Origin of the sequence: Paraburkholderia solitsugae (assembly GCF_013177695.1) — a bacterium.
In the GTDB taxonomy this organism is placed as follows: domain Bacteria; phylum Pseudomonadota; class Gammaproteobacteria; order Burkholderiales; family Burkholderiaceae; genus Paraburkholderia; species Paraburkholderia solitsugae.
Map to the genome: position 1 here is coordinate 1 of NZ_WOEY01000012.1, position 57,671 is coordinate 57,671.

At 61.0% G+C, this 57,671-nt stretch carries 47 protein-coding genes, 1 tRNA gene and 6 pseudogenes (1 of these 54 running past the window's edge); 23 read left to right on the forward strand and 31 right to left on the reverse strand.

Features of this window, described 5'->3' with window-relative positions; all coding sequences use genetic code 11:
• The 4 genes and pseudogenes from GNZ12_RS43860 to GNZ12_RS02195 form a co-directional block, all read right to left on the reverse strand.
• Nucleotides 1-278: hypothetical protein (locus tag GNZ12_RS43860; protein ID WP_216673073.1), on the reverse strand; the 278-nt coding region annotated here is incomplete at its 3' end.
• A gap of 38 nt (nucleotides 279-316) precedes the next feature.
• A pseudogene (locus GNZ12_RS02185) lies at nucleotides 317-448 on the reverse strand (lipocalin family protein); the annotation flags it as partial.
• Nucleotides 449-490: 42 nt separating this feature from the next.
• A complete protein-coding gene (locus GNZ12_RS02190; RefSeq protein WP_172308788.1) occupies nucleotides 491-955 on the reverse strand; it encodes a hypothetical protein in 465 nt (154 codons plus the stop codon).
• A gap of 276 nt (nucleotides 956-1,231) precedes the next feature.
• Nucleotides 1,232-2,077 carry a FadR/GntR family transcriptional regulator gene (locus GNZ12_RS02195; RefSeq protein WP_172308789.1) on the reverse strand — a complete coding sequence of 282 codons (846 nt, stop codon included), beginning with the start codon at nucleotides 2,075-2,077 and terminating at the stop codon, nucleotides 1,232-1,234.
• Between the two features lie 275 nt (nucleotides 2,078-2,352).
• Here GNZ12_RS02195 and GNZ12_RS02200 point away from each other — a divergent pair, with 275 nt between their 5' ends.
• The 9 genes from GNZ12_RS02200 to dhaL all read left to right on the forward strand — a co-directional run bounded on the left by GNZ12_RS02200 (nucleotide 2,353) and on the right by dhaL (nucleotide 11,942).
• On the forward strand, nucleotides 2,353-3,561 hold the full coding sequence (locus GNZ12_RS02200) for an ABC transporter substrate-binding protein (RefSeq protein ID WP_172308790.1): 1,209 nt from the start codon (nucleotides 2,353-2,355) through the stop codon (nucleotides 3,559-3,561).
• 72 nt (nucleotides 3,562-3,633) lie between these two features.
• Nucleotides 3,634-4,494, forward strand: a complete 861-nt coding sequence (locus tag GNZ12_RS02205) for a branched-chain amino acid ABC transporter permease (protein WP_120306038.1) — start codon at nucleotides 3,634-3,636, stop codon at nucleotides 4,492-4,494.
• The gene (locus GNZ12_RS02210) at nucleotides 4,491-5,561 is read left to right on the forward strand and encodes a branched-chain amino acid ABC transporter permease (RefSeq protein WP_172308791.1); all 1,071 of its coding nucleotides are present in this window, start codon (nucleotides 4,491-4,493) and stop codon (nucleotides 5,559-5,561) included. Before GNZ12_RS02205 ends, GNZ12_RS02210 begins: the two co-directional genes overlap by 4 nt.
• Entirely contained in the window at nucleotides 5,558-6,325 is a 768-nt protein-coding gene (locus GNZ12_RS02215; protein WP_172308792.1) for an ABC transporter ATP-binding protein, read from the forward strand. The genes GNZ12_RS02210 and GNZ12_RS02215 overlap by 4 nt, the downstream gene beginning before the upstream one ends.
• Nucleotides 6,322-7,023: an ABC transporter ATP-binding protein gene (locus GNZ12_RS02220; RefSeq protein WP_172308793.1), complete on the forward strand. Its 702-nt coding sequence runs from the start codon at nucleotides 6,322-6,324 to the stop codon at nucleotides 7,021-7,023. Before GNZ12_RS02215 ends, GNZ12_RS02220 begins: the two co-directional genes overlap by 4 nt.
• Nucleotides 7,024-7,056: 33 nt before the next feature.
• Entirely contained in the window at nucleotides 7,057-8,337 is a 1,281-nt protein-coding gene (locus GNZ12_RS02225) for a Zn-dependent hydrolase (RefSeq protein ID WP_172308794.1), read from the forward strand.
• On the forward strand, nucleotides 8,334-9,824 hold the full coding sequence (locus tag GNZ12_RS02230; RefSeq protein WP_172308795.1) for a M81 family metallopeptidase: 1,491 nt from the start codon (nucleotides 8,334-8,336) through the stop codon (nucleotides 9,822-9,824). Before GNZ12_RS02225 ends, GNZ12_RS02230 begins: the two co-directional genes overlap by 4 nt.
• Before the next feature lie 124 nt (nucleotides 9,825-9,948).
• Nucleotides 9,949-10,025 (forward strand) — tRNA-Val (locus tag GNZ12_RS02235).
• A 210-nt stretch (nucleotides 10,026-10,235) separates the two neighbouring features.
• Nucleotides 10,236-11,942, forward strand: coding sequence for a dihydroxyacetone kinase subunit DhaL (gene dhaL / locus GNZ12_RS02240; RefSeq protein WP_172308796.1), 1,707 nt, complete (start codon nucleotides 10,236-10,238; stop codon nucleotides 11,940-11,942).
• A 148-nt stretch (nucleotides 11,943-12,090) separates the two neighbouring features.
• Here dhaL and GNZ12_RS02245 read toward each other — a convergent pair whose 3' ends face one another.
• From GNZ12_RS02245 to GNZ12_RS02270, 6 genes and pseudogenes are all read right to left on the reverse strand, one after another.
• Complete coding sequence (locus GNZ12_RS02245) at nucleotides 12,091-12,387, reverse strand: YciI family protein (RefSeq protein ID WP_172308797.1); 297 nt, start codon at nucleotides 12,385-12,387, stop codon at nucleotides 12,091-12,093.
• 11 nt (nucleotides 12,388-12,398) lie between these two features.
• Nucleotides 12,399-12,683 carry a muconolactone Delta-isomerase gene (gene catC / locus GNZ12_RS02250; RefSeq protein WP_172308798.1) on the reverse strand — a complete coding sequence of 95 codons (285 nt, stop codon included), beginning with the start codon at nucleotides 12,681-12,683 and terminating at the stop codon, nucleotides 12,399-12,401.
• Between the two features lie 48 nt (nucleotides 12,684-12,731).
• Nucleotides 12,732-13,409, reverse strand: a pseudogene (locus GNZ12_RS02255) (TIGR00366 family protein); the annotation flags it as partial.
• Nucleotides 13,390-15,036 carry a SagB/ThcOx family dehydrogenase gene (locus GNZ12_RS02260; protein WP_172308799.1) on the reverse strand — a complete coding sequence of 549 codons (1,647 nt, stop codon included), beginning with the start codon at nucleotides 15,034-15,036 and terminating at the stop codon, nucleotides 13,390-13,392. The pseudogene GNZ12_RS02255 and the gene GNZ12_RS02260, both read right to left, overlap by 20 nt.
• 201 nt (nucleotides 15,037-15,237) lie before the next feature.
• Nucleotides 15,238-15,492: a DUF2513 domain-containing protein gene (locus GNZ12_RS02265; RefSeq protein ID WP_328805930.1), complete on the reverse strand. Its 255-nt coding sequence runs from the start codon at nucleotides 15,490-15,492 to the stop codon at nucleotides 15,238-15,240.
• Nucleotides 15,493-15,600: 108 nt separating this feature from the next.
• Nucleotides 15,601-15,918, reverse strand: a complete 318-nt coding sequence (locus tag GNZ12_RS02270; RefSeq protein ID WP_172308800.1) for a hypothetical protein — start codon at nucleotides 15,916-15,918, stop codon at nucleotides 15,601-15,603.
• A gap of 609 nt (nucleotides 15,919-16,527) precedes the next feature.
• Here GNZ12_RS02270 and GNZ12_RS02275 point away from each other — a divergent pair.
• Nucleotides 16,528-16,788, forward strand: a complete 261-nt coding sequence (locus tag GNZ12_RS02275) for a transcriptional regulator (RefSeq protein WP_172308801.1) — start codon at nucleotides 16,528-16,530, stop codon at nucleotides 16,786-16,788.
• Between the two features lie 82 nt (nucleotides 16,789-16,870).
• Nucleotides 16,871-17,068, forward strand: coding sequence for a hypothetical protein (locus GNZ12_RS02280; protein ID WP_172308802.1), 198 nt, complete (start codon nucleotides 16,871-16,873; stop codon nucleotides 17,066-17,068).
• 415 nt (nucleotides 17,069-17,483) lie between these two features.
• On the opposite strand, the pseudogene GNZ12_RS02285 reads toward GNZ12_RS02280, so the two are convergent.
• The 3 genes and pseudogenes from GNZ12_RS02285 to GNZ12_RS02290 all read right to left on the reverse strand — a co-directional run.
• Nucleotides 17,484-17,593: pseudogene (locus GNZ12_RS02285) on the reverse strand (carboxylesterase); the annotation flags it as partial.
• A gap of 18 nt (nucleotides 17,594-17,611) precedes the next feature.
• Nucleotides 17,612-17,671, reverse strand: a pseudogene (locus GNZ12_RS45465) (HNH endonuclease); the annotation flags it as partial.
• An 18-nt stretch (nucleotides 17,672-17,689) separates the two neighbouring features.
• Nucleotides 17,690-17,890 (reverse strand): hypothetical protein, encoded by a 201-nt coding sequence (locus GNZ12_RS02290; protein WP_172308803.1) that lies wholly within the window; start codon nucleotides 17,888-17,890, stop codon nucleotides 17,690-17,692.
• 535 nt (nucleotides 17,891-18,425) lie between these two features.
• Here GNZ12_RS02290 and GNZ12_RS02295 point away from each other — a divergent pair.
• Nucleotides 18,426-19,570 (forward strand): annotated as a pseudogene (locus GNZ12_RS02295) (IS3 family transposase); the annotation flags it as partial.
• Between the two features lie 192 nt (nucleotides 19,571-19,762).
• On the opposite strand, the gene GNZ12_RS02300 reads toward GNZ12_RS02295, so the two are convergent.
• On the reverse strand, nucleotides 19,763-20,650 hold the full coding sequence (locus tag GNZ12_RS02300) for an amidohydrolase family protein (protein WP_172308804.1): 888 nt from the start codon (nucleotides 20,648-20,650) through the stop codon (nucleotides 19,763-19,765).
• 2 nt (nucleotides 20,651-20,652) lie between these two features.
• The gene (locus GNZ12_RS02305) at nucleotides 20,653-21,951 is read right to left on the reverse strand and encodes an MFS transporter (RefSeq protein WP_172308805.1); all 1,299 of its coding nucleotides are present in this window, start codon (nucleotides 21,949-21,951) and stop codon (nucleotides 20,653-20,655) included.
• 155 nt (nucleotides 21,952-22,106) lie between these two features.
• On the opposite strand from GNZ12_RS02305, the gene GNZ12_RS02310 reads away from it, so the two are divergent.
• Together GNZ12_RS02310 and GNZ12_RS02315 are read left to right on the forward strand one after the other, a co-directional pair.
• Entirely contained in the window at nucleotides 22,107-22,850 is a 744-nt protein-coding gene (locus tag GNZ12_RS02310) for a GntR family transcriptional regulator (RefSeq protein ID WP_172308843.1), read from the forward strand.
• A gap of 235 nt (nucleotides 22,851-23,085) precedes the next feature.
• Nucleotides 23,086-24,396 carry an MFS transporter gene (locus tag GNZ12_RS02315; protein ID WP_172308806.1) on the forward strand — a complete coding sequence of 437 codons (1,311 nt, stop codon included), beginning with the start codon at nucleotides 23,086-23,088 and terminating at the stop codon, nucleotides 24,394-24,396.
• A 54-nt stretch (nucleotides 24,397-24,450) separates the two neighbouring features.
• On the opposite strand, the gene GNZ12_RS44940 is transcribed toward GNZ12_RS02315, so the two are convergent.
• From GNZ12_RS44940 to selD, 4 genes are all read right to left on the reverse strand, one after another.
• Nucleotides 24,451-24,585, reverse strand: coding sequence for a hypothetical protein (locus GNZ12_RS44940; protein WP_268959002.1), 135 nt, complete (start codon nucleotides 24,583-24,585; stop codon nucleotides 24,451-24,453).
• A gap of 3 nt (nucleotides 24,586-24,588) precedes the next feature.
• On the reverse strand, nucleotides 24,589-25,644 hold the full coding sequence (locus GNZ12_RS02320; protein ID WP_172308807.1) for a permease: 1,056 nt from the start codon (nucleotides 25,642-25,644) through the stop codon (nucleotides 24,589-24,591).
• 26 nt (nucleotides 25,645-25,670) lie between these two features.
• Nucleotides 25,671-26,738, reverse strand: coding sequence for a tRNA 2-selenouridine(34) synthase MnmH (mnmH, locus tag GNZ12_RS02325; RefSeq protein ID WP_172308808.1), 1,068 nt, complete (start codon nucleotides 26,736-26,738; stop codon nucleotides 25,671-25,673).
• Between the two features lie 131 nt (nucleotides 26,739-26,869).
• On the reverse strand, nucleotides 26,870-27,934 hold the full coding sequence (selD, locus tag GNZ12_RS02330) for a selenide, water dikinase SelD (RefSeq protein WP_172308809.1): 1,065 nt from the start codon (nucleotides 27,932-27,934) through the stop codon (nucleotides 26,870-26,872).
• A 247-nt stretch (nucleotides 27,935-28,181) separates the two neighbouring features.
• Between selD and fdnG the strand changes: the two genes are divergently transcribed.
• The 6 genes from fdnG to selB all read left to right on the forward strand — a co-directional run bounded on the left by fdnG (nucleotide 28,182) and on the right by selB (nucleotide 37,320).
• Nucleotides 28,182-31,250 carry a formate dehydrogenase-N subunit alpha gene (gene fdnG / locus GNZ12_RS02335; protein ID WP_172308810.1) on the forward strand — a complete coding sequence of 1,023 codons (3,069 nt, stop codon included), beginning with the start codon at nucleotides 28,182-28,184 and terminating at the stop codon, nucleotides 31,248-31,250.
• 9 nt (nucleotides 31,251-31,259) lie between these two features.
• Nucleotides 31,260-32,192 carry a formate dehydrogenase subunit beta gene (gene fdxH, locus GNZ12_RS02340; RefSeq protein ID WP_172308811.1) on the forward strand — a complete coding sequence of 311 codons (933 nt, stop codon included), beginning with the start codon at nucleotides 31,260-31,262 and terminating at the stop codon, nucleotides 32,190-32,192.
• On the forward strand, nucleotides 32,179-32,844 hold the full coding sequence (locus tag GNZ12_RS02345; protein ID WP_172308812.1) for a formate dehydrogenase subunit gamma: 666 nt from the start codon (nucleotides 32,179-32,181) through the stop codon (nucleotides 32,842-32,844). The genes fdxH and GNZ12_RS02345 overlap by 14 nt, the downstream gene beginning before the upstream one ends.
• Before the next feature lie 100 nt (nucleotides 32,845-32,944).
• Complete coding sequence (gene fdhE, locus GNZ12_RS02350) at nucleotides 32,945-33,940, forward strand: formate dehydrogenase accessory protein FdhE (RefSeq protein ID WP_172308813.1); 996 nt, start codon at nucleotides 32,945-32,947, stop codon at nucleotides 33,938-33,940.
• Between the two features lie 39 nt (nucleotides 33,941-33,979).
• Nucleotides 33,980-35,410 carry an L-seryl-tRNA(Sec) selenium transferase gene (gene selA / locus GNZ12_RS02355; RefSeq protein ID WP_172308814.1) on the forward strand — a complete coding sequence of 477 codons (1,431 nt, stop codon included), beginning with the start codon at nucleotides 33,980-33,982 and terminating at the stop codon, nucleotides 35,408-35,410.
• Nucleotides 35,407-37,320 (forward strand): selenocysteine-specific translation elongation factor, encoded by a 1,914-nt coding sequence (gene selB, locus GNZ12_RS02360; protein ID WP_172308815.1) that lies wholly within the window; start codon nucleotides 35,407-35,409, stop codon nucleotides 37,318-37,320. Before selA ends, selB begins: the two co-directional genes overlap by 4 nt.
• Nucleotides 37,321-37,650: 330 nt before the next feature.
• Here the strand turns inward: selB and GNZ12_RS02365 are convergent, their stop codons facing one another.
• Nucleotides 37,651-38,820 carry an FAD binding domain-containing protein gene (locus tag GNZ12_RS02365; protein ID WP_172308816.1) on the reverse strand — a complete coding sequence of 390 codons (1,170 nt, stop codon included), beginning with the start codon at nucleotides 38,818-38,820 and terminating at the stop codon, nucleotides 37,651-37,653.
• A 128-nt stretch (nucleotides 38,821-38,948) separates the two neighbouring features.
• Nucleotides 38,949-39,167, reverse strand: a complete 219-nt coding sequence (locus tag GNZ12_RS02370) for a hypothetical protein (protein ID WP_216673074.1) — start codon at nucleotides 39,165-39,167, stop codon at nucleotides 38,949-38,951.
• A gap of 1,967 nt (nucleotides 39,168-41,134) precedes the next feature.
• Between GNZ12_RS02370 and GNZ12_RS02375 the strand changes: the two genes are divergently transcribed.
• Nucleotides 41,135-41,956, forward strand: coding sequence for an alpha/beta fold hydrolase (locus tag GNZ12_RS02375; RefSeq protein ID WP_172308817.1), 822 nt, complete (start codon nucleotides 41,135-41,137; stop codon nucleotides 41,954-41,956).
• A 72-nt stretch (nucleotides 41,957-42,028) separates the two neighbouring features.
• On the opposite strand, the gene GNZ12_RS02380 is transcribed toward GNZ12_RS02375, so the two are convergent.
• The 7 genes and pseudogenes from GNZ12_RS02380 to GNZ12_RS02405 all read right to left on the reverse strand — a co-directional run.
• Nucleotides 42,029-43,552: an efflux transporter outer membrane subunit gene (locus GNZ12_RS02380; protein ID WP_172308818.1), complete on the reverse strand. Its 1,524-nt coding sequence runs from the start codon at nucleotides 43,550-43,552 to the stop codon at nucleotides 42,029-42,031.
• Nucleotides 43,531-44,649 carry an HlyD family secretion protein gene (locus GNZ12_RS02385; RefSeq protein ID WP_172308819.1) on the reverse strand — a complete coding sequence of 373 codons (1,119 nt, stop codon included), beginning with the start codon at nucleotides 44,647-44,649 and terminating at the stop codon, nucleotides 43,531-43,533. The genes GNZ12_RS02380 and GNZ12_RS02385 overlap by 22 nt, the downstream gene beginning before the upstream one ends.
• A 64-nt stretch (nucleotides 44,650-44,713) precedes the next feature.
• On the reverse strand, nucleotides 44,714-46,324 hold the full coding sequence (locus GNZ12_RS02390) for an MFS transporter (protein ID WP_235993533.1): 1,611 nt from the start codon (nucleotides 46,322-46,324) through the stop codon (nucleotides 44,714-44,716).
• Between the two features lie 147 nt (nucleotides 46,325-46,471).
• The gene (gene cydB / locus GNZ12_RS02395) at nucleotides 46,472-47,464 is read right to left on the reverse strand and encodes a cytochrome d ubiquinol oxidase subunit II (RefSeq protein WP_172308820.1); all 993 of its coding nucleotides are present in this window, start codon (nucleotides 47,462-47,464) and stop codon (nucleotides 46,472-46,474) included.
• 6 nt (nucleotides 47,465-47,470) lie between these two features.
• Nucleotides 47,471-48,883 carry a cytochrome ubiquinol oxidase subunit I gene (locus GNZ12_RS02400; protein ID WP_328805932.1) on the reverse strand — a complete coding sequence of 471 codons (1,413 nt, stop codon included), beginning with the start codon at nucleotides 48,881-48,883 and terminating at the stop codon, nucleotides 47,471-47,473.
• A complete protein-coding gene (locus tag GNZ12_RS44100) occupies nucleotides 48,880-49,062 on the reverse strand; it encodes a hypothetical protein (RefSeq protein ID WP_235993535.1) in 183 nt (60 codons plus the stop codon). The genes GNZ12_RS02400 and GNZ12_RS44100 overlap by 4 nt, the downstream gene beginning before the upstream one ends.
• 288 nt (nucleotides 49,063-49,350) lie before the next feature.
• A pseudogene (locus tag GNZ12_RS02405) lies at nucleotides 49,351-50,436 on the reverse strand (ISL3 family transposase); the annotation flags it as partial.
• A gap of 480 nt (nucleotides 50,437-50,916) precedes the next feature.
• On the opposite strand from GNZ12_RS02405, the gene GNZ12_RS02410 reads away from it, so the two are divergent.
• Together GNZ12_RS02410 and GNZ12_RS02415 are read left to right on the forward strand one after the other, a co-directional pair.
• Nucleotides 50,917-51,579 (forward strand): HD domain-containing protein, encoded by a 663-nt coding sequence (locus GNZ12_RS02410; RefSeq protein WP_172308822.1) that lies wholly within the window; start codon nucleotides 50,917-50,919, stop codon nucleotides 51,577-51,579.
• Nucleotides 51,580-51,941: 362 nt separating this feature from the next.
• A complete protein-coding gene (locus tag GNZ12_RS02415) occupies nucleotides 51,942-54,845 on the forward strand; it encodes an ATP-binding protein (protein WP_172308823.1) in 2,904 nt (967 codons plus the stop codon).
• Between the two features lie 16 nt (nucleotides 54,846-54,861).
• Here the strand turns inward: GNZ12_RS02415 and GNZ12_RS02420 are convergent, their stop codons facing one another.
• The 3 genes from GNZ12_RS02420 to GNZ12_RS02430 all read right to left on the reverse strand — a co-directional run.
• Entirely contained in the window at nucleotides 54,862-55,776 is a 915-nt protein-coding gene (locus GNZ12_RS02420; RefSeq protein ID WP_172308824.1) for a LysR family transcriptional regulator, read from the reverse strand.
• Between the two features lie 274 nt (nucleotides 55,777-56,050).
• Entirely contained in the window at nucleotides 56,051-56,845 is a 795-nt protein-coding gene (locus GNZ12_RS02425; protein WP_172308825.1) for an SDR family NAD(P)-dependent oxidoreductase, read from the reverse strand.
• A 77-nt stretch (nucleotides 56,846-56,922) separates the two neighbouring features.
• Nucleotides 56,923-57,671: the 3' end of a xanthine dehydrogenase family protein molybdopterin-binding subunit gene (locus GNZ12_RS02430; protein ID WP_172308826.1), read on the reverse strand. Its footprint extends 1,516 nt past the window's final position; 749 of the gene's 2,265 nt are visible here — the last part of the coding sequence; the start codon falls outside the window, past its right edge; the stop codon is at nucleotides 56,923-56,925.

Sequence of the window (57,671 nt, forward strand, 5' to 3'; positions counted from 1 at the left end):
CGAACAGGACCGTGAAACGACTCCACGCCGATGATAGTGCGGATTCCCGTGTGAAAGTAGGTAATCGTCAGGCTCCCCAGCATGTCCAGAAACCCCGCCCCAAAAGGCGGGGTTTCTGCGTTTACGGTGCGGGAAAGCGGGCGCAAAAGACGCCGGCAAAAAGCGGGTGCAAAACGAGGCTTGGCCCCTAGCCGCGCCATCACGACTGCGATGGCATGCTCACGCTGGGACTTCTCGTCCAGATCTTTGTCCGTCGTAACGGCCGGATCTGGAAACATCGCAGAACATTGCCCGATGCGCTCCACTTCTTCCGGCGTTACGCCTTCCCGATCCGGACCGCGTTCGCGTAACCTGTCAGCTCCAGATAAGCCCGTCCGACGTCCGCGCCAACGCGGCTCACGCGCACGGCACCTTCCCAATACACTGCGCCGGTCGATTGGCGGGAATCGCTTGCGAGGTTTCCCCCGCCATCCTATGTCATCCGGTCTGGCTAAGCCTGTTTCCGCGTCGGAGTCTGATACGACATGCCAGCGGTAAAGCGGTCGAGTCGTTCGCTGGCATCGGTGATCGCCCAAAGGGGCGCGCTGTGCAGTTGCCGATCGTAATTCGTTACGATCTCCGCGAAAATCGCGAAGCCGGCACCGTCCAATCTCCACTCGCCAGTCTCACGGCCGATATCGAAAACCGCCGACACCGCGCCCTCCGCCGCACCGAGTTGCTCGCCGGTTACCGAGCCGAAGCCGGACTCAGCCAGAAAACCCGTCAACAGCATGACCTGCGTGAGTGTTTGCGCATCGCTCGTGCTACCGGCGCCTCGGCGCAAGGCGTCGAGCGCCAGATGCACGCGCAGAGCAAGATCGTCGGCGATCTTCCGGGCGATCGGCAACAGCATGGCTTTGTCATGCCGGGCGCGCGCAGCGCCGGTGTTGCGGGAAAACGGAATCGGTTGTGCCATGACGGTCCAGTGTTATGCCTGTGCAGATGCAATAACGGCGCGGGCCGGAAAAGGTTGAGCCCTCATGCGTCTACCGCAACCCAATTGGCCGTCTTGAGCAGTGGGATGGCTGTGTACAAGCCAATCGCCAGTCGCGATCATGACGCGCCCGGGCTTTCATTTAGACCAACCGGATCCTTTCGATTCCCTCGCTCTGTCCGCTTCAAACCCGCGAGCGCTGCGCACCTTCCGCTGCAAGTGCCGCGCCATCCGGCAGCGGCACTTGTCAAATCGACGTCACTCCTGATCCGCGTCATCAACCGGCGCGACACTACGCGCCCTCACGCGTCGGCGAATCTCGGAGTCGAGAATCAGTCGACCCCGCAGCTTGCCCTTCATGCGCTTCACATAGCGTGGCGCTTCAGTCATGTGAACCACCATCAGCTCGCGCACCTTTTCCACGTCACGTTCGCGCGCCGCTTTTGTGATCGCCTTGTGAATCTTCACGTTGGCGAGACCGAAACGTTCGTGTTCGGCCTGTGGCGTATCGTTACGAAACTCGATCAATTGCCGGATCATTTCGTTGATCAGTTCACAACTGAAGCGCAGGAACGGATTCGGATTTGCCGCTGCGAGGATGTCGTGAAAATTGACGTCTTCCTGACGTTGCCGCACGATGTCCTGTCCGCCATGTGACGAAGCTGGCCGATCGCAGCACGCAATGCTGGCTTCGAGTGCCTCGAAATCCTGCTCCGTCAAATGCGGCACCGCACCCGCCGCCAGCTCCGGCTCCAGCAATTTACGCACGGTGTAAATGTCGTCGATCGATACGTCCTTGAAGAACAGGTAGTTCTGCAAGAGCTGTAACGTCCGGTCGAGCGGCACTTCGACCACCATGCCGCCACCGCTTGGGCCCGTGGTCACCTTGATGAGACCCTGCACCTCGAGTGACTTCAGGGCCTCGCGAATCGTACTCTTGCTCACCGAAAAGAGCTGCTGCAGTTCCACCTCGCGCGGCAGGCGGTCACCCGGGTTGAGATCCTTCTCCGTGATGAGCCGCTTGATCTCCTCGGCGACCAGATCGCCGCGTTTTTGCTGCTTGATCTCGATCGCGGCGCCAGTCTTGGCGCGATCCATGGCCATTTTCGATGCTCCCAGTTTTGTCCTGCACGTTCTTCCATCGGCCGGTCAGGCCAGCCACGACACGGAAGGCTGCCTCGCTGCCGCCAGGAATTTTGCCTTATTGACACTCGAATTTATTGTACCTACGATCGAGTCCAACCTATTTATCATGATAAATAGAACAAAATCGGTGTGGTGGAAAACTTCTCGGCGGCCAGCAAGCGTTCGTCGTCGTTCGCGCAGTCTTTCAGTTTCGCAGTCGGTCAGTGCGTGTCTCTTTCTTAAGGAGCGTCATTTTGAATCGCCGAAATATGTTGAAGCTGGCCGCGTTGTCGGCCGTTCCGGGGACGTTGGGCTCGCTGGTCGCGCGTAGCGCGTTCGCGCAGGCCGGGGCCTTGCAATTCGCCTGTCCGGTGCCGATGTCGGGCCCGTTCGCCGCGAACGGCAAGTACGCCGACCTCGGCATGAAGCTCGCCATCGAGCAGTACGGCAAGGTACTCGGCCAACCGCTGGCCTATACCGTGCTCGATACGGAAGGCAAGCCAGCGACGGCAGTGCGCCGCGTGCAGGAAATTGCGCAGCAGAAGAATGCGCGTTTCTTCGCCGGCGGTATTCTGTCCTCCGAAGCTTTGGCGATGGGCAAGGAAGTCCAAAAGGCCGGCGGCGTCTTTATCACCACGGCAGGCGCGGACGAGATCACCGGTAAGGACTGCAATGACTCGACTTTCCGCTGGTCCGTGCCGACCTACGGTGCGATCGAACAGACCGTGCGTCCGTTGATCCAGATGATGCCGAAAGCGAAACGCTGGTACACCATCACGCCGCAATACGTATTCGGCGACGGTTTGCTATCGGCGGCCAAGGCGATTTTCAATGAGAAGGGCCTTGAGCACGTGGGCAATAGCTACCACTCGCTCAACGAGAAGGAATTCAGCGGCTATCTGACCAATGCAGTCGCCGCGAAGCCTGACGTCCTGCTGATCCTCAACTTCGGTTCGCAATCGTCCGATACGTTGCGCCAGGCTGTGAGCTTCGGCATGAAGAACAATTGCACGATTCTGCTCGCCTGGGCTTCCGGCCTGGAGCAGTTCGAATCGCTCGGCGCGGACCTGTGCGAAGGCGTCTATTTCGGCGCACAGTATTGGCACGACATCGACTCGCCACTCAATCGCGATCTCGTCAAGCGCAGCAATGCCGCGTTCAAGGCCAACCCCAATTACAGCCTCGCGGGTTCTTACATCTGTACAAAGATCTTGCTCGACGGCATCGTGAAAGCGGGCACCGTCGATCCGAAGAAGGTGGTCGCGGCGCTCGAGGGCATGAAATATGACGGCCTGACGGGCCCGGAGGAAGTCCGCAAGGGTGACCATCAGGTACTGAAGAACTACTATCTGTTGAAGGGCAAGGCGAAGAACAAGATGAAAAGCGCCGACGACTATGCGGATATCGTGAGTTCCGGCCAGTCGTTCCTGCCTCTGGACAAGACCGGCTGCAAGATGGCCTGATGCATCCGTGCCGCACGCAACGCGGCACGCTCGTTAGCGGCACTTCATCGCTACACCCTTTAGACGGACGCCATGAACGTTTATCTCCTGCAGATCGTCAACGGCATCGGAGTGGGGATGCTGTATTTCCTGCTCGCGGTCGGTTTGTCGATCGTGTTCGGCTTGCTGCGCTTCGTGAATTTCGCGCACGGCGCGTTCTATCTGCTCGGCGCGTATTTCTGCTATCAGGCGATGCAGTGGTCGATGAATTTCTGGACCGCGCTTGTCGTCGTGCCGATTGTCGTCGGCGCGCTTGCGTGGGTCGTCGAGAAGCTGATCTTGCGGCACGTTTACGCGCAACAGCACGAGTTTCATATTCTCGTGACGGTCGGCCTCGCTCTCGTCGTGCAGGAATGCGCGATCCTGATCTGGGGCCCGCTCGGCGACAACGTGCCGGTTCCGGACATGTTGAATGGCGTGGTGATCTGGGGCAGTTTCGTGTATCCGAAGTACCGCCTGTTCGTGATCGGCTTCACAGCAGTGCTGGCTGCGCTGTTGTGGTGGGTGCTGGAAGGCACGCGGCTCGGTAGCGCGGTGCGCGCCGGCAGCGAATCGACGGAGATGGTGTCGCTGCTCGGCATCAATGTGGTGCGCGTTTTCAGCCTGGTGTTCGCGCTGGGCGCCGCCACCGCTGCATTGGCCGGCGTGCTTGCCGCGCCGATTCGTGGCGTCGATCCGTTCATGGGCATCGAGGCGCTCAGCGTCGCGTTCGTCGTGGTGGTGGTCGGCGGGATGGGCAATTTTCTGGGCGCACTGGTCGGCGGACTGCTGGTCGGAATCGTGCAGAGCGTGATGAGTACGTTGTGGCCGGAGGGCGCGCGGCTGATGATCTACGTCGCGATGGCCGCGGTGTTGTTGTTACGGCCGAATGGTTTGCTCGGGAGAGCGGCATGATCAATACCTCGAAGCCTGCTGTGCAAGATGCTTCTTCCCGACCGGCTCAACGCAGCTTGAAGCACGCGTTGCATCGCTATCGCTTTCTGTTGCTGGCGTTGCTGGTCGTGTGCATATTGCCGTTGACGCTGCGTTCTGGATCGTTAGCCACTGAAGTATTGGTGTTCGCTCTTGCCGCACTCGGTTGCAATCTGCTGCTCGGCCACACGGGCTTGCTCTCGTTCGGGCAGGGCATCTTCTTTGGACTCGGCAGCTATTGCGCAGGTCTGGTCCTCACCAAAACGGCGATGCCGATACCTGTGGCGCTGCTCGCCGCGATCGTCATCGGCGCGGCTGCCGCCGCACTGGTTGGCTGGTTCTCGATTCGCCAGCGCGGCACGTACTTCGTCATGTTGACGCTCGCATTCGGGCAACTGTTCTACTTCCTTGCCTACACCACGCCCGATCTGACCGGTGGTGACAACGGTTTGCTCGACATTCCACGCCCGGCGTTGGGGGTGTTCGGCAAAGCACTCGTGCCGTTGACTTCGCCGTGGCAATACTACGGTTTCGTCGCCGTGTTGTTTCTCGTGGTGTTCTGGTTGCTGATGCGTGTCTCGCACTCGGTATTCGGCCGGACGTTGCTGGCGATTCGCGACAACGAGGCGCGCGCGGCCGCAGTCGGCTATGACGTCAAACGCTTCAAGCTCATGGCGTTCGTGATCTCCGGCGCGGTGACGGGCCTTGCTGGCGCGTTGCATGCATTGATGACCGGCATCGCGCCGCTGTCCAACATCGATTACCACACGAGCGAGATGATCCTCGTGATGACGGTGATTGGCGGCACGGGCAATCTGTTCGCGTCGGTGCTGGGCGCGGCGTTCTATGTGCTGTTCGCCGATTGGCTGTCCACGCTATGGCCGCGCTGGCTGTTGCTGCTCGGCATTGTGCTGATCGCCGTTAGCCTGTTCATGCAGCGCGGGCTATGGGGTTTGGGCGAACGAATCTGGCAAGCGCTGCGGCGCAACCCATCCGCCGATGATGCTGACAACGATACCGGCAACCACGCAGCCAGGGAGCGCGTATGAGCGAAGCGATTCTGCAAGCGAGCGGCGTGGTGAAGCGGTATGGCAAATTCACGGCGCTCTCCGACGTCAATCTGCGTGTCATGCCGCTTACCGTGCATTCAGTGATCGGTCCGAATGGCGCGGGCAAGACGACGCTGTTTCACGTGTTGACCGGCACGTTGCCCATCACCGACGGGAAGATCATCTTCGACGGTCATGACGTGACGCATGAACCCGACCATAAACGCGTGCGCCGCGGCGTTGCGCGTTCGTTTCAGGTGACGAGCCTGTTCGCCAATCTGAGCGTGCGCGAAAATCTACGGCTCGCTGCGCAAGGTGTCGACGCGGTGCGTGCGTTGAATGCGTGGACGCCGCCGCATGGTGCACTCACCCACGCGGACGTCGTCGACAGTGTGCTTGACCGCCTCGCGTTGCAGCGCTTTAGCGACGTGCCTGCGGGCGCGCTGTCGCATGGTCAGCAGCGGCGGCTTGAGGTCGGCATGGCGCTCGCCGCGCGGCCCAAGGCGATCTTTCTCGATGAGCCGACTTCCGGCATGGGCATCGACGACCTCGACGACATGAAGCAACTGATTCGCGGCCTGCGCGACGATTACACGGTCGTGCTGATTGAACACAACATGGGCATCGTGATGGATATCTCCGACACGATCACCGTCATGCAACAAGGACGCGTGCTAGTGGAAGGGCGCCCGGACGATATTCGCGGCGACGAGCGTGTACGCAGCGCCTATCTCGGCAACATGATCACCGGAGGCCGTGCATGATTCTCGACGTGCAGCAGATTCACGGCTTCTACGGCAAGAGCCACATCCTGCAAGGGGTGTCTCTACAAATCAACGACGGCGAGACGGTCACGCTATTGGGCCGTAACGGCGCGGGTAAGTCGACCACGCTCAAGGCCATTGCCGGTGTCGTCACGCCACAGCGCGGGTCGGTGGCGTTCAACGGCACTGCAATCAGCGGCATGCCGCCGCACAAGATCGCCTCGCGCGGCGTGTGCTTCGTGCCCGAACATCGCGGGGTCTTTCGTCTGCTGACCGTAGAAGAAAACCTGCGGCTCGGCGCGCGCAAGGATTCGCCGTGGCAACTCGACGACATCTACCGCATTTTCCCGCGCCTGAAAGAGCGGCGTACGAACGGTGGCGCGCAACTCTCCGGCGGCGAACAGCAGATGCTCGCGATCGGCCGCGCGTTGATGAATCATCCGCGGCTGTTGATGCTCGACGAACCGGTTGAAGGTCTCGCGCCGGTGATCGTCGAAGAGATCGTCGCGCAACTCAAGTTGATCCGTGAAGCGGGCGTCGCGATTCTGCTGGTCGAGCAGAACCTGGAAGTCTGCACACAGCTCGCGGATCGCCACTACATCATCGAACAGGGCGTGATTGTCTACGAAGGCGACAACGCTTCGTTCGCCGCCGACGATTCGATCAAGGACCGTTATCTGGGCGTCGGCGTAGTCTGACGCGCACTCCGTCTTCACTACGAGGTAGCATCGATGCAAGTTCATGAATCAACAACCGTCGGAGCGCTCGCTGATCTGCGTGTCGACGGCGCGCGGCTCTGGGACAGTCTCATGCAACTCGCGCAAATCGGCGCGACGGATAAAGGCGGTGTGTGCCGGCTCGCGTTGACCGAACTGGACCGCAAGGCGCGCGACCTCTTTATCGCATGGGCGACGGAGATTGGCTGCAGCGTGCGGGTCGACGCGATCGGCAATATCTTCGCGCGTCGCGCGGGTTTGCGTGACGACCTGCCGCCGGTGATGACGGGCAGCCACATCGATACGCAGCCCACGGGTGGCAAGTTCGACGGCAATTACGGCGTGCTGGCTGGTCTCGAAGTATTGCGCACACTGGCCGATGCCAACGTACGAACGCTCGCGCCGCTGGAAGTCGCGGTATGGACCAATGAAGAGGGCTCGCGGTTTGTACCGGTGATGATGGGCTCAGGCGTGTTCGCTGGGGCTTTCACGTTGGAGCATGCCCTCGAACAACGCGATCGCGACGGTATTTCGGTGCGCGACGCGCTCGCGTCAATCGGTTATGCGGGCGAAAGCGGAAAGCCCCATGCGGTCGGCGCGTATTTTGAAGCGCATATCGAACAAGGGCCCGTGCTGGAGGCGCATGACACAACGATCGGCGTCGTACAGGGTGCGTTAGGCCAGCGCTGGTACGACGTCACAGTGCACGGCATGGAAGCGCACGCGGGTCCCACGCCGATGGAACTGCGCCGCGACGCGTTGCTCGCCGCGGCGGACCTGATTCACGCGGTGAATCGCATTGCGCTCGATCACGCGCCACATGGACGCGGGACGGTCGGCTGGCTCGACGTGCATCCGAACTCACGCAACGTGATTCCTGGCCGCGTCACCCTGACGGTCGATCTGCGCGCGGCCGACGATGCTTCGCTCACAGAGATGGATGCCGCACTACACGCGGCTTGCGCCGTCGCGGGTGAGAAGGCAGGCATCACCGTCGATGTCGAACAGGTGGTGTATTTCCCGCCACAACCGTTCGCGGCGGACCTGGTCGCCGCGGTTCAGCAGGGTGCGGACACGCTCGGCTTTTCGTCGATGGACGTCATCAGCGGCGCCGGTCACGACGCGGTCTATCTCGCGCGCGTGGCGCCGGCGGCCATGATCTTCGTGCCGTGCAAGGACGGCATCAGCCACAACGAAATCGAAGACGCGCGCGCGGATCATCTGGAAGCCGGCTGCAACGTCCTGTTGCAGGCCATGCTGAACGCCGCGCAAACGGCGGGGAGCACTGAAGCATGAAAATCCTGATTGCAAGGATGAACCACGAGACCAACACGTTCTCGCCGGTGGCCACGCCGCTTGCTGCGTTTGGCCGCAACGGCCCGAGCTACGGCGAAGACGCGTTCAACGAAAACAAGGGCATGCAGACGGCCATGGCTGCATTCATCGACGCTGCCGAGCGCGAGCATGCCACGATCGTGACGCCCATTGCCGCATCGGCGAATCCGAGCGGACCGGTCGAAGCTACCGCTTACGACGCGATCTGCGACGCGATCGTCGCGGCCGCAACAGGCTGCGATGCCGTGATGCTCGACCTGCACGGCGCGATGGTCGCCGAGAATTCGAGTGATGGTGAGGGTGATCTGCTCGAACGCGTACGCGCCGCGCTGCCGAATGCGCCGATTGCGGTCGCACTCGATCTGCATGGCAATGTCACGCAGAAGATGATCGACCACGCCGACGTGATCGTCAGCTTCAAAACCTATCCGCACGTCGATATGTACGAGACCGGAGCGCATGCGGCGCGTCTGCTGTTCGATCTTATCCACGGCAAAGCGAAACCGGTGATCGCATGGCGCCAGCCGCCGCTGCTCACGCATACGCTGCGCAGCGCGACGGCCGAAGGCGCAATGAAGCGTGCGGTAGAGGCCGCGCGCGCGGCAGAGGCCGATGGCATGCTCGCGGTGTCGGTGTTGTCCGGCTTCTCGTTAGCCGATATCGAGTCGCCGTGTATCAGCGTCGTAGTGGTGGCGAACGGCGAGCGTGCGCAGGCGGAAGCCGTGGCGGAGCGCATCGCGCGACAGATCTGGAACGAGCGCGAGGATTTCGTTTATCGCAGTGCGCCGCTGGCGGAGTCGGTTGCGCAGGCCGCAGCGCTCGTGCGGGGCGCGGACAAACCGGTGCTGTTGCTCGATCACGGCGACAACTGCATGTCGGGCGGCACGTGCGACACGATGGATCTGCTGGAGGAAGCGCTCAGGCAGAAGCTCGAAGGCGTCGTAAGCGGGCCGCTGTGCGATCCGCAAGCCGTCGCGGCGCTGATGGCGGCGGGCGTCGGCAGCACGGTGACGGTGACGATCGGCAACAAGGTCGCAAGCAGTGCAGTGACCTCGAAGCCGCCGGTTGCCGTGACCGGCGTGGTGCGTGCGCTGACCGATGGCGAGTACGTCATCAGCGGCCCGACCTATACCGGCCAACGTGCGTTCATGGGGCGCGCGGCGGTGCTCGACACCGGCACGGTCAAGCTCGTCATGACCGAACGCACGCACGAACCATGGGACCTCGGCGTGTTCGAGAGCGTCGGCATCGATCCGCGCCGCGCGCGTTTCCTGTTGCTCAAATCACGCATGTATTGCCGCCCGGTCTTTGTGCCTATCGCTGCAGCGCTGGTGGAGTGCGATAGCCGCGGTGTGACGAGTTCGGATTACGAGCTCTTCAGATTCAAGCACGTGAAGCGGCCGGTTTTTCCGCTGGATACGCAGACCGAGTGGGCATCGACGAACTGAAGCAAGTTGAACGACGAACCACGCCACTTACTGCGCGACGAACCAATGAAAACGCGCTAGTGAACCTACTTGCCGTGTAGGGCTTGTGCGACGCGCGCGGAGTCTCTATAATTCGCGCCTCTAAAGGCTCGTAGCTCAGTTGGTTAGAGCACCACCTTGACATGGTGGGGGTCGTTGGTTCGAATCCAATCGAGCCTACCAACGAAAAAGTGACGTAGACGAAAGCGGCTCCGCTTTCGTCTACTGTCATGTTCTCGCATCACCTCGGCGCACGTTGTCTTCGTGCTGCTGTCCTGTCAGTCCCTCCCTTCCGTATTGCCTGTTGTACAGTTGAGCCTCCAGGTTTCGCAACTGCATAAACTGCCGTGAGCTTGCAATACAGGGCCGGCAGCTTAAAAGGAAGCTGACGCAATGAAGAAGCTCATCAACGACGTCTCCGTGGTGGTCCCGGAGATGCTCGCCGGCCTCGCGGCGCTCAATCCCAATCTCTCGCTGTTCCAGGGCAGCACGATCGTCGTGCGCGCCGATGCCGACGCCGTTGCCGCACGCGGAGAAGTCGCGCTGATCTCGGGGGGCGGCTCGGGCCACGAACCGGCTCATGGCGGCTATGTCGGTCACGGCATGCTGAGCGCCGCGGTCGCGGGCGAGGTGTTCACGTCGCCCTCAACGGATGCTGTGCTCGACGCGATCCGCGCCGTAGCCGGCCCTGCGGGCGCCCTGCTGATCGTGAAGAACTACACGGGCGACCGCTTCAACTTCGGCCTCGCTGCCGAGATTGCGCGGGCGGAGGGACTCCCCACGGAAATGGTGATTGTCGCCGACGACGTCGCTCTGGCCGCAAACGGTGACCATGCGGGCCGTCGCGGGCTCGCGGGGACTGTGCTGGTTCACAAGATTGCCGGCGCGGCTGCCGCAGCGGGACGCCCGTTGGCCGAAGTTGCGCAGATTGCACGCGACGTGGCCGCCTCGCTCGGCACGATGGGTGTCGCGCTCACGCCATGCACGGTGCCGGCGGCGGGCAAGGCGGGTTTCGAGTTGGCCGATGGCGAAATCGAATGGGGCCTCGGCATTCACGGCGAACCCGGTGTGGAGCGTGGCGCGATGGAACCGGCCGACGCGATTGTCGAGAGGCTGCTGGCGAAGATCGTCGGCGACTTGTCGTTGCAATCCGGTGCGCGGGTGGCGTTGCTGGTGAACAATCTCGGCGGCACGCCATCGAGTGAATTGAGCATCGTAGCCGGATCCGCGCTTCGTTATCTGGGGGCGCGCGGCATCCATGTGGAGCGTGCGTGGTCCGGCACGTTCCTGAGCGCGCTCGAGATGGCGGGCGTCTCGCTGACACTGTTGCGCGTGGACGATGAGCGGCTCGGCTGGCTCGACGCCGCCGCGCACACCACCGCATGGCCCGCATTGAGCGGTCGCGTCGCGCAGGTTTCCGTGCGGCCCGCGCCCGCCACGCCAGATCGTCCAAACGGCGCGACGCTCGCGCGGGAAGCGACTTTGCGCCACGTGATCGAAGCCGTGTGCGCGTGCCTGCTCGAAGCGGAGCCGATCTTGACCGACATGGATCAACGCGTCGGCGACGGCGACCTCGGCGTCAGCCTGTCGCGCGGGGCGCGCGGCATTCTCCATGAACTCGATACCTATCCTGCGGAAACAGCGCCGGGTGCGGTGTTGCGCAGCCTGTCCGCAACGGTTCGGCGGGTGGTTGGCGGTACCTCGGGCCCGCTGTACGCGGTGATGTTGTTGCGCGCCGCAGTCGCGCTCGAACAATCCGGTGGATCGTCGGCGAGGGCTTGGTCGGCGGCGTTCAGTGAGGGCGTCGCGGGACTGATGGCGTTAGGTGGTGCGCAGCCGGGTGATCGTACGATGGTCGATGCGCTGAAACCTGCTGCCGATGCATTGCAAGTCGCGCTCGCAAAGTCGGAAGGCGAGCTCGACGCGGCATTGAAAGCCGTGGTCGATGCAGCGACTGAAGGCGCGGCGCACACAGCGTCGATGCATCCACGGCGAGGTCGGTCGAGTTATGTCGGCGATCGCGCGCTCGGTCACGCGGACCCTGGTGCACATGCCGTGGCGTTGTGGCTCGCAGCGATTCGCGCGGCGCTGGCTGATTGAGCGGCTAATCCGCGAACGGAGAACCGCCAACCGCCAACCGCCAACCGCCAACCGCCAACCGAGAACCGAGAACCGAGAACCGAGAACCGCAGCGAAGGAATGCAGAAGCCCGTGCGACTGACGGCGGGCTTGGCCTTAGACGCTTTGCTTAAAGACAGCACTCGCCATCAAAATATGCCTTGCGCCAGCGCGTGATCGTCACGCGCTCGAACAAGTCGACCAGAGAAAATGGGTCGGCCGCAATAAACTTTTCGGCTTCCTCGCGCGTTTCCAGATCGACGACATACACACCACCGCCCGCGCCGCTATCGTCTTCGTTCAGCTTTGCGCCGCAGGCGAGGAGCAGCGCCCTGTTCTCTTCCAGAAACGCCAGATGTGTCTCGCGCTCGCGCGTGCGCACGTCGGCGTGGCCGGGCTTGTCGAACGTTTCGATGATATAGGGCATGCGTGTTCCTTTCAGTTCGGCGCGATCGCGGATGGATGCTGCGCGAGCGGCGTGACGTTGACAACCATGTACGGAAACAGCGGCAGCGAACTGAGCAGCGTATGCAGCTCGTCGTTCGATTCGACGTCGAACACGCTGTAATTCGCATACTGACCGGCCACGCGCCACAGATGGCGCCACTTGCCCTCATGTTGCAGCTTCTGCGAGAACGCCTTCTCTTCGGCCTTCAGGCGATCGGTGAGCGCCTTGTCGGCGTCGGCAGGAATCTGAACCTGCATATGAACGAGATACAGCATTCGAACATCTCCCTCGAGTAGGCCGCCCTGCGGCGGCCGGATGTTTGCTCAAGCCCAGGCGAGAATCGCCACCGTGTACACAATACCGATCCAGAACATCATGATGACCGTATAGCCCATGATGTCCTTCAGTTTCAGCTTCGACAGCGCGAGCGCCGGCAGAATCCAGAACGGCTGTACCAGATCGTTCCACGCATTACCGAGCATCACGGCGGTCGCGGTATGTCCCACCGATGCACCGATCGACTTGGCCGCCTCGATCATGAACGGTCCCTGGATCACCCAGTGACCGCCGCCCGACGGTGCGAAGAAGTTGATGAAGAACGAACTGATCAAACCCCAGAACGGCAGCGTAGCAGGCGTCGCAATCTTGACGAAGAAATGCGAGAACGTGTTGACCAGACCCGACGACGCCATGATCGCCATAATGCCTGCATAAAACGGATACTGCAGAATGATGCCGCTGATCGTGCGAATACCTTCGTTCAGCTTCTCGACATAGCGAATCGGCGTGCCAAGCAGAATGATGCCGAGGAACACAATGATGAAGTTGATCAGGTTCAGGTCCATCGAACCGCCGCCGTGGAAGTACAGCACCACGTAGACCACGCCGATTGCGCCGATCAGGTAGCTCAGCAGGCGGCTGTTGTTCAGGCGATTGGCGAGCGTGTTGCTTTCATCGATATCCACTGTTGGCGCCGCGGCTTTAGGTGCGTCGTTCAGCGTCGGGACGCGAGACTCTCGCTTCAGGGCTGAACCTCATACGGTGGACAGGTGGACAGGTGGACAGGCGCTGATCGTCTACCGCACGGCCGACGGTGAAGTGATACAGGCTTTGCCAGGTGTGGTCCTCCACGCCGAGCAGTGCGTGCATTTCATCATCGAAAAAGCAGCCAATCCCTGTCGCGCGCACGCCGGCGGCTTCGGCTTCGAGATAGAGCGCCTGGCCAAGAATGCCGCATTCCCAGAACAGATGGCGATAACGCCATGGCTGCTTCAACGCGATTCCGAATTCCGCGATCATCCCCAGCGCAAAGCAGGAATCGGCGCCGATATCCTGGTGGCAGCAGATCAACTTTGCCGTGGCGCGCAAATCGTAAGGCAGCAGAAGATAGAGCGGCAGATGATCGGGGCCGGTCTTTTGCCACAGCCATTCTGGACGTAGAGACCGCTTGAGATCCGGCAGCGCGCCCGCATTTCTCACGAACATATACAGACCCGGCTCCAGGTCGCCCACGCGGTGTACCATTAGCGCTGCATGCACTGCTGCAGGAGACATCAGCGCATTCCATGGCGGCGTGTCATGACGTGGCAACAGGCACGCCAGCATGCTGAAAAACGCCGCCTTGGCGATGCACGTCGTACCGTCGAAATTCACCGCGCTGCGACGTTGCCGCGCGATCCGGGCAAAGCTGAGATCAAGGGCGGGCGCCGCGGGCGACGGATGCAGATCCAGATCCGTCGAGGTTAGTTCGAGAGTACGGGCCTTATGCGTGGCGCGATGGATCGAATCGATATCCGGCCACTTCACATGTCCCGGACTCAGCTGATTCGCGCGTCCGTGCCACTGTGCGCGATTCAAGGCGATCAGCATGCGCTCAAGATCAGGCCGCAATTCAGGATTGCCGATCCAGAGCAAGGCATCCGGCGCCTCTGCCTCTGCCGTTGCGAAATCTTCTCCGCGATTCAATCCAAGCAGGTTGGCCACTGCGTCGTCCGCAGCCGCCTCCACCAGCCGCGTCTGCCAGCCAAGCGCTGCCGCTGCGTAACTTACCGCGGCGATGACATGGCCGCAATCATGCTGGCAGTAGCGCCAGGCACGCATGCCGTATTTCCACGCCTCGCGCCAGGGGATCGAGCTTATGCCGACCAGGACGCCACTTTGCGGGAACGCCTCGCTCCATCGTTCGTCATCCACTGCAGCGCGACATTCAAGGGAATGGTCCCGGCTCAGGTAATGGTAGACCCCACCGGACAAGCCGGGCAGAGTCGGACACAGAAGATAGCCCTCGGTCGGATGCAGATTTCCGCTCGAAGGGTTGCAGCGCAGTGCCCACCGCTGGGTGCCGTAGGATTTCCACGCCGACAGGCCAAGCGAAAGTTCGAACAGGATTGCCAGACTGGCAAGATCGAATTTTCGCGCGGGCGGCAAAGCGCCGCAGCGCAGTTCGTTGTAGCGTGTAGTCAGGCTATCCGCGGCTAACGGCAGACCAATGCTCGGTGCGCCGTGAAACACCCGGAACGGATCCGGTTGGGTCGCCCAGTCGAGTCTCCCGGGGCCAGGGGCGTAGCCGCTGACGCGATGCTTGCTGCGCTCGTGATATTCAAGCATCGCATGCTTTAACCGGTCCATGTTCCCCTCAGACCAGGAATATCCGCACATGCGGCTGTACAAAACCGGCTGGCTGGACGTTGGGGCTCGGTCGTCATCAAGTCGTGGAATCGAACGCGCTTCGGCAAACTGCTATTGCGTTCGGCGCCTCCTGTGCGATGCCCCCGCAATCGGGTTGTCTTCACGAAAGCCGCGGGATGTTTCCAGCGCTTAGGTCACCCTTCAGGTGTCTTCGAAGGTATTCGGGACCGCCGACTTCAAAAACTCGTGGCCATCCCAAGTTAGCCGCCAGTCGCTACCCATCGAGCGGACGAGATTTGCGTCGGCCAGCAGGTTCAACTGATACCACACACCCCGGTTCGAAACATCGAACGCATCCTTGAGTGCGCTTTCAATGTCAAATTCGCTGAGGTGCGGGGATTTGTTTTCCTCGAGAGTCCTCAATATTGCGAGTGCCAGATTCATATCGCGTTTCACGATCTCCTCCTGTCGCAGATAGGACATACTTCGGGTTCCAAACAGGCTCATCCACGGTCCGAACGCGTAGGGTGAATTTCAACACCAGTCGCGAGCGCTGCCTGGGTTTCAACGCTTCGGTCCCCTCATACCCTCGGTTTCCATCGCAGCATTCCGCTCTTCGCAGGCTTCAATAGGTTCCATGGTCTCGTCGATGGAAGCTGTCGCGCGTTCTGTGGCCGCCTTCGTTTCGTCGACGGTGGAACCGAGTCCTCCGTCGTCGTCGCTCGGGGGCTCCAGCATGTCTCGAAGCATGGCCTCCAACTCCGGCGTGTCCCACGGCGCGCCATGCTGCTCTTTCTTCTTTATGTAGTGCCTGACTTCTGCGTCCTGCTCCGGCGTCAGGGGAAGACCGCGAAATGTGCTTTTGGGGGTAGCGTCGGTCATGGTATTGCTCCGGGATTTATCCCATTTTCAGTGTAGCCCTGTTGTGGCCAACGAGCCTCAACTATCGGTCTGCGCATGGACTGATCCGTCCATTCGCATCGGCTCCTCCAGCGAGCCGACGTTGCTATCGCCACAGATACGAGCCCGGGCGCTTTGCGCAATTGCTGCTGATAGCGGCACCGTGCAAACAATCCCCCGAGCGGGATAACGTCACGCGATGACATGGTTCAGCGCAGGGGCCTTACGCAGAAGGGAGATACCTCGAGCGTGGCTTTGCGTCTTTTTTTTGCGGCACCTGCAGGCGGTTTCGACCGCTCATGGCGATGCGCGCACCGATGCAAATTGCGACGGGTCATGAAGGATGGCAGGAACTATGACAAAACTGTCCGGACAGTTTTCCATCGAGCGCGTGCACAAAAGCTGTACGCTGGTGATTCCCGACTGCGACCGGATCGGACCCAGATGAGCGCATGGCATTCGACTTTCACAACCTCAGCCGCAGCTATGACGCACTCGGGCACTGCGTAACGCTCGGGGATTTTCTGGGGTTATGACAATGTCGTGAAGGGGACCACGAATATCGCTGTCGGACAGACGGGAGGGCGGAAGATGAGACTGATCGAAGCGGATGAACGTCAGGCGTTCCTGGCGACCTTGCAGCGCAAGGGACTGGCAGAAGGTGAATTCGAACTGCTGGAAACGGATACGACTGACCCCAAGGGCGACGAGAACGTCGGCCTGCAGGGATATGTCACCGTAACCAGACTATCAACACACATTGCGAGGGAATACCCCATCGGCTTCGAAACCGGTTGGATGCAGCATTTCAGACAGGATCTCGAAGCTGGCGTCTTCGATAAGCCGGAATGAGATCCCGCTGTTGCGGCGAACTCTCCTCGTCTGTCCGCTTTGCTACCATGAGATTCCGTAGTCAGCCAAATGGAGGCAGCGAATGGCAAATTTGTTCAATCGCGGAGACGCAGCTAGGATCGCAGCGGAATTGATACAAGCGGCGGTGCAGAGCGGATCGATTCGTCTGATGGGGAGTTCGGCGGATGCAGCCGTCGCACAAGCACATGCAATGAATGATGCTAAGTATCTTTCGATACTAATCAATCAGCTAGCCGATGAGCTGACCTATGTGGAGTAGGCATTGAAAAAGCCCCGCGCAATTTCTTGGCGGGGCTTTGGTCGCACTTATTCACAGTGTCAGATTGAGGCGTGTCATATGACGTTGACTTCGGGCCAAAGGCTCCGGCATGCCGCGACGCGGAACCGTCCACTCGTAGGGAAGGTTAGCGGGGCACGTGGTAATCGGTTGGCGATCAGAACCCCTTTCGCAAACGGGCTAAAAATTATTCCCCGCCAAACCATTTGGCCCTTTTGTATTACTTACGCGTCCTGCGAGGAAAGGTAACGTTTTTCCCTTGACGAAAATGGAACATTAAAATGCCATCGCCGATTCCGCGAACATCAATGAGAGGAGTTGCGATGGTTCTATATCACCACGGCGCAGCAATTCAGCCCTGTGTCACGAAGCTGTCGATAAAGCCTCGCGATGGCACAATCAATCGCCTCATGGTCGCGCAAGACGATTCGATACCGGTTCATCAACTTGTCGATTAACGGACTGAAACGACCGGATGTCGTACCACGCGCGCATCACATAGCCATTTCGGGTGGCCTCTAGCGATGTCTTCCTCTTGTGGCACGAATTACACAAAGGTCTGAGGTTCTGCGGACGAAGTGGCAGCCGGTCCGGCTACGGCGGTCATTCCATCGACGGCGGTTCCATCGGTCCAGCAAACAGTGCGCGGTCGAAGAACGAATCGTCCAGTTCCAATATCTCATCGTCGCCCAGAAGGATCACGACTAACTGTCGTGAACCGTTCCCAGGCACGTCTGCGACTTCCGCGATGGTTTGCTTCGGCGTCCGGTCGTCCGTAAATCGCACCCAATAGTAGCCTGGCACTACGGGTCGCGTGTCTCTCCACTCCATAACTTTTACCCCTTAATCTGGCGTAATCGATCGCTACCGCATCGCCAACTTTATCGCCGCGGTCTAGACGGCGGTTGCACCGAAGCATGAGTCTGGACCGCCGAGTCCGGCCGCGCTGCCAGCCCGTACCGACGATCATGCTGCTCATGGGGTTGGGCCAAGCTGAGCGCGAATTTCTATCATAAGCCTCATAGTTATACGTGGACCGGGTAAACGTTCTGGAAGATGGCGCGTTGAGTAAGGAGTTCAACTCAAACGCTGTTCCATGAAATGCGTCATCAGGCTGAGTAAAGCAGAGAGGTACACCTTGCAGAAAATGTCGGTGAACTATCGAGCTCGAGACGCTTGCACGCGCGCGGCAGGACTTCTGTTGCAGGGCAGCGGAATAAGTGCGCCCAAGGTTGCTGATGAACTGAAGAAACCGTCTGCCGTCGCCGATGAGGCGCGGCGGACTTTGAAGTTGACCCGCGAAAACGGACGCCTATCCTTTTGAAGAGGAGGTGCCGAAATGGGCAAGCATCGTACCCCGTACCCGGCGGAATTCCGGGCGCAAATGGTTGAGCTGGTGAAGGCCGGGCGCAGGCCGGAGGAACTGGAAAAGGAGTTCGAGCCGACCGCGCAGACGATCTACAACTGGGTGGCACAGGCTGGTCGCGATGCGGGCGTGCGCCATGACGGGCTGACCACCGCCGAGCGGCAGGAACTCACGAGGCTGCGCCGCGAGAACCGGCAGTTGAAGATGGAGCGTGACATACTCTCTCACGCAGCGGCCTGGTTTGCCCGGGAGACGGGAGCCGTATCGCCGAAGGATACGGATTCATGAGAGCGAACCGGGCCCGCTGGCCCATCGCCACGATGGCGCGGCTGCTCAGGGTCTCCACGAGCGGCTATTACGCGTGGCTGGTACGGGAGCCTTCGGCACACGCATGCGGTGACGCACAGTTGCTCTCGCGCATCCGTACGCTGCATGCAAGCTCACGGGGCACATACGGTGCACCACGTATTCATGTGCAGCTGGCACGCGAAGGCATGCACGTGGGACGCAAGCGGGTGGCGCGCCTGATGCGCATGGCTGGCCTGCGTGGCGCGAGCCGGCGGCGCTGGCCGCACACCACGCGGCAACGCGCAGGGGCACGGCGTGCGCCCGACCTGGTGCGCCGGCACTTCAGCGCCGACGCCCGCGATGTGCTGTGGGTAGCAGACGCCACATACGTGCCGACCGCTGAAGGGTTCCTGTATCTGGCGGTGGTGCTCGATGTATTCAGCCGCCGCGTCGTCGGCTGGGCAATGTCAACCCATCTGTACACCGAACTGATGCTGCGTGCACTGGACATGGCGTTGCTGCAGCGGCGTCCCGAGGGGGTGATCCATCATTCGGACCAGGGCTGTCAATACACGTCCATTGCCTTCGGGAGGCGTTGCCGCGAGGCTGGCGTGCAGCCGTCAATGGGGACGGCCGGCGATGCCTATGACAACGCCATGTGCGAATCATTCTTCGGCACGCTCGAGACGGAGCTGCTGATGCGAGAACACTTCGCGACCCACGAGCAGGCCCGCGCACGCATCTTCTGGTTTCTGGAGGGCTGGTACAACATACGCCGCCTGCATAGCAGTATCGGCTATTGCTCGCCGCTCGAATTCGAAAACCTGCATTCGCAGGATCAAATGTCATCGCCGCGCGGGTTGCCCACCGCCGGGCAGCGCCATGGTCGTGACAGGCGACCCGCCGCCCGGCCGTGGACAACCCGCGACTCAACACTCCCCGGAGGTTCAACATCACACTAAACCCAACTGCAAATCTGTCCGTCGAAGCGGGTCAATCTCACTTTGGTCTGGTCGCTTCGCTCAGGAAGCGCGTTGAAGTATCGTCGTTGTCGACGCGGCGTGGTTCCCGGGCTCCTGTTCGAATCCGTAGAACGACGCAGGGGTTGTGCATAGAATCGCGTCGGTCACCGTTGCGTCCAGGCCGAGTTCCAATAGCGTCGATAACGACTCACCGTAGTTCATCACCTGTTCGTGTTGAGTATGGGGCCAGTCGCTGCCCCACATCAGCCGCTCAGCGACGAAGTGTTCGACAAGCAGGCTCGTCGCCTCACGCACAAAGTCAGAACCGGGAATCGCACATCGATAGGCGCCCGAGACCTTGACCCACACGCGGCCGGTTCTGCCATACCCGAGCAAAGTCCGGAAGCCTGGATCGTGAATTCCTTTCTCCGGGTCGGGGCGTCCAAAATGATCGACGACCACGGGTATTCCAGCTTCCAGCAACCGGTCGAGCATCGGTGCCAGGTCCTGCGCATTCCGATGTAGTTCGACGTGCCAACCCAGTCTCGACAAGCGGTCGAACAATGGCGTCCACGATTTCGTTCCCAGATCCGGCAACGCCTGCCCGATCAGATTGAGCCGTATGCCGGTTACGCCTCGAGCATGCAGCGCGGCCAACTCTTCTTCGGAAACGTCGGGCGTGACCACCGCTACGCCCCTCAAGCGATGCATGTCTCGGGACAGTGCTTGCAACAGGTAGCGATTGTCCGTGCCGAGAAAGCTCGGTTGCACCAGAACCGCGCGCCCGATGTCGTGCGTGTTCAGCAGTTGCAAATAGGTGTCGAGCGCCGCGTCGTAGTCAGGCGTGTAGCGCCGGCTATCCGTGAGCGGCAAGCCTCTCTGGAAAACGTGCGCGTGGGTGTCCACGCGGCAGAGGTGGGACTGAGCGAGCAATGCCGGGGTACTCATGGTCAGCTCCGCGGCTGGTCCAGGGTCAATCGCGCGTGGTCGACGGCATCGGGAGTCGATTCGGATACCACGCTACGCAGACGTTTGCCGCGCGTCTCGGGAAGCAGCAACACAGCGATCATCGCGAGGCCGTAAGCAATGGCCGCGTCGATTCCGATTGCCATACCGAGCGACATCGAATGACTCATGTAGCCGACGAGGACAGGGAAGCCCGCTGAGGTGATACGTCCGAAGTTGTAGCAGAATCCGACGCCGGTGCCGCGCATGTCGGCCGGATACAGTTCGTTGAAAAGCGGGCCGAGGCTCGCTGGGATGCCCGCAGCGAACAAGCCGAGCGGGAAACCCAGCACGAGCATTTGCGTGCTGGTCAGCGGCAGCATCACGTAAGCGAGAACCGTCACGATGCAGCAGAACGCGAAGAGGGCGACATTGCGCCGGCGCCCAATGCGGTCGAGCAGATAGGCGCTGGCCATGCAGCCGCACCAGAAAGCCACGATGACAACCGCCAGATAGCCACCTGTGTTCAGAACCGACAAATGCCGTTCTTTGGCAAGGAAGGTGGGCAACCAGGTCATGATCGCGTAGTACCCGCCGTGAGCGCCGGTGCCCAGCACGGCGCCAATCACGGTGGTCCGCAGCACACGCGGCTGGAAGACCTGGGTTATTTGCCCGAGCACCGAGACCTTGGGTGCCGTGCTTGCCGGTGCGACGCGCGCCGGTTCCTTCAGATTGCGCCGGACGAACAGAACAAGGCCGGCCGGCACGAGGCCGACGGCGAACATCACGCGCCATGCGGTGTCCGACGGTAACCAGGAGAATGCCGCGGCATACACCAGCACGGCCGCGCCCCATCCCACCGCCCAGGCGCTTTGTACGGCGCCCATCGCCTTGCCGCGGTGTTCGGTGCGAATGGTTTCCGCCATCAATACCGCGCCTGCTGCCCACTCGCCGCCGAATCCGAATCCTTGAAGCGCCTTGAGAACCAGGAGTTGCGGGAAGTTTTGCGCGAAGGCGCAGAGAAAGGTGAAGCCGGCAAACCAGAGGATCGTCATTTGCAACGTCCGGACGCGGCCGATGCGGTCCGACAACGCCCCTGCGATCCAGCCGCCGAGTGCCGAAGATATCAACGTCACGCTGCTGATCGCGCCGGCCTGCGTATGGTCGATGCCGTACGCGGCAATGATCGCGGGGATAGCCAGGGTGAACATCTGCACGTCGAGTGCGTCGAGCCCCCAACCCGCAAAGCACCCCCAAAAGGTGTTGCGTTCCAGGGGCGTGCCCTGCTTGTACCACGTGAACATAGCCGTCTCCGTTATGTTTATCATGTAGTCATATATATGACTGTATGAATGGTGATCGCAAAGCCATGAAAAGTCATTGAGTATTAACCCTTGCTCACGTCGCCGTCGCGGGATGTTGTACAGTAGTTACTCCTCTGAACAACTATATGAATACTATGGAAGCGGCCTCTTTCGTGACCAAGCCGGATGATCGGTTGCCCCGTTATCAGCAATTGCGTGACGACCTGGTCAGCCGCATTGCCGCAGGTGAATGGGCGCTGGAGGAAGCCATCGCCACAGAGGCGGAGTTGGGGCAGTTCTATAACGTCTCCACTGGAACGGTTCGTAAGGCGATTGATCTGCTCGTTGCCGACGGCGTGCTCACGCGCAGCCAGGGCAAGGGCACATTCATTCGCCGGCCCCGTTTCGATTCGTCGCTGTTTCGCTTCTTTCGTTTCAAGTCGCGCGACGGCGAACCGGTGCGGCCGACAGCGCGCGTCCTCAAGCGCGAAGTCGTGAAGCCTGGGGACGAAATTCGCTCTACTTTGCGGATGAAAGCCTCTGAGAAAGCAATCCACCTGTCGCGTGTGCGCTTGATCGAAGGCCAAGCGGTTCTGTCTGAAGAAATCTGGTTGCCGCGCGCGCGTTTCGAACCCTTGGCCACGTTGCCGCTCGGCGATTTCGAGGACTTGCTGTATCCGTTGTACGAGCGTCTTTGCCGGCAGATCGTGGCGTCCGCTACGGAAATTCTAAAAGTGGAACAAGCCACGTCTGACGACGCCTCGCTTCTTAATGTAGCGGTCGGCAGCCCTGTCATTCAGGTCCACCGTGTCGCATCAGACTTCGCGGGCACGCCGTTCGAATGGCGCAGCACGCGCGGAGCCGCCACGACGTTCCAGTACCAGGTGGAAATCCGCTGAGTCGGCGACACGCTGGCGCATCTCAACCTTACTCCGCTTTTTGAACACAGCGCCGCCAGGATCGCTGAGGTCGTTCGCGCCTATTCGGGTATCACCCCATGGCGTCCAATGTCAGTTCATATAAACATATATATGACTACATCAATCCGGCCGTTTTCTCGATTTCGCTCGACGTAGCGGCGAACATGCCGCTGGGCGAGTGTCGATGGCGGCCGGCGAGAAAACCGGAGCGGACATGTCTACGCAGGCAGGATTTGAGCAGCAGGTAATGAGAAAGATGGCGTGGCGGCTGATGCCGCTTCTGATTGTCATGTTTCTGATTTCGTTTATCGACCGCCAGAACGTCGGTTTCGCCAAACTGGAGATGGTGCATGCCCTCGGCATGACGGAAGCGTCATACGGGCTGGGGGCCTCACTGTTCTTCATCGGCTATCTCGTCTTCGAGGTGCCCAGCACGCTGGCATTGCATCGTTTCGGCGCGCGGACCTGGCTCGCCCGCATCATGATGACCTGGGGTGTGGTCACGGTGCTGATGGCGTTCGCGCGTTCGCTGCCTGTCTTCTATTCCTTTCGCTTCGCGCTGGGCGTCGCCGAAGCCGGTTTTTATCCCGGCGTCATCTACTACCTCACGCAGTGGTTCCCACAAAGCTATCGCACCAAAGTGCTGGGGTTCTTCACGCTAGGCAGTTCGCTCGCCAACATGCTGGGCTCGCTGGTCGGCGGTCTTCTGCTGACGTTGGGCGGTACGTGGGGCTTTGCGGGTTGGCAGTGGGTGTTTATCGCCACCGGCATTCCCGCCATTCTGATTGCGTTCGTCGCGCTCAAATTTTTGCCGAATTCGGTGCAGGACGCGCCGTTCCTTTCGCAACAGGAGAAGGACGTCGTTGTCGCCGCGCTCAAGCGGGAAGCGTCGGATGATGCCAAGGCGACGCGGCCTTGGGGGGCGTTGCTCGATCCGAAGGTACTCATGTTCGCGCTGACGTACATGCTGATGTCGACGTCGTTGTACGGGGTGACCTACTGGATGCCGACGCTGCTGAAAAGCGATGGCGTGTCGTCGTCGCTGAACGGTGTGTTGAACATGATTCCGTGGGCGCTTGCGACATTGCTTCTGCTGTGGCTGCCCGGCAAGCTCAAGCGTGAGCGCGTCGTGTTGAGGGCGATGAGTGTGGTGGCCGGCATCGGTGTCGTTTGCTTTGCGTCGAGCCTTGTTTTGCCGACCGCGTCGATGCGTTTTGCCGCGCTGTGTCTGGGCGGGGCGTGTATTCCGCTGCTCTATCCGTGTTTCTGGTCGTTGCCCCCGCGGCTCTTCTCCGGTGCAAGAGCCGCGGCGAGCGTGGCGGCGATCAACGCGATCGGCAATCTGGGCGGCTTTGCCGGGCAGAACCTGATGCCTTATGTCGGCAAGGCGGCGCGCAGCCCTGTTGCGCCGATGCTGGTGCCTACGGCGTGCCTGTTCGTGCTGGGAATCGGCACGGCGTTAGCCGCGCTGATCGGCGCGCGTCGCAGAATGACGCCCGAGTCGGCCACGATTCGTCCGACGTAGGTCGCGCCAGCGCGGCGCCGAAGGGTTCATCCGTCCGTGCGGACGGATACCACCTCACGGACGAAACAGATCGAATCCGGCCAGCGCGACAACCCCACTTACCACGATCAGCGCTACCGAATGCTGTCCGAAGTAAAGAAGCGCCGCGGCCGACCAGGTCGTCGCCGTGAATGCTGCAATGCGTTTCATGCTCTAAAACCCCAATGCTATAGCCAGCAATCCGCTGACCACCCCACACACCACTACCGCCAACGCTACCACGGTCAGCACGCGCTTGGGAAACGAACGTCCGAGCATGGCCATCGACGGCACGCTAATGAGCGGCAGCGTCATCAGCAAAGCGCCGGCCGGCCCGGCGGCCATGCCGAAGGAGAGCATGGCCTGAATGATCGGCACTTCGCCCGCGGTCGGAATCACGAACAACGTGCCGGCGATCGCCAAAGCGACGATCCACAGCAGGCTGTTATCGATGCCGGGCCCGATGTGCGGAAACAGCCATGCCCGCGCCGCGCCGAGAATCAGCACGAGCACGATGTATTCAGGAATCAGCCGCAGCGTCATGGTGCCGAGGATTTTCACCCAGCGCGTGAACGCGGTGCCTGGATCGTCGCCGGAGACCAGTTGCGCCATCGCTTCGCGCGACGCTTCGGCTTCTTTCGGCGTGACCATGCGGTTCACCAGATAGCCGAGTCCGAACACCATCACGAGGCCTAGGGCGAGCCGCAAGCCCATCCATTGCCAGCCGAGCACGAAGCCCATGAAAATCAGCGTGGCCGGGTTAAGCGCCGTATTGCCCAGCCAGAACGCGATCGCCGCGCCCGGTGCCGCCTGACGGGCGCGCAAACCGGCCACGACCGGCGCCGCGCAGCACGTGCACATCATGCCCGGCAACGACATCAGACCGCCCTTCACCACGCTGCTGAAGTCGGTCCGGCCGAGCGCGCGCGCGACCCACTGCGGCGGAATCAGCGCCTGCACCGCCGAGCCCAGCAGAAGGCCCAGCACCATCGCCTGCCAGATCGCCTTGCCGTAGGCCAGCGCGTAATCGATGGCGGCCTGCCACGAGGCCGCCGGCGCGCTCGACGACGTACCCATCAGGATCGACTTGCCGATGGAATGCTGGCTCGCGGCGACGAAGGCGCGGTTGTAGTACGGGAACCACTTCACATAGAAGAGGCCGACGACGGCGATCAGCAGAAACACGATCCAGCCAAGGGCGACACGGGGCTGCCGAAGGGTTGATTGCATGGTGAATGGTCTTATTTAGTTTTGAATCAGAGGGTGGCGAGCGCGCTGTTATCGAGTTGAGCGAGGAGTGCTTTTGCCTGCTCAACGACATCGGCGTCGTTGGGCCGAAAATTCATTTGCAGCGCACGCGGCAGTTGGACGAAATGCTGATGGCTGCTGCGCGAATACGCCGGATCATAGTGCCGTTCGATCAGCTCACGGGCGAGTTCGGCGCGGCTATTTTCATCGACGAGGCGTTGCCAGCCCGTGACACGCTCCCGGCTATGCAGACCGATCATCTTCTGCAATTGCCCTTTCAGCGCCTCGGGATCGTCGAACAGATGCGCATAGTCGTGCAGCAGGAACGCCGCGCGGTCTTCGTGGCTCGATAACACTTCGACGCAGGCGCCTTGGTGAAACGTTTCGAGGAGCGCGAGCGGCAGCGAAATCGAACCGATCCGCCGGCTCTCTGCTTCGACGAATACCGGCCGCTTGGGGTCGAACCCGCGCAGGGCGGTCACCAGCAGCGTGTCGAAGCGCTTTTGCGACGGCTGCGCAACGCCCGCCCATGCGCCCAGCAATGAGCCGCGGTGGGCCGCTAGGGCTTCGAGGTCCAGCGTCTGCGCGCCCGCCTGGTTCAGCGCTTCGAGCAGGCGCGTCTTGCCGCTGCCCGTCGGGCCCACCAGCGCGATGTAGTTGAACGTCGTCGGCAACGCGTCGAGGGTGTCCAGCGTCGCGCGCCGGTAGCCTTTATAACCGCCATCCAACTGACGTGCCTGCCAGCCGATCATATTGAAGAGCGTCGTGACCGAACCCGAGCGTTTCCCGCCGCGCCAGCAATAGATCAGTGGCCGCCAGTTGCGCGGCCGATCGGCGAAAGTGGTTTCCAGGTGATGCGCGATGTTGCGCGCAACCAGCGCCGCGCCGATCCGCGTGCCTTCGAACGGCGAGACTTGCTTGTAAGTCGTACCGACCAGCACCCGCTCTTCGTTGCTCAGCACAGGCGCATTGAGCGCGCCGGGAATGTGGTCTTCGGCGAATTCGAGAGGCGTGCGCACATCGATGATTTCATCGAAATCACCGATTTGATCGAGGCTGACAAGTAGATTTTTCAAGGGGTTACGGACGAAACGAACCGGCGGGAGGAGCGAAATTATCGCATGCGCCGTCAATACCGGCTGGCGGGCCGTTTAGCCTGGCTTCCAGGCCCAACGCCTCGCATCGCCCGTAAAACCCCGCCCGCGCCTCAGATCACTTCGACCCGCCGTTCTCCGCTGACCATTTCGCCGATCACGCATGCCTCGTCGAAACCGTCGTCGCGGAACAGGGCAAGCACCTCGTCGACCGCTTCCGGCGCGCACGAAACCAGCAGGCCGCCCGAGGTTTGCGGATCGGTGAGCAGGGTGCGGGCAGTCGACGGCAATGAGGTCGGCAACACGATGTCCTGGCCGTAAGCGTCCCAGTTACGCCCCGAAGCGCCCGTAAAAATGCCGGCCTGGGCGAAGCTGACGACGTCCGGCAGCCAAGGCAGATCCGCATAGCGCACGCGGGCGGTCAGATTCGAACCGCGGGCCAGTTCCAGCGTGTGGCCCAGCAAGCCAAAACCGGTGATGTCCGTGAGGGCATGTACGCCGTCGAGCGTGGACAGCGGCGCGCCCGGCCGGTTGAGCTTGGTGGTGGCCGCGATCATCGCGGCATAGCCGTTCGAATCGAGCCGGTCTTTTTTCAACGCCGCCGACAGCACGCCCACGCCCAGCGGTTTGCCGAGGATCAGCACGTCGCCCGCCCGCGCACCGGCATTGCGTTTGACACGCCGCGGATCGACCACGCCGATTGCCACCAGGCCGTAAATGGGTTCCACCGAATCGATCGAATGGCCGCCGGCGAGGGGGATGCCGGCTTCGGAGCAGACGGACTCGCCGCCCTTTAGCACAGCCGCGATCACGTCATGCGGCAGCACATTGATCGGCATGCCGACGATCGCCAGCGCCATGATCGGCTTGCCGCCCATGGCGTAGACGTCGGACAGCGCATTGGTTGCGGCGATACGGCCGAAGTCGAACGGGTCGTCGACGATCGGCATGAAGAAGTCGGTGGTGGCGACGATTGCCTGCTCGTCGTTGAGCCGGTAGACGGCAGCGTCGTCGGCGGTATCGTTGCCGACCAGCAGGTCGGGAAAGAACGGCAACGGCGCGCTGCGCTTGAGCAGATCGGCAAGCAGGCCGGGGGCGATCTTGCAGCCGCAGCCGCCGCCGTGCGACAGGCTGGTCAGGCGGGGCGACTGGATGGTGTTGGCGGTGGTATCGGTCATGGGTGCGGATTTCCGGCTCTGAATCACGACATTATGATGGTTGTTTCGGCACGGCGTCGGCACGGCGGACGCGCGCCGCATGGGGCCGTTGCAGCGGCAATCCGCCAGGCGCGGTTAAAAGAGCGCCTACGGGGGCGCATCGCTTCGTTGCCGCAATTGCCCGCCAAAGGGTTGCACCCTTGGCTGCAAGACTCTATTTGGGGTTCTATAATAAATTTCAGTACCCCACAATAGCCGAGGCGATCACATGTCTCACATGTCCCGGCGACAATTTCTGAAGGTTTCCGCCACCACGCTCGCCGGATCAAGCTTGGCCCTCATGGGCTTCTCTCCGGCCCCGGCGCTAGCCGAAGTCCGTCAGTACAAACTGTCGCGTACTACTGAAACCCGCAATACCTGCCCGTATTGTTCGGTGGGCTGCGGCATCCTGATGTATGGACTCGGCGACAATGCCAAGAATGCAAAATCCAGCATCATCCACATTGAAGGCGATCCCGACCACCCGGTGAATCGCGGCACGTTGTGCCCGAAGGGCGCGAGCCTGATCGACTTCATCCACAGTCCGAGCCGTCTGAAGTATCCGGAGTACCGCGCGGCCGGATCGAACGAATGGAAGCGGATTTCCTGGGAAGACGCGCTCGATCGTATCGCCAAACTCATGAAGGAAGACCGCGACGCCAATTTCGTCGAGACGACGGAAGACGGCAAAAAGATCAACCGCTGGCTGACCACCGGCATGCTCGCAGCATCGGCCGGTAGCAATGAAGTGGGATATTTGACGCACAAGACGGTCCGCAGTCTTGGCATGCTCGCATTCGATAATCAGGCACGTGTCTGACATGGCCCGACGGTGGCAGGTCTTGCCCCGACGTTTGGCCGTGGAGCGATGACGAACCATTGGGTCGACATCAAGAACGCGGATGTGATTCTGGTGATGGGCGGTAATGCGGCCGAGGCACACCCGTGTGGTTTCAAGTGGGTCACGGAAGCGAAGGCGCACCGCAAGGCAAGATTGATCGTGGTCGATCCGCGCTTTACGCGTACGGCATCGGTCGCGGACTATTACGCGCAGATCCGGACCGGCTCGGACATTGTGTTCCTGGGCGGGGTGATCAACTATTTGCTCACCAACGACAAGATTCAACACGAGTACGTCAAGAACTACACGGACATGCCGTTTATCGTTCGTGAGGACTTTTCGTTTACTGACGGTCTGTATTCCGGCTACAACGCGGACAAGCACGACTACGACAAGAGTTCGTGGGACTACGAACGCGGCGACGATGGCTTCGCCAAAGTCGATCCGACGTTGCAGAACCCGCGCTGCGTTTATCAGCTGATGAAACAGCATTACTCGCGCTATACGCCCGAGCAGGTCGAAAATGTCTGCGGCACGCCGAAGGAGAAATTCCTCAAGGTCTGCGAAATGCTGGCATCGACGGCCGTCCCAGGACGTGCCGGCACGATCCTGTATGCGCTCGGCTGGACCCATCACTCGGTGGGCTCGCAAATCATCCGCACGGGCGCGATGGTGCAATTGCTGCTGGGCAATATCGGCATTGCGGGCGGCGGCATGAATGCGCTGCGCGGCCACTCGAACATTCAGGGCTTGACGGACCTCGGTCTGATGTCGAACCTGTTGCCGGGTTACATGACCTTGCCGATGGAGGATGAACAGGACTTCGACGCCTTCATCACGAAGCGTGCGACCCAGCCCCTGCGGCCGAACCAGCTCAGCTACTGGCGCAACTATCGTGCTTTCCACGTCAGCTTCATGAAGTCGTGGTGGGGCGATAACGCGACCGCCGAGAATAACTTCGGCTACGACTATCTGCCGAAGCTCGATAAGTCATACGACATGCTGCAGGTTTTTGAGCTGATGAATCAAGGCAAGATGACCGGCTACATCGCGCAGGGCTTCAACCCGCTGGCCGCGGCGCCGAACAAGGCGAAGATCGGCGCGAGTCTGGCCAAGCTGAAATGGCTCGTCATCATGGATCCGCTCGCCACCGAAACCTCCGAGTTCTGGAAGAACTTCGGCGAGTTCAACGACGTCGATCCCGCGACGATCCAGACGGAAGTGTTCCGTCTGCCCACCACGTGTTTCGCGGAAGAACGCGGTTCGCTGGTCAGTTCCAGCCGCGTACTGCAATGGCACTGGCAGGGCGCGGACGGTCCGGGCGAAGCGAAGAGCGACCTGGAGATCATGTCGGGGCTCTGGCTGCGCATTCGTAAGGCCTATCAGGAAAACGGCGGCAAGTATCCCGATCCGATTCTCAACATGAGCTGGCCGTATTCGGACCCGGAAAGCCCGACGCCTGAAGAAATCGCCATGGAGTTCAACGGCAAGGCGCTGGCCGACCTGACTGACGCCACCGACAAAACCAAGGTGCTCGCTAAAAAGGGCGAGCAGTTGGCGGGTTTCGCGCAGCTTCGGGACGACGGCAGCACGGCAAGCGGTTGCTGGATCTTCTGCGGTGCGTGGACCGAGGCGGGCAACCAGATGGGCCGCCGCGACAACTCCGACCCGACCGGCATCGGCAATACGCTGGACTGGGCGTGGGCGTGGCCCGCGAACCGGCGGATTCTGTATAACCGTGCTTCGTGCGACGTCAGCGGCAAGCCGTTCGACCCCACGCGCAAGCTGATCGCGTGGAATGGTAAGGCGTGGACCGGAGCGGATATTCCTGACTTCAAGGTCGACGAACCGCCTGAAAACGGCATGAATCCGTTCATCATGAATCCGGAGGGCGTGGCGCGCTTCTTCTCGCGCGACGGTCTGGTGGAAGGTCCATTCCCCGAGCACTACGAACCGTTCGAAACGCCGCTCGGTTACAACCCGCTGCATCCGGACAACAAGGCGGTTGTCAGCAATCCGGCGGCGCGCGTGTTCCCGGACGATCGGGCTGCCTTCGGCACGCATGAGAATTTCCCGCATACGGCCACCACCTATCGTCTGACCGAACATTTCCACTACTGGACCAAGCACGCGCGTTTGAACGCGATCATTCAGCCGCAACAGTTCGTGGAGATCGGCGAGGATCTGGCGAAGGAAGTGGGCGTGGTCGCTGGGGATCGCGTGAAGGTGTCGTCCAACCGCGGGCACATTATTGCCGTGGCGCTCGTCACCATGCGGATCAAACCGCTGATGATCGAAGGGAAAAAGGTCCAGACAGTCGGGTTGCCGTTGCATTGGGGCTTCAAGGGACTCGCCAAGCCGGGCTATCTCGTCAATACGCTGACGCCTTCCGTGGGCGACGGGAATTCGCAAACACCGGAATTCAAGTCGTTCTTGGTTAAGGTCGAAAAGGCATAGGGGGAAGAGATGGCACTGCAATCGCTGGATATCAAACGTCTCTCCGCCACGACCTTGCCGGAGCCGCAGGTGCGCGAGCCGGCGACGGGGACGGTCGCCAAGCTCATTGATGTGTCGAAGTGCATCGGCTGCAAGGCATGTCAGACGGCCTGTATGGAGTGGAACGATCTGCGCGATGAAATCGGCACGACGACCGGCATCTATGACAACCCACGCGATCTGTCAGAGCATTCGTGGACTGTCATGCGGTTCTCGGAGTACGAGAACACCGAGGGCGATCTCGAGTGGCTGATCCGCAAGGACGGCTGCATGCACTGCGAGGATCCGGGTTGTCTGAAGGCGTGTCCTTCGCCCGGCGCGATCGTGCAGTACACGAACGGCATTGTGGATTTTCACGAGGAAAACTGCATCGGCTGCGGCTACTGCATAACCGGTTGCCCGTTCAACGTGCCGCGCATTTCGAAGAAGGACCACCGCGCGTACAAGTGCACGCTGTGCTCGGACCGGGTGGCTGTCGGTCAGGAACCCGCGTGCGTCAAGACCTGCCCGACCGGCGCAATCATGTTCGGCACCAAAGAGGACATGAAGCAGCAAGCGGCGGATCGAATTGTCGATCTGAAGGAGCGCGGTTTCCAGAACGCCGGCTTGTACGATCCTGCCGGCGTGGGTGGCACGCACGTGATGTACGTGCTGCACCACGCCGACAAAGCCAACCTGTACCACGGCTTGCCGCAGAATCCGAAGATCAGCGCGATGGTTTTGCTGTGGAAGGGGCTGGCGAAACCGTTGGCGCTGGCAGGTATCGCGTTTGCTGCGCTAGCCGGGTTCTTCCACTACACGCGCGTCGGTCCGAACGAGGTGACGGCGGCGGAAGAGGCCGAAGCACAGCACGAAGCTGACGAAGCACGCCGTTCGCGGGAGGCATCCGATGAAGCACGCTGAAAACCATGAAGACGTGGTGCTGAAAGACGTGAAGGGCAATAGTCTGATCCAGCGCTACACGCCGAATGAACGGACGAATCACTGGATCACCGCCATCACGTTCGTCTTGCTGGCGCTCTCCGGCCTCGCCATGTTTCATCCGGCGATGTCCTGGCTCTACGCGATCTTTGGCGGGGGGCAATGGACGCGGATTCTGCATCCGTTTGTCGGCTGTGTGATGTTCTTGTCGTTCCTGATTCTTGCGTTGCGCTTCTGGCATCACAACACTCTCGACCGCGCGGACATCCAGTGGATGAGGCAGATCGACGACGTGCTCAACAATCGTGAGGACAAGCTCCCCGCGATCGGAAAGTACAACGCCGGTCAAAAGCTGCTATTTTTCACCATGGTGATTTGCCTGCTGCTGTTGCTGGCGAGCGGCATTGTGATCTGGCGGCGCTATTTCTCGCTCTATTTCCCGATCGAGATCATCCGCCTCGCGGCGCTGGTTCATGCTGCGGCGGCGTTCGTGCTGATCGTCGGTATCGTCGTGCATATTTATGCGGCGTTGTGGGTCAAGGGCTCGATCGGCGCGATGACGCGCGGTACCGTGACCTACGGCTGGGCGAGAAAGCATCATCCGAACTGGTTCAAGGAAATAATCGACAAGTAACGCGGCGCGGATTGAGGCGCACCGCACCCCGAGCCGCCGCTCCTGTTCGACGAACTGCGGCGGCTCTTCAGTTTTAGCGCAATTGTCAGAGGTTGATACTTTGGTTCAGCGCATTCTTGAAGCCGGCGATATCGAGTCGCTCGATCACACGGCGATCCCCCGCATCCGTACGCCGGAACGGCTGGCGGTCTTTTCGGCGCGCGCCGCGCGGCTGCGTCAACTGGCGGCACTCAACAATCCGATCGCCGGCTATTTGCGTCTGATGGCCGTGCTGGCGGACGCGCAGCAAGCCGTGATCACCGGCTTCAAGGCGAAACCGCCCAGCGCCGAGCTGATTGCGAGCGCACAACAGCATTCCATGCCGCTGATTCCAGCGCTCTCAGGCGTGCGCGATCCGGCGTGGCACGACGTTTTGCTGCAATTGGTCGACAAAGTGCAAGCCGCCGGTCCGCTCACACCGCCTCTCGATGCGCTCCTCGCCAGGCTGCGAATACTCGATCAAGCCACGCTCGACAGCCAGGCCGATGCGATCTTCGCGCAGCGTTTCGAGGAAATCGATCCGGCGAGCGCGCCATTCATCATGGCCGCGCTGCAAGTGGTCTGGACCGACCTCGCCGCTGATATCGACAAACGCGAGGTACCGTACATCGAAACGCTCGGCCTGTGTCCGATATGTGGATCGCATCCGGTGGCGAGCATGGTGCGCGTGGGCGGTGCGTATGACAATTACCGTTACCTGCAATGCGGTTTGTGTGCGACGGAGTGGCACATGGTCCGCGCAAAATGCTCGAACTGCGATTCGACCAAAGGCATTGCTTATCACGCCGTCGGCTCGCAGGACGCCGACGAGACCACCCGGGAAGCCGAGTCGAAGAATGCAGCCTTGAAGGCGGAGTCGTGCGACGAATGCCATACTTACCGGAAGATCGGCATTCAGTCGAAGGACTACGATTTCGAACCGTTCGCGGACGATCTCGCCAGTCTGACGCTGGACCTGCTGATGGGGGCGGAAGGTTACCGGCGCGCGTCGCCGCATCCGTGGCTGTGGCCGGAGCAGGCCGACAGCGCGGCTGAGTCTTCCGGCGTATCGGACTGAAGCGCGACTGAAGTCTGACTGAAGAACAAGGATTGCCTCGTGAGCGATGTAACCGGCTCTGAATTGCGGGCGCTGATGGCGCGGGTGCCGTCGGTGGAAAAGGTGATGGCGTCGACTGAGTTTGCGGTGTTGCTTACCGAGTTCGGCCGCACGCAGGTTTTGGATGCGCTGCGTCACGCGCTCGATAGCTGGCGCGCCAGCGCGCAGTCCGGCGATGCGTCGGTGAGCGCGCTCGATGTCGCGCAACTGCAGGGTTCGGTCGGGGCTGCGCTGCGCCGGCGCAACGAGGCCCGCTTGCGCAGTGTCTTCAATCTGACCGGCACCGTGCTGCATACCAACCTCGGCCGCGCCTTGCTGCCGGACGAAGCGGTGCAAGCCGTCATGAAGGCGCTCACGCAACCGGTCAACCTCGAGTTCGATCTCGGCAAGGGCAAGCGTGGCGACCGCGACGATCTGATCGACGAACTCATTTGTGAACTCACCGGCGCCGAAGCGGCCACCGTCGTCAACAACAATGCCGCCGCCGTGTTGCTCACGCTGTCTGCGTTGGCGTCGAAGAAAGAAGTGATCGTGTCGCGTGGCGAGCTGGTTGAAATCGGTGGCGCGTTTCGCATTCCCGACATCATGAGCCGCGCGGGCGCCAAGCTGCGCGAAGTCGGCACGACCAATTGCACACATCTGAAGGACTACGATGAAGCCATCGGTCCGCAAACCGCGCTGCTAATGAAAATTCACGCGAGCAATTACGCGATCAACGGATTCACCAAAGAGGTCGGCGTCGATGCCATCGCGCCGCTCGCTCACGCGCGCGGTATCGCTGTTGCCGTGGACCTCGGCAGCGGCACGCTGGTCGATCTGACGCAATGGGGCTTGCCGCGTGAGACGACGGTGCGCGAAACCATCGAAGCCGGCGCGGACCTTGTCACGTTCAGCGGTGACAAATTGCTGGGCGGCCCACAGGCGGGTTTGATCGTCGGCCGGCGCGATCTGATTGCGAAGATCAAGAAGCATCCGCTCAAGCGCGCGCTGCGAGTCGGCAAACTGACGCTCGCGGCGCTGGAGCCCGTGCTGCAGATGTATCGTGCGCCGGAAATGCTTGCTGAACGGCTGACAACGCTGCGTTTGCTCACGCGCCCGAGTGACGACATCCGGCTCACCGCGGAGCGGGTACAGCCCGCGTTGCAGCGCGCGGCGGGCGAACGCTACGCCGTGGTAGCCGAGCCCATGTTCAGCCAGATCGGCAGCGGCGCGTTGCCTGTCGATGTGCTGCCGAGCTACGGCCTCGTCATCCGGACTGCTGACGGCAAGCGCGGCGGCCGTCAACTGCTCACGCTCGAGAAGCGCTTGCGCGAGATGGCGCGGCCGGTCATCGGCCGTATCGCGGACGATGCCTTGCGCCTCGATCTACGCTGTCTCGAAGCCGCCGATGAAGCGCAATTGATCGAGCAACTGAAGGGCGTACACGCATGATCGTAGGTACGGCCGGGCATATCGACCACGGCAAAACGAGTCTGGTGAGAGCGCTGTCGGGCGTCGACACGGATCGTCTGAAGGAAGAAAAGGCGCGCGGCATTTCGATCGAACTGGGCTATGCGTATGTGCCGCTCGAAAACGGCGACGTGCTCGGCCTGATCGACGTGCCGGGCCACGAAAAGCTCGTCCATACGATGACCGCGGGCGCAAGCGGGATCGATTTCGCCCTGCTCGTGATCGCTGCCGACGACGGCGTGATGCCGCAAACGCGCGAGCATCTGGCGATTGTGGAACTGCTCGGCATCAAGCGCGGCGCGATAGCGCTGACCAAGATAGACCGTGTTGATGCGCAGCGGTTGCAGGAAGTGCATGGCGAGATCGCTGCGTTTCTGAGCGGTAGCGTACTGCAGGACGCGCCGATATTCGATACCAACGCCGTAAGTGACGATGACCCTGGCGTGGCCGCCCTGAAGGCGCATTTGCACACAGCGGCAGCAGCGTGGTGCATGAAGCGCGATGACGGCCTGTTCCGTCTCGCGGTCGACCGGGTTTTCACCCTCGCGGGCCAAGGCACGATCGTGACAGGGACCGTGGTGTCGGGGCGCGTCGCGGTAGGCGACAGGATGCTGCTTGCGCCGAAAAATCAGCCGGTGCGCGTGCGCAGCATTCATGCGCAGAATTGTCCGGCCGAGACCGGACGGGCAGGTGAGCGGTGCGCGTTGAATCTTGCAGGCATTGAGAAGAGCGCAATCGATCGCGGCGACTGGATCGTCGATCCGCGTCTGTCGCAAGCCTCGGAACGCATCGACGTCATGCTGACGTTGCTCGCCGATGCACCGTTGACGCTGGAGCATTGGGCGCCACTGCATGTGCATCTGGGCTCACAGCATCAGGTGGCGCACGTCGCGTTGCTCGATGGCGAAGCGCTTGGCGCAGGTCAATCGGCGCGCGTGCAACTCGTATTCGAGCGGCCGGTGTGTGCGCTTCCCGGCGACCGCTTTGTCGTGCGCAATGCGCAGGCTAATCGCACGGTTGGCGGTGGTCATGTGCTCGATCCGTTTGCGCCTTCGCGCAAGCGTCGCTCGGTTGAGCGATTCGCGTGGCTCGATGCGATTCAGATCATGCTCGACACCGGCGCGCTGGATTCGCTCCTGGCAAGGGCTCCGTATGGGTTGTCCCGTTCGTTGCTGGAAAGGCTGACGGGCATGCCGGCGCGCGCGCTCGAGTTGCCGTCTAACACGCGTCTCGTGGAGCTTCCTGGTAATGACGCGTTGTTGATCACCGATGCGTCATGGCAGGCGCTGGCCGCGCGGCTGATCACGACGCTAAAGCAGTACCACGAACGCTCGCCAGACGAACTGGGCCCGGATGGTTCGCGCTTACGACGGATCGCAGCGCCGCTCGTCGAGGACGTGCTATGGCGCGCGCTGGTTGACGATGCTGCGGCACGCGGCGAGATTGTCAGACACGGGCCGTGGTTGCATCTGCCGGACCACGCGGTGACGCTCGACGACGCCGACCGTGCACTCGCGGCGGTGCTGCTGCCGGCGCTGAAAGAGGGGCGTTTCGATCCGCCCTGGGTGCGTGATCTGGCAAACGCGCATGGCGTATCCGAAGACCGCGTGCGGCAGTTGCTGCGTAAGCTCGCGCGGCAGGGCGAGCTTTTTCAGGTTGTGCGCGACCTCTTTTATCACCACGAGGTGATTCGTGAACTGGCTTTGATTGCGGGTTCCGAAGCGCAGAAGAATGCGGGTACGGTAGCGGCTGCGCCGTTTCGCGATGTCACTGAACTGGGTCGAAAGCGCGCGATTCAGCTTTTGGAGTTCTTTGACCGCGTTGGGTATACTCGCTTCCACCGTGGCCTGCATCTGATGCGCACGGATACGCGTTGGCTTGATCTGCTTTGATTCAGCGGTTGAGCTGCAATGCGTAGATCAAGTAGTTCTGTACCGGATCTAAACCATTTGCGACTTGTAGTGGCGTCTGCTTACGGCATGAACGTATGTGTGAACGAGCGTGTGCGGCGAACGTCTTAATCGAGAAGAATTCCAAAAATAAGAAAAGACAAGGCGCCGCGCTCAATAACTGGAGATCCTCGCATGATCGACGTCGGCTGTTGGCCGACGCCAAACGGCCACAAGATCTTGATCTTTCTTGAAGAGTCCGGGCTTCCCTACCGAATCTGCGTCGGTGGGAAGAAGAGGTCCGGCGGCGCCCAGCAACCATTCAAACCTATCTCATTGCGGCTCATCTGGCCACGGAGAGGAAGCATTGAGTATACCGACGCTTCCCAACCCGAAGGACGCGGCGAGTTCCGGCCCTTTCGCGAGTAAGCGTCCGACTGCGTCGCGCCGGCGTGCGGCCCATGATGCGAGTACTTCCTTGACATGCAATTCGGTGTCACCCGATAGGGCTTCGGCTAACGCAACGGCGTCATCCGCGGCTTTCGAGGTGCCGGAAGCGGTATGGGGGCGCACTGTGCAGGCGGCATCCCCAATTAACGCAACCCGTCCGACAGAAAAGCTAGGGCTTAGAGCATCGCGTATCGATTGGAAGAATGGCGCCCGCGTCTCGCGAACAAGTTGCTGGAATATAACGGGGAGGTGTTGGGTTGCCAGTTCGCACAGCTCCTCGAATGACTCGGTTGACAGGTGGCCGGGACTAATGGAGGCATGATGCTGGTGTCCATGATTGTCCGTTAGATGGCGGTGCATCGCCTCAACATTGCTTTCATTTCGATACCAAAGCCAGTTGAAACGCCGTCTACCTGGTTCCAGTGATCCGTCGAGACCGGGAATCAGGAATGCCATAAACATATATCCGGGATCTCGGAACATGGTGAAGTTATTCACGAGCGCGTCAACTTCCAGCGGCGAGAAGGCTGATTCTTCAACAATCCCTCGCCAGGCGACGTACCCCGCGAAGCTTGATTCGTAGTTTGGGAAAAGCTTCGCCCGCGTGCGAGAGCCGATGCCGTCTGCGGCGACGAGAATGTCTGCGCTTACGCTTTCTCCACGGTCAAAGTTGATCTCAATCGTTTCGGCATGCTCAGTAAATCCGACGACTTCCCGTCCGTACGAAATCCTGTCTTTCGACAGCATGGCGCAGAGCGACCGATATACGGTGTCCCAGGAGGAGAAGGGCAGTTTCTCAGGCTCCTCGGTTAGGACATTTCCATTAATGTCTATACGCCGTCGCATGATCGTTGGAACGCTGATCATTTGCTGAGTGTAGTGGCCATGCTGTTCAAGAAATTTCATCATGTGACGCAGCACAGCAACACCGCCGCCCCTCCCGCGCAGCGGGACGTCAGAGCGTTCGTACACATGCACGTCGTGTCCGATACAACTGAGCGTGAGCGCGCTCGAAAGACCTGCAATTGATCCACCAGCGATGACGATTTTCATAGGTTAAAGGATCTGAAATATGCGGGTCCCTACCCACGGAACACTGCAGGGATGCTTACTTGTGGCATCGAACAATGTAGATCGTGCAGTCAACGTGCCGCTTGCGCGGCGTGCCACGCTTACTGTCCCTACACGCGAGTTTCAATTCGATGACTATAGTATGCCGTACTCGCGCTGGGTGCGCTTTGAGCAGTCTCCTGCTTCTTCGCCCCTTCGCCGCTCCAGCAGTTGCCGAAAGCGTCCTGATAGCGGGTCTGATCGACATCTTCCGCGAACGCATGCTGTAACGCCGCGACTGTAATGCCGCATTCGTCAATGCGTTTTCTGATCCAGAGCAGATCGACCATTCGACTGGTTCACATTTAACCATCGGATCAGCGCTCGTTTTTTCAAAAATGCACGTATCAATCGAAATCAACAGTGGCTCACGCGATTCCGGCTCCATCAGTGCGTGCTATACGAAGGTAATAGTCGCTCAATCCTTTTTGTGCGATGCCGATCCCAATGCATAGCTATTCCAGCGACGTTATCCAGCCTATTCTGCTCAACACACAGCGCGGCTGCGATGCAGCGAATCGCCGCGATTTGCCAGGAGGGTACGCTCGAAAGTGGGCTCATGCGTTCAATCGCAACGTTAAGGTTGCGTTAAGGCGGATTCGTTCAGAATCGGCGCAGCGTTTCGGCGTCAAATTCGATATTGGAGGATTTCCATGCGTAGGTTTTATCAGATTGCTACTATCTTTACTTTGGTCGCTACCTCAGTCGGTACCGCGTCGGCAGCGGCGCCGCAGCCTGGTTACGTAACGATCGTTCAACTGCACGACGGCAAGCGCGTGACATGCTCCGTCAATGAGCCGGCATCAACACCATCGTCTTTGAACGACCAGCAAGCGTTGACCGCCGGCGAACGAAACGAGGCAGAAATCGTTGCTACGGCTGCCCTCCGGAGAATCCCCAGAAATCGGGGCGAGGCTGACATGACGGTCGTGCAATGCTCATAAGGAGAGCGCACGGAGCGACATCGGATCTTGTGGATGGCGCGCCGTTCGTACCACCGTGTGCAACGGCGGCACACCCGGACCGCCCTTGAACTTCTCCCACCACGGAGCAAGCGCTCAGCCAAGGTGGATTGAGTACCGTTGCTGCTTTAGTCAGGGCAGCCGTCATTAATCCAATTTTCGATTTCCTGTATCTGAGCATCAGGGACATAAGGCCCGCCTTCGGGCATTCGTGTCGCAGGACCCTTGAGGCCCGTTCGAAGAACAATGACAAGATGTGCCAGATTCCCCTTCCCATTTCAGATCACGTCCGGCTGAATGAGTTGATTGCCGTGCCCGACCGCTGCCAGAAGGGCGGCCTTTGTCGTCCACGAAAATAACGGACCGTGTCCTGACAGGTCGGGAGGGCCTCCATTTGACGGAGAATTTGCCCATGCGGAAATTGCCCCATCGAGTATTTCTTTAACTCGTAAGAACCCACGTGTGACACTACTCTGATCCATATGCCCTCCTTTTCGGATTAAGACGCTTCGCGCCGGAATACTGAAAACACATGACTCACGTCGAGTCGCTTTCCTCCAATGACTGCGAGGGAAAAACACCGCTAATTTGCGTTTGCCTGAATCAATCGTTCAAGGATATCAAATGCACGCGCGCCGATTTGAAGGCGGTGGCCATCCTGAAAGGCCTCTCGTGTTTCAAGTGAGACACGGGTACGGCCGATCTTTTCCATACAGAGCACGCCCTTTGCCGGTGGAATTGTCGCGCGCACCGGCCCACCGAACCCATCCCGGAATGTCCGAAAGAACACTGAATCCGGGTCGCACAACTGGAGCGATGAAAACTGCCGCGACAACCCCACGGTATCGCATGCACGGAATTCTCACCAGACCTACAAACAGGTGTTCGTCTTTGCTACTCGTCTGACCTGCTTATATCCAGGTATCAACGAGGGCAAGCGCCGATCGGGAGATGAATCAACGTGACACTCCATTTAAGAAGGTTTAAGTCCGCCGTCAGGACTTTTAGCTCTTCATCCCCCTAATCTGCTGATCAGTCGTGATGCCGCGTCGGTATGAAGCCGGCGCGCCACGTCGTGTACGCGAAAAAAATTCGCCAATGTCGTCGTAAACGATAAGGAAGTCAAAATGACCTCTAGTACCGGTAAAGAAATTCCTTCCGCGTCGCGTCGCAACATGTTGATGGTCGGGGCTGGCGCGGTTGCGGCAGCGGTCATCCCCGCTGTTTCCAACGCCGCAGGCACTGCATTGGGCAGCAAAACCGGCAATCATCTTGCACATACAGGAGAACGATCCATGAACTTCGTTACCACCAAGGACGGCGCACAGATTTTCTACAAGGATTGGGGCTCGGGTCACCCAGTGGTGTTCTCCCATGGCTGGCCGCTCGATGCCGATGCCTGGGACGCGCAAATGCTGTTTCTGGTGCAGAAAGGCTATCGCGTGATCGCTCATGATCGCCGGGGGCACGGCCGCTCGAGTCAAACCGCGCACGGCAACGACATGGACACCTACGCGGACGATCTTGCTGCTGTCATTAATGCGCTCGATCTGAAGGGTGCCACGCTCGTTGGCCACTCCACGGGTGGTGGAGAAATCTCGCACTACGTTGGCCGGCATGGAACAAAACGTGTCGCCAAAATGGTCCTGATCGGTGCAGTGCCGCCGATCATGCTGAAGACTGAGGCCAATTCGACTGGGCTGCCCATGTCGGTTTTCGACGGAATTCGTGCCAATACCGCGGCCAATCGGTCGCAGTTTTTCAAAGACCTTGCGGTGCCTTTCTACGGCTATAACCGGCCCAATGCAAAAGTCCAGCAAGGTGTGATCGACGAATTCTGGCGCGAAGGGATGATGGGATCGGTGCTCGGTCAATACGAGTGCATCAAGCAGTTCTCCGAGGTCGACTACACGCCGGACCTCAAGAAAATCGATGTTCCGACGCTGATCCTGCATGGCGATGACGATCAGATCGTGCCGTTGGATGACTCCGGGCGTAAGTCCGCGGAGATCGTCAAGAACGCCACGCTCAAGGTTTATCCGGGCGCGCCTCACGGCATGTGCACGACGGAAGCGGATCGCGTCAACGCCGATCTTCTTGCATTCCTTCAGTCGTAAGCTTGAGGCCGGGCGAAGCCGGTTAAAAGGCTAAGGAGATTGATGCTGCCGGGTTCTGATCCGGCAGCATGGCTATATTCCCTGCTTATTTGCGGTTTCGCCTTCTATCTGCCAGCCGCCTCCCAGCGCTTTGTAAAGCGCAACGAGGTCGAGCGCTGTATCACGCTCGCTCTGCGCCAGTTTGTCGTCGGCGGCGTACAGCGAGCGTTCGGCATCGAGCACGGAGAGGAAGTCATTGAGGCCTTGCTTGTAGAGCCGCGTCGCGATGGTCACGGCCTCCCGATCGGCGGTGACCTCGGCCGCAAGCCTCTCATGCCGTACCTTGGACTGCGCATAAGACACGAGCGCGGTCTCTACATCCCGCAGCGCACCGAGAACCGTCTGCTGGTACGCGGCGGCAGCTTGATCGGTCCGCGCTTCTTCAGCGCGCATTTCAAAGCGAACCTTGCCGGCATCGAAGATCAGCCAGTTGATGCTCGGGCCGATCGAGAAATAGCGGCTCGGCGCGGTCAGAAAAGTCGATGCATTCAGGCTCTCCAGACCCGCAACCCCGGTCAGCGAAAAGTGCGGATAAAGATCGGCTTGAGCGACGCCAATGCGGGCGTTCGCGGCGGCAATTCTGCGTTCGGCTGCGCGGATATCCGGACGGCGGCGCAGAAGGTCGGAGGGCAGACCCACCGGCACGTCAGCGATCGCCGAAGGAATCGCTTGTGGGGTATCCAACTGGGCAAGCAGTTGTTCCGGCGGTTGACCGATCAGCGCACCGATTCGATAGATGGACGCGCGTTCATTCGCCTCGAATGTCGGAATGGCGGCTTCGGTATCGGAGACTTGCGCCTGCGCACGCAGCACATCGAGACGCGAGGCCAGTCCCGCATCGAATTGCGAGCGGGTCAGCGATAGCGAGTCCTGCTGGATCGAAAGATTGCTGCGGGCGACGGCGAGTTGCCGTTGCACGCCGCGCAATTCGATGTAGTTGCGCGCGACCTCGGCGAGCAACGTCAACTCGACATCCCCGCGGTCCGCCACGATCGCCTGATACGACGCGTCAGCGGCCTCGACGCCACGCCGCTTGCCGCCGAACACGTCGATTTCCCACGATGCGTCGAAGCCGGTCTGCCATAGATTGCCGTTGGCGCCCGGACCGAGACCGCCAGGCGGCACGCCGACCGGCACATTGGCGCTGCCATGGGTCCGATCGTATTGGGCGCCGACGTCAGCGGTTGGGTATAGATCTGCTCCGGCGATACCGCGCAAGGCCCGCGCTTCGCGTATGCGTGCTTCGGCAACGGCCAGGTCGGGAGCGGAGTGCAGCGCGTCGGCCATGAGCGAGTTGAGCGTCGCGTCACCAAAGCCTTGCCACCACGAATCGTTCGATGTGGGCGACCCTTGCGAGGTGCTTGCCGCCGGGCCCGTATGTTCCGTAAAACTCGCCGGCACGACCGGTTTCGGCGGCACATAGTCCGGACCCACGGTGCATCCCGCGAGGAGCGCCGCCCATGCCGCGACGATAGCGGCGATGGGGGCGACATGGCGCCGCCGGTAAGGAGGGAGCCCCGCCGGCCGCGCTGCCGCTAGTTCCAGAAGGCAAGCCATGCCGGGCGCTCCCTGACAAAAATTTCCGTCTCGACCGACATGCCCGGCGAGATCAATTTAAGTGCTTCCCCAGGGTTGTCGAGTTCGATTTTCACCGGCACCCGCTGCACCACTTTCACGAAATTGCCCGTTGCGTTTTCCGGCGGCAGGAGCGCGAAGTGCGAGCCGGTCCCGCGTTGAATGCTGTCGACGTGACCGCGAAGCCGCAGGTCCGGAAACGCATCGACGAGGATCGTGACCTGCTGGCCCGGTCTGACGTGGGTCAACTGTGTCTCCTTGTAGTTCGCGGTCACATAGAGCTTGTCCGGGACGACCGACAACAGCGTCTGCCCGGGCTGCACAAAGTTACCCTGCTCGACGCTCTTGTTCGCGACACTGCCGGACTCGGTTGCGTAGATTTTGGTGTACGACAGGTTGAGCGTTGCCTGCTCAAGCATGGCGTGAGCCTGGGCGACGGCGGCCTCGGCCGTTTTGACCTGAGAGCGCGCAAGCGTCGCCTGCGCTTGTGACGCGTCGACCTTGACCTGGGCCGCCGTCACGGAAGCCCGCGTCCCGTCAGCGGCCGCCTTCCCCTCATCGACGCGCTCCGATGACACGGCGCGCACATCTGAGACGGATTGCAGCCGCGCCAGATTGGCGACTGCCAGTTTGGCATTGGCGCGGGCAACGTCAAGTTCTGCCTTTTGCTGGCCGATATTGGCGTCGGCCACCGCGACCTGATTGCGCGCTTCTTCGAGCTTGCCAACCGCCGCCGCGACATTGGCGCGCGCCTGATCCGCCTGAACGGCGTAGTCGCGCGGATCGAGTTCGACGAGGAGATCGCCGGCCGTCACTTTGCTGTTGTCGTTGACATGCAGTGTCTGCACGTAGGCCGGCACCTTGGGGATGACCGAGACAAGATGCGCGTCGATATAGGCGTCGTCCGTCTGCTTCTCGTAGAGGTCCGGCACGAGGAAATACGCGGCGATCGCAAGCAGCACGATCAGCGCGAGTATGCCGAGGATCACCCAGCGTCGATTGTCAGGTAACGGAGGCGGAACAGGTGCGGTGACAGGCGGTGTGATGCCGGGTTTTTGAACCGGTGGCGCTTCGCTCATCGCTGCCTCCGGCCGGGCGAATGGATCGGGTTTGGAACAGACAGGGTTAGCATGGCCGCGCTCCTTATTTTTTGGCTACCGGGGTCGGCGGAATGATGGGAACGAGGCACAGCGCGATCACGCCGACGACCGCCATGAAGGCGAACGCGTCCGCGTACGCGAGCGTGGCAGCCTGGTGTGCGCCTGCTTCGGCGAGAACGTGTAGCGCCGCGCGCTGGCTCTCGAACGGGGTATAGCCACCGCGCGCGACCAGCGTTGCGCTCACCGAAGAGAGCCAGTCTCGCGTCACCGGATTGTCGTGGCGAAGGTGTTCGAACAAGCGTGATGAATGGAGCGTCTCGCGATGCCCGATGAGAATGGTCAGCAGCGCGACCCCGAGCGACGCGCCGAATTGCCTGAAGGTCATGTACAGGGAGACACCATCGAGCAGCTTGTTCTGCTCGATTCTTGCCACCGTGCCGCTGCCCACCGCGGGCAACAACGGGGACAGGCAGCAGGCGTAAAGAATAAGCGGAGCCACATAGTAATAGCCTGGCGTGTCCGTCGTCAGCAGGCGATTGAACAGCACCATCGACGCGATCAGCATGACGAGAGCAAGCACGATCGTCTTGCGTTGGCCGATTCGCGCGATGAGGCCGACCATGAGCGGCCGGATGGCCGCCGCGGTCAACGCATAGATGCAGATGATCTGCCCGGTCTGGGTCGCGCTATGGGTATGGGTCGAGAGATTGCGCAGAAACTCGGGCAGAACGAACAGGCTACCTGACAGGATCATGCCGGTGAAGACACCGATCAACGCGGACGACAACACGTAACGGTCACGCAGCAGACCGAGCCAGAGAAGCGGCGTTCGATTCGCAGGGCTTGCCTGCCAGACGACGAATAGAAGCAGGGCCGCGCCGCCGGTCCAGGCGAGCACGCGAATATGTAGCGATCCGAACCAGTCGTCGATTTCGCCGCGATTGAGAATGATCTGAAGCGAGATCAGCGCAGTCGCGAGAAGAGCAATGCCGAGCCAGTCGGTGCTGACCACGCGCTCGGAGGCGGGCGGCGGGAGTGTCGGAAAGTAGCGGGCCAGGAGCCATATCGCGGCGGCTGCATAGAGCAGATTGGGCAGGAAGATCAGGCGCCAGTTGAAATGGTCCGTGATATAGCCGCTGACCAGAAGCCCTGCCGCACTCGACAGATAGAGCAACGTGGAAGCCTTCATCAGCGATGGGCTGCGCTGCGGTTTGGGCATCAGCACATAGATGCTCGCGCGCCACCATACGACCAGTCCCGCCCCGGCCAGCCCCTGGATGGCGCGCCAGATCAGCATCGAACTGAGATCGGGAGAGATCGCGCAACCCATCGAGGCGATCGCGAATACGACGATGGTCGAGAGCAGGAAGCGCTTGTAGCCGTAGTGCCCGGCCATCCAGATCGAGACCGGTACGCCGAGAAACAGCGCGCAGCTATAGACCGTCAGCAGCCAGCTCGCTTCGTCCGCGGACACGCCCAACGTGCCGGTCAGATCCGCCAGCACCAGGTTCATGCTGTCGAAAGTATAAAACTCCATCCCGGTGGCGAGGCCAAGGCCCGCGAGCAGCAGGCGCGTATGCGCCGGCGACATCACGAGCGCCGGCGCGGGCGGAGGTGAAGCGGGCATCGCTGCCGGCCGTGCAGTGTCACTCATGGCAGGAGCCGATCGATCTGTATTTGACAGGTGATGATCACGTAACGAGCCGCAAGACGGTATGCATCACCGTGGTGACGAGAAGCAGCGTGGCCACGGCGGCCAGATAGAGACCGCCGAACCAGCTCAGACGCCGGACGCGCGGACTCATGCTTCCCATCCCGCCTCGGGCGTCTTGCCGCGAAACGTGCGGTAGGCGAAGGCAGAATACGCGAGTACGACCGGCGTGACAATCACCGCGCCGATCAGGAGGAAGACATGGCTGAGGGTCGCCGATGCCGCGGCCCAGAGCGTGAGACGGAAGGGCACGATGTCCGGAAAAATGCCGAAGCCAAGGCCCGCCACGCCGAGTACGAACAGCGCCAGCGCCAGAAAGAAGGGACGCCCGTCGGCACGGCCGCCAATCGTGCGCAGCAGGGCGGCGCTCACGCCGAGAAACAGCACCGTGATCAGCACGAGGGCGAGCGTATGCGCGGCCCATGCGGCGCGAATGCCAGGTTGAACCCACGCCGCGGCGGCACAGGCTGCTGCGGCGAGACAGACGAAGCCCGGCACCGCCAGACGCAGGCAGCGCTCCGCGAATTGACGCAGCGCCGCTGTCGCTTTCAGATGGAGCCAGCCGGCGCCGAGGACGACATAGCCGGCGAGCACGGCGATCGCGGTCAACGCGGGGAACGGCCGGAAAACATCGAAGACGCTGCCGCCGAAGCTGTCACCAACGACGCTTACCCCCTGGATGAGCCCGCCGACGATCAGCCCCTGCATGAGCGCTGCCACGATCGACCCGACACCGAACGCCGCGTCCCAGAAGCGTCGCCCCTTCTCGATCTGGTAGCGGAACTCGAATGAGACGCCGCGCAGTCCCAGCGCCAGCAACATGACGATCAGCGGTATATAGAACGCCGGAAGCAACACGCCGTAGGCAATGGGGAAGGCGGCGAGCAGCGCGACACCGGCCATGATCAGCCAGGTTTCGTTGCCGTCCCAGGTGGGCATGATCGAATCGACCATGCGGTCCCGCAGCCGTTCGTCGGATTGCAGGAGCAGCAGGGCGCCCACGCCCAGATCGAAACCGTCCAGCAGGACGTAAAGCGACAACGCGAAGGCGGTGAACAGCGCGGAGAGCAGCGGCAGAGTCATGACGGGCTACTCCACTGGAGCCGGGTTGTGGCCGGCAGGATCATTCATCACCGCGGGCTTCAGCGCGTGCTTGAGCGAGCCGGTGGCCACCGGTTCGGACTGTGCCGCCTGTGGACCGCGCCGAATCATGCGCAAGCTGAAGATCAGGAATGCTGTCATGAAAAGCGCGTAGATGCAGACAAACGCGATCAGCGTCGAAAGCAGTACGCCTGGCGGGACAGGCGAGACGGCGTCGGCCGTGCGCAGGATGTTGTAGATCACCCAGGGCTGGCGGCCCGTCTCGGCGAGATACCATCCGCCGAGCGTCGCGATCACGCCGGACGGGGTCATCACGACGAGCGTTCGCAGGAACCAGCGTGTGGTGAAGAGCCGGCCCTGCCAGCGCAGCCACAGCGATGCAATACATACGCCGAACATGATGATGGCAAGGCCGTACATCGTGCGGAAGCCGTAGAAGACCCAACCCATGACCGGCTGGCGGTCGCGTGGCGTGTTCTTCAATCCTTCGACCCGGCCGTTCAGGCTATGGGTGAGCCAGATGCTTCCGAGGTAAGGGGTGCCGAGCGCGAAACGATTGCGCTGGTTCTGCTGATCCGGGACGATGAACCAGTAATAGGGTGCGGGCGATTGCGACTGTTTTTCCCAGAAGCCTTCGGCAGCCTGCATCTTGGCCGGCTGATGCTCGAGCATTTTCCCGTACAGCATGTCGCCGACGAAGACCTGGCAGCCGATCAGGATGGTGGCGAAGGTGAGGCCGATCGAGACCGTCCGGCGTCCGAACGCTTCATGTTCGCCGCGCAGGAGATACCAGGCGCCGACGCCGGTAACGAGGAACGAGCCCGTGATGTAGGCCGCTACCAGCATGTGCGGCAGGCGATATGGCCAGGAGGGGTTGATGATCACCTTCAGCCAGTCGGTCACCACGACCCGGCCGTGTTCGACCACCACGCCGTCAGGCGTTTGCATCCAGCTGTTGGCCGAGAGGATCCACGATGCCGACAGCAACGTGCCGAGCGCAACCATGCAGGTGGCGAGGAAGTGAAGCTTTGGTCCGACCCGGTTGAAGCCGAACAGCATGATGCCAAGAAACCCGGCTTCCAGGAAAAAAGAGGTCAGCACTTCCAGCCCTATCATCGGGCCGATGGCTGGACCCGCCATCTGTCCGAATCTGGCGAAGCTGAGGCCGAATTCGAACGAGAGGACGATCCCGGTGACTACGCCGACCCCGAAGCCCATGGCGAAGATGCCGAGCCAGAAACGGTAGATCTGCAGATAGAGCGGGTCTTTGGTCTTCAGCCACAGACCTTCCATGATGGCCAGAAACGTGGCGAGTCCAATGGAGATCGTCGGAAAGATGATGTGAAAGCTGACGGTGAACGCGAACTGGACGCGCGCGAGGATGGCGGGATCGAGGTTCACGGTTGTCTCCGTTCGGCTTGAGGACGCCGCGAGATCGCCACGGCTAGCGCGACGAAGAGTGCGAGCGCGATGATCGACGCGGGCAGACCGAAGACACCGATGATGGTGAAGAAGAACGCCACGCCCAGGAGGGTTGCGCAGATCGCCCCTAACAGGCGCCATGTGGACGTGGTCTTCATGGCTGGGTGCCCCGGCTTCTCGATCCTGCGGCCGCGACCCCGTAGGCGTTGGGCGAAAATGGATCGTAAGACATAGCAGGTTCCTTCAAGATGGCGGACATCAGTGAGGCGATGATGGCGCATGGATACCTTAAAAGTCCTGAGCGCGTCATAAATCCTGCTAAAGGTGCTGTTCCCTCAAGCATTGACAAGCAGCGTCTCAGTCTTGCGCTCTCTCACGCAGTCTCCGCGGCTAAGTTTAAGAATATTGGTTCTTCGCGGAAAAGTGTGATGAAAAATCGCCATTTTTCAGATTCGAGGCAGCATGCAAGTGAGGATCTTCAGGCGCAGATACTCCTCATCTCGCAATCCGTACGCGCGTCGTTGGATGACCCGAATCTTGTTGTTGAGTCCCTCAACGAAGCCGAGCGGCACCTTGTTTTCTGGCTTGCAATAGGAAGCAATCCCGTCCCAATGACGCTCGACCATCGCGGCAAACTTCTCGTACGGCTTCAAACGCTGCCACTTCAGGCTGGACTTCCAGTTCTCGAAGAAGCGACATGCCCAGCCTTCGCGCTCGTAGTCCCACAACTGCCCGAACGACTCCTTGAGCAAGTACGCGGTATTCAGACGTCGGTTCGCTGCGAGAAGCGTTTTCAAGGAGTCCCTGCCTTCCATCGACAGGTTCTCACGATGACTGAGCAGAACGTACTTCTGGCCTTTGATGTAGCGCCGCTGCTCGCCTTGCAGGCGAGCGTATTCGCTCTTGCGCACTTCATCCAGGGCTTCGTTGAGCTGCTTTATGACGTGGAATTTGTCGTACAGGATGCCCGCATGCGGCACGCGTTCCTGCGCGACGTTGTAAAACGGCCGCCACATGTCCATCACGACAAGCCGGATGCCGCGGGCCTTTTTCTCGCCAAGCCAGTCATAGAACTGATGCACGCTGGCCTCCTTTCGATCTTCGCCACCGAACCAGATCGCACGGCCCCGTATCAGGTCGCTCACAACAATGCGGTACGTCTGTCCCTTGCCAATCGAAATCTCGTCGATGCCGATTACCTTCGGCCCGGGCGTGCCGAACCGCTCCAGCTGCGCCCGCATGTACTGCATCTCGAGGTCCTTGACCGTGTGCCAGTGCAATTGCAGTTCGTCAGCCACGTCCTTGACCGTGCTCTCGCGACAGCGACGACCGACGTACCACGCGAAGCGCTTCGTGTAGTGAGGGTTATCCGCCAGAAAGCTCAGTCGTTCGCCTTTCACGCTGCCATCGCATCGACAGCGGACCCGACGAGCCTCGAGTTCCAGGTAAATCCGTACATCGCCGTTTGGCAGATCTCGAACGCGACGCACCCTGCGATCGTGTATCGAGCACCGTCGACCACATCCCTTGCAGGCCGTTTTTTTGAGCGCCGAGCCAGCGTGACGACGCGCGCCATGCGATCACCGAAGACACCGCGCAGCGCTTCGCAAGGACGGAAACCGTCGAACCGGTATGCGTCGGAAAGACGCTTGCGTTTGCGTGAAGTAGCCATCGCAAAATCATGCCCGATTTCGCGAGGCCATCAAGACGCGCAAACCCTTGCCCAGATCGGCTCTCCGACGTTTTCATCATGAAAAACCATCACACTTTTCCGCGAAGATCCAGAATATTTAAGGTGGTCGTCAGGACTTTTAGTGCGCCCTCACTCTAATCTGCTTCCCAGGTCGTGATACCGCATCGGCCCCAACATGGATGCTGTTGATCCTGTTCGGCACGATCGTGATCGGCGGCGCGGAACGCTACCGTGTTTCATGGTTTACGCGAACGCCGGCGAGCCGGCGCGCATAAGCCGTTCCAATAACAATTCAGGTCCACTCCGCTGAGCCCGCGCCATGACGCCTAGTTGTGCAACCTCGCCTGACATCGTCGCCGGCGTCCCGATCCCGCGAAGTCCAATGGCCGTGGCGGCTGCGGACGCCGCGCTGGCGTGCCTGCCGGACGTGCTGGTCGGGCATGCGGCGCGCGTGTTCGTGTTTGCGTCGCTGACGCTCGAACGCGAACGGCTCGTGTGCGATCCGGGTACGCTATACGTCGCCGCGATGTTCGCCGGCGTCGGTCTGAGTTCGGCATACGGTCATTCGCAACTGCGCTATGAAGTGGATAGCGCCAATGCAGCGCGGGATTTTCTGCGGCGTTACGGCGCCTCGGCTGCCGAGATGAACGATGTCTGGCACGCGATTGCGCTGCATATGACGCCCGGTATTCCGGCGCATATGTCGCCGCTTGCACGGGGACTTTCCGAGGCGGTGCGTACGGATCTGCTCGCGGAGAACCTGAATGCCTGCACGCGAACACAGCGTGACGAAATACTGCAGGCGTATCCGCGGGGCAGCGGGTTCAAGGAACGGATCATCGAAGCAATCGGGCGCGGCATCGCGCATCGGCCGGCATCGACGTTCGGGACGGTCGGCGCGGACGTACTCGAGCGGATCGATCCTGAATACTGCCGCGTGAATTTTTGCGGGCTGATTCTGGGCGCGCAATGGAAAGACTAGCGGGCGATCCGCGGCTAGCAGCAAACAGGGGTATTGAACAAGGCGCAGTAGGCCATCGTGAAGCCCACCGCACGCCGGCATGCAAGCCAGTTTCGGTCAGTGAAACACGCAGGTCGTCGTCCTGTATGACCGAAGGGTCAAGAAATTTGATTTGATCGATCAAAAATTTGTGCTATTTGCGGGCTCGAACTGCCGTAGTATTTCCCCGATCTGACGATCCAGATAAGATCCTCCTCGCGGAGCTCTTCAGGGTCCGGTTGCGCACGCTTCTGTTCTGGCCTGACAACCCATGGAACGGACGATCGTGACATACGCAAAGCTGTCGCTCAATCGATTCACTCTTCTGGATTCGCGAGCTTGCGATGATTCAAATTGGACAACTTCATATTTCGCTCGAGCGTCGGGAAATACGCTCGCATGGCGAATCAGTGCGTCTCGGCAGCCGCGCCTTCGACGTCCTTGAATTGTTGATTGCCGCAAACGGGGCGCTGGTCTCCAAGGATGAGATCATGCGGCACGTCTGGCCCGACACGATCGTAGAGGAAAACAACCTCCAGGTGCACATTACGGCGATACGCAAGGCGCTGGGCGCGGATCGCGACCGTATCGTGACGGTGCCGGGCCGCGGTTACCGTATGACCGGCGTGAAGATGGCGGCGGGCGCTGAGATTGCGGAGGTGAGCGCGGACGCCCTCGCGATACACAGGCCAGATGCGTACCGGTTAAACACGCACAATCTTCCTCTCCATGTGTCGGTGCTGGTGGGGCGGCAATGCGCCGTCGCGGAGGTGCTGGCCGCCATCGAACTCGCGCAAATCGTGACGCTCGTCGGATCGGGCGGCATCGGCAAGACGCGCCTCGTTATCGAAGCGGCGAGACAAATGCTGCCCCGCTTTCCCGACGGTGTGGCGTTCGTGTCGCTTGCGCCGGTGTCGGACTCTCGCTTTGCGCTGGACGCACTTGCGATGGCGCTCGGCATGAAGATTTCTTCGTCCGGGCTTTCGCTTGCGCAGATCGCGCATGAGATGAGGGGCAAGCGCCTGTTGATCGTGCTGGACAATTGCGAGCACGTAATCGAAGCCGCTGCCACGATGGCGGAGGCGCTGGCGGCAGCCGGCGAAGGTATGCGGGTGCTGGCGACGAGTCGCGAAGCCCTGCGGGTGCGTGGCGAAGCCGTCTATCCGGTTCTGTCGCTCGACGTGCCCAGCCCTGAAAACCCAAGCGACGACGTGTTGCAGACGAGTGCGGTTCAGCTGTTTCTCGCGCGCGCCCGCGCTGCCGATCCGCAATTTTCGTCAGACGAACGCAGCATTTTTCTGATCGGAGAGGTCTGCCGGCATCTGGACGGTATTCCGCTTGCCATCGAACTGGCCGCGGCGCGTGCTGCGGTCCTCGGCATTGAAGTGCTGGCGGCGCGGCTCGACGACCGCTTGCGGATACTGTCGGGAGGTTACAGGACGGCGTTGCCGCGCCATCAGACGTTGAAGGCGACACTCGACTGGAGCTACCGTCTACTCGACAACAGCGAACGTGTCATCTTGCGCTGGCTCGGCATGTTCGTCGATGCGTTCACGTTCGATTCGGCCAACTACGTCGGCGCGCAACTTGGCTTCACGCAGACGGAAGTGCTGAATGCGCTGAGCGGCCTCGTGTCGAAGTCGCTGGTGATCCGAGCCGACGGCAGCGCTTCACCGAGGTATCGTCTGCTGGAAACGACACGCGCCTATGCGCTGCAGCGACTCGACGACAACGGCGAGCGTGGCGCCGCCGCGCTCGCTCACGCAAAGTCGTTCTGCGAACGCTTCAAACGCGCGCGCGACGATCTGGCGGTGACGTCGCTGCAAGACGGTCTGGCGGATTTCACGCGTGAAATCGGCAATGTGCGAGCCGCGCTCGACTGGGCTTTTTCGGCCACGGGCGATCAAATGGTCGGCATCGAGCTTGCCTCGATTGTCGTGCCGTATCTGTTCGATCTTTCGCTGGTCGACGAATGCCGTAGCCGCGCGCGCGCCGCGCTCGATGCCGCGCGTGATACAGACGCTTCAGCCTTTCCGCCCGAAGCGCGCTTGAGGCTGACGACGAGCTGGGCGGCTGCGCTTGTCTATACGCAGGGTCCGACTATGCAGACGATGGAAGCATGGTCCGAGGTGTTGACGCTTGCTGTTGCTGTGGACCATGCCGGCTTTGAATCGCGCGCGTTGTGCGGACTACGGCACTCGTATCAGGCGGGCGGGGAGGCGCGCCAGGCGCTGGTCGTGGCGCGGCGCTTCGAAGCGCTGGCCGGTCAGTTCACAGACGCCACGCACAGTCTGATCGGCCGCCGCATGGAAGGCGCCGCGCTGCATTACGTCGGCGAGCAGCGCATGGCTCGCCAGAAGCTCGAAGAGATGTTGAGCGCCTGGGTACCCTCGGATCATCGGTGGAACACGATCGGCTTCAGGTTCAACCAGGCCATCGTCGCGCGGGCGCTGTTCGCGCGCGTGACGTGGGCGCTGGGGGACACGGCAGGGGCGATGCGGCTTGCCGGAGAGGCGCTGGAGGCCGCCGTTCAACACGATTTCGAACTCGTGACCTGCTATGTGCTCGGCGACGTTTTTGTGCCGCTTGCGCTGCTCGCGGGCGAGCGCGCGGCAGCAGAACGCGGACTTGCGATGCTGAAGGGCATTGCGTCGCGCGTGTCACTGTCGATCTGGCACACCTGCTGTGCGTGCTATGACGAGTATCTGTTTTCACTGTCCGGCGAGCATCCGCACAGGCTGGCGCAATTTCGCAGCGCGCTGGACGAACTTCGTGACATCGACTTTCTGGCGCAACTGACGATGCTGCTATGTCAGTTCGCCCGCGCACTGATGCGTGCGGAACAGTACACAGAAGCGCTGGCCGCGATCGACGAAGCTTTGCAGCATTGCAAGGAGACGGGGGAGCGGTGGTATTACGCCGAGCTGTGCCGTGCGAAAGGTGACGTGATGCGCGCGTTGCAAAGGGACGCGGATGCCGCAGCGTGGTTCACGACCGCGCTGGAGTCGGCACGCCAGCAGAGCGCGGCCGTTCTCGCGGTGCGTGCCGCGAGTAGTCTCGCGCGGCTCTGGATCGAGCAGGATCGCTTGGGCGAGGCGCGCAACCTGCTGTCGCGAGCGCTGGCTCGCCTGAGCAAGTACCCGGCCGATCCGGATGTTCAGGACGGCTGGGCCTTGCTGGCCGAACTGGAGGTAAAAATCGCCGCCGTCGACAACAAGGATTCCCGGCCGGCCTGTATCGGCGCTTGACACGTACCGGCCGCCGTCATACGTACTGGTTGCTGACGAAACGCTCCACGAGATCGGGTGCGTCGAGACGATCGATCCACCAGCGCATCGCCTGTCCGGTTTCGTCTTCGCGCCAAGCCATATAAAAGTGGGTTACATCCCGCATGCCGAAGACCTGCTTGGCGACGAGCTCGCCGCGTGCGATAGGCGCTGTCGCGAGGCACTCGGGAATGGTGCCGACAGCGAGCCCTTCGAGTTGCGCGGCGAGTTTGCCGGCGAGCGTGGGCAGCGTCAGGCAATTTTGCGTAGCGGCGGCACCGACGGAGCGCGGCATCAATTCGCGCGAGGTATCGCCGATGACCGCGCCGCGATAGCGTGCGACGGTTTCCATGGTCAGCGGTTCGGGAAGCTCCGCGAGCGGATGAGTGGGCGCTACCACGAAAATATGGCGCATCGAACCGATCGGGCGGGTGACGAGATTGGGCAAGTCGGGTGGATCGCCCGCGGCGCCAACCACGAGGTCGGCACGCCGCGTAATCAATGCATCCCACGTGCCGCCCAACACTTCCCGAGACAGGCGCAGGCGAGTCTCCATGTTCATGTCGTAAAACGCATGGACGTGCGGCCAGATTGCGTCGAAAGGCAGGATCTCGTCGATGCAGATGCGCAGGTCCGCTTCCCAGCCGTGTTGCACGCGTTTTGCCTTGAGCTCGAGTTCTTCGGCGCCTTGCAGCAGACGCCTGCCTTCCTCGACCACCACGCGTCCGGCGTGTGTGAATTTTGCCCGCCGGCCGCTCCGATCGAACAGGTTGACTTCGAGGTCGCTTTCGAGCTTCTGCACCAGATAGCTCAGCGACGACGGCACACGATGCAGAAGTTCGGCCGCCTCCGCGAACGTGCCGGTGCGATCGATTGCATCGAGTGCTTCCAATACCTCAAATGACAGCTTCATCGAAGATTCCCGCGGTAGTTGCCTGATTGCGCCTGTCCTGGACTGCGCACGGTTTGATAGGCTCGATTGTCGCACTGAGTGGGAGGGCGGTGGTGGCACAGATGCGCCTTTCGAAGGTCTTCAGAAAAAGATCGCGCGCATTCGCAAGACGAGGTCGTGCTTGGCAAATTTGCAATCGGTTGCGTGATTCACGTATTTTTGCGTCGCCCTGTCTACCTGAGTACTCAGGGTTAACTATGGCATTTTTAAGTTTTGACATCGGGCAATTCATCGCTCACGCAATCGTATCCACCACGCCGCCGTCCACTCGCAAGGCCGCGCCTGTGGTCGCCGAAGCCTGCTGCGAGCACACGTACACGACCATGTTCGCGATTTCCTCCGTGCTTGCCGGCCGCTGGATGATCGAACTGCGGCGATGCGCGCGCACGAACTCGATGCCAACCTGTTCGACCGTTTTGCCTTGCGCCTTCGCGGTCTCTTCCACCATTGCCCGAAAGCCGTCCGACAGAGTGGGACCCGGCAGCACGGCGTTCACCGTTACGCCCGTGCCGGCGGCCTGCTTGGCGATGCCGCGCGCGATGCTCAGTTGCGCGGTCTTCGAGAAGCCGTACGCGAGCATATCGGCGGGAATGTTCAGTGCCGACTCCGAAGAGATGAACACCACGCGCCCCCATTTACGTTCCATCATCCCTTTGAGGTAGCCGCGCGTCAGCCTTACGCCGGACATCACGTTGACCTGAAAATAGCGTTCCCAGTCGTCGTCGGTGGTGGTGAAAACGTCGCCGGGGCCGTACACGCCCAGGTTGTTCACGAGGATGTCCGCTTGCGGCACGGCTTTCGCCAGCGCGTCGCAGCCCTCGGGCGTGCTGAGGTCGCCGGCGAAACCGCGTAGCTTTGGCGTGGGAACAGTCTTAAGAATCGTGTCGATGGCGCGGTCCACCGCTTCCTGTTTGCGTCCATTGACAATGGTGTTCGCGCCCGCCGCCGCGATCCCCGTGGCGATCGCGAGGCCGATGCCCGCCGTGGATGCGCTGACAATGGCGGTTTTGCCCGATAGATCGATGATCACTGGCGTGTTCCTTGTAGAAACGTTACTGATATCCGCGACGCAGCTCCACCTTGTGCAAGCTGCGCCGTGCAGATTCTCTATACGTCGATCAGACGGCGCAGGTTATCGCCACCCAAGGGCATGTCGCGCAAGCGCTTTCCGGTCGCATCGAACAACGCGTTGCCGAGCGCGCCGGCGGTCGGACCCATCGACGCTTCTGCAGCCCCGAGAAACGGCAAGCCTGGCCGATTGATCAGATGCACGTTCAAACTGCGCGGCACGGCGGAATACCGCAGGATCGGGTAGCTGCTCCAGTCGAAGCTGCGGATTCTCGCTGTGTCGAACTGCAATTGTTCATAGAGTGTCCAACTGGTGGATTGAATCAGGCCACCCTCGATCTGGTTGCGGATGCCGTCGGGGTTGACGATCTGCCCCGCGTCCACCGCCACTTCGGCGTGTTCGAGAATCACCTGGCCCGTCTCCGGCACCACGGATATCTCCACGGCCATCGCCACATACGACATCAGGTTCTTGTACTTGCCGAACGCAAAGCCGACGCCGTGATTGACCTTGCGTGGCGCGCGCGGCCAGCCGAATTTCTCGGCCGCGAGCCGGATCACGTCGCGCGCGCGCGGATCCTGCATATGCTTGAGCCGGAACGCGACGGGGTCGGCGCCGGCCGCGGCGGCCAATTCGTCCATGAACGTCTCGATCGTGAAGACGTTCATGTGCGCGCCGAGTGAGCGCATCGCCGACGTTTGCAACGGCATGGTCGGCGAGAAGTTGTTCATCACGTGCATGTTGGGGAACGCGTACAGCGGAATCGCGTTGCGGTCGCCGCCGCCTT

Coding starts and splice junctions, on each gene's coding strand:
- GNZ12_RS02315 (WP_172308806.1), top strand. CDS start 23,086: ATGTCTACGCAGGCAGGATTTGAGCAGCAGGTAATGAGAAAGATGGCG.
- GNZ12_RS02385 (WP_172308819.1), bottom strand. CDS start 44,649: ATGAGCGAAGCGCCACCGGTTCAAAAACCCGGCATCACACCGCCTGTC.
- GNZ12_RS02390 (WP_235993533.1), bottom strand. CDS start 46,324: ATGAGTGACACTGCACGGCCGGCAGCGATGCCCGCTTCACCTCCGCCC.
- selB (WP_172308815.1), top strand. CDS start 35,407: ATGATCGTAGGTACGGCCGGGCATATCGACCACGGCAAAACGAGTCTG.
- GNZ12_RS02375 (WP_172308817.1), top strand. CDS start 41,135: ATGAACTTCGTTACCACCAAGGACGGCGCACAGATTTTCTACAAGGAT.
- GNZ12_RS02420 (WP_172308824.1), bottom strand. CDS start 55,776: ATGAAGCTGTCATTTGAGGTATTGGAAGCACTCGATGCAATCGATCGC.
- GNZ12_RS02345 (WP_172308812.1), top strand. CDS start 32,179: ATGAAGCACGCTGAAAACCATGAAGACGTGGTGCTGAAAGACGTGAAG.
- GNZ12_RS02275 (WP_172308801.1), top strand. CDS start 16,528: ATGAGACTGATCGAAGCGGATGAACGTCAGGCGTTCCTGGCGACCTTG.
- GNZ12_RS02280 (WP_172308802.1), top strand. CDS start 16,871: ATGGCAAATTTGTTCAATCGCGGAGACGCAGCTAGGATCGCAGCGGAA.
- GNZ12_RS02365 (WP_172308816.1), bottom strand. CDS start 38,820: ATGAAAATCGTCATCGCTGGTGGATCAATTGCAGGTCTTTCGAGCGCG.
- GNZ12_RS02245 (WP_172308797.1), bottom strand. CDS start 12,387: ATGCCCTATATCATCGAAACGTTCGACAAGCCCGGCCACGCCGACGTG.
- GNZ12_RS02370 (WP_216673074.1), bottom strand. CDS start 39,167: ATGGTCGATCTGCTCTGGATCAGAAAACGCATTGACGAATGCGGCATT.
- GNZ12_RS02415 (WP_172308823.1), top strand. CDS start 51,942: ATGATTCAAATTGGACAACTTCATATTTCGCTCGAGCGTCGGGAAATA.
- GNZ12_RS44100 (WP_235993535.1), bottom strand. CDS start 49,062: ATGAAGACCACGTCCACATGGCGCCTGTTAGGGGCGATCTGCGCAACC.
- GNZ12_RS02260 (WP_172308799.1), bottom strand. CDS start 15,036: ATGGACCGGTTAAAGCATGCGATGCTTGAATATCACGAGCGCAGCAAG.
- GNZ12_RS02190 (WP_172308788.1), bottom strand. CDS start 955: ATGGCACAACCGATTCCGTTTTCCCGCAACACCGGCGCTGCGCGCGCC.
- GNZ12_RS02230 (WP_172308795.1), top strand. CDS start 8,334: ATGAAAATCCTGATTGCAAGGATGAACCACGAGACCAACACGTTCTCG.
- GNZ12_RS02210 (WP_172308791.1), top strand. CDS start 4,491: ATGATCAATACCTCGAAGCCTGCTGTGCAAGATGCTTCTTCCCGACCG.
- GNZ12_RS02215 (WP_172308792.1), top strand. CDS start 5,558: ATGAGCGAAGCGATTCTGCAAGCGAGCGGCGTGGTGAAGCGGTATGGC.
- GNZ12_RS02410 (WP_172308822.1), top strand. CDS start 50,917: ATGACGCCTAGTTGTGCAACCTCGCCTGACATCGTCGCCGGCGTCCCG.
- catC (WP_172308798.1), bottom strand. CDS start 12,683: ATGCTGTATCTCGTTCATATGCAGGTTCAGATTCCTGCCGACGCCGAC.
- GNZ12_RS02195 (WP_172308789.1), bottom strand. CDS start 2,077: ATGGCCATGGATCGCGCCAAGACTGGCGCCGCGATCGAGATCAAGCAG.
- GNZ12_RS02270 (WP_172308800.1), bottom strand. CDS start 15,918: ATGACCGACGCTACCCCCAAAAGCACATTTCGCGGTCTTCCCCTGACG.
- GNZ12_RS02300 (WP_172308804.1), bottom strand. CDS start 20,650: ATGAGTACCCCGGCATTGCTCGCTCAGTCCCACCTCTGCCGCGTGGAC.
- GNZ12_RS02305 (WP_172308805.1), bottom strand. CDS start 21,951: ATGTTCACGTGGTACAAGCAGGGCACGCCCCTGGAACGCAACACCTTT.
- GNZ12_RS02205 (WP_120306038.1), top strand. CDS start 3,634: ATGAACGTTTATCTCCTGCAGATCGTCAACGGCATCGGAGTGGGGATG.
- fdxH (WP_172308811.1), top strand. CDS start 31,260: ATGGCACTGCAATCGCTGGATATCAAACGTCTCTCCGCCACGACCTTG.
- GNZ12_RS02380 (WP_172308818.1), bottom strand. CDS start 43,552: ATGGCTTGCCTTCTGGAACTAGCGGCAGCGCGGCCGGCGGGGCTCCCT.
- cydB (WP_172308820.1), bottom strand. CDS start 47,464: ATGACTCTGCCGCTGCTCTCCGCGCTGTTCACCGCCTTCGCGTTGTCG.
- GNZ12_RS02225 (WP_172308794.1), top strand. CDS start 7,057: ATGCAAGTTCATGAATCAACAACCGTCGGAGCGCTCGCTGATCTGCGT.
- selD (WP_172308809.1), bottom strand. CDS start 27,934: ATGACCGATACCACCGCCAACACCATCCAGTCGCCCCGCCTGACCAGC.
- GNZ12_RS44940 (WP_268959002.1), bottom strand. CDS start 24,585: ATGAAACGCATTGCAGCATTCACGGCGACGACCTGGTCGGCCGCGGCG.
- GNZ12_RS02310 (WP_172308843.1), top strand. CDS start 22,107: ATGGAAGCGGCCTCTTTCGTGACCAAGCCGGATGATCGGTTGCCCCGT.
- GNZ12_RS02220 (WP_172308793.1), top strand. CDS start 6,322: ATGATTCTCGACGTGCAGCAGATTCACGGCTTCTACGGCAAGAGCCAC.
- dhaL (WP_172308796.1), top strand. CDS start 10,236: ATGAAGAAGCTCATCAACGACGTCTCCGTGGTGGTCCCGGAGATGCTC.
- GNZ12_RS02320 (WP_172308807.1), bottom strand. CDS start 25,644: ATGCAATCAACCCTTCGGCAGCCCCGTGTCGCCCTTGGCTGGATCGTG.